Here is a 54,785-nt window from a genome sequence, read left to right as displayed (position 1 = left end):
AGAATTTCCTCCGGAGTGGGTCTGTCCGGCTGTCCCTGGTCGGTGTCCCTGGCGCCGGCAGTCTGTATTCCGAGTCCCGCTGTCGCAGCAGACGCCCCACCGTTGGAGGCCGAAGACTGCTCCTCGGCGTTCTGCAGGGCTTTCTTGGCGGCCTCTTCAATGTCCTGGGAAGTCCTCACCATCAGCGGACGTAGTCGTCCGTGCCACTCAGCCGTGAACTTCTTGGCGTCCTGGCCCTGCCAGTACTCGCTTTGGCCGATGAGCGAGTCCAGTTCCCGGGCCTTTCCAGACAGCAGCGCCGACCCCGAAGCCAAGAGCTTCGAGAGCTCCTTGAGTTGTTGGACGTCAGCCCCATACACAGCCATTCTTCCCCCTAGAGATGTTCCCGACCCATCGTGCTTTAGACCCGGGATCCGGTGCAATGGGGACAAGGCCCCATGGGTTCCAAACGCCTATCGACAACCCTGCCGTCCGGGCTTAACCTTTCCTCGCTGGAACCCGACAATGACGACGGAGAGGTCCCTCAAATGGGAGCACAGGAAGACGCCGCCGTGGTGCGGCGCGGCTATGAAGCATTTAGCGCAGGCGATATGGACACACTCCGAACACTCTTCACGGAGGATGCCGTCTGGCATGTCGGAGGCAGCGGCGGATTGTCCGGAGACAAGCACGGCCGGGACGCGATCCTGGCCTACTTCGGCGAACTGGCCTCGCGATCCAATGGGACGATCAAAGTGACCGTCGATGACGTCATTGGAGGGGATAACCATACGGTTGGAGTCCAAAGCAACCACGCTGAGCGCAACGGCACCCCCTTGGATCAAAGGGCTGCGCTGGTGTTCAAGCTTTCGGATGGGAAAGTCACGGAGGTGTACGAGTTCCTGGAGGATACTGCCACAGCGGCTGACTTCTGGTCATGAGCCCGGCCGGGGGCTGGTCACGCCGAGCGCAAGGGTGACGGGAGGTTCCCCTCTGACGCCGTGGAACTAGGATGGGCAAATGGGGGAAGACGGGGATTGGACCGGACCAGCGCCGCGTGACTCAGAGACACCTGGCTATACCCGCCCGCCGCTGCCCTCCACGACGTATTACTCCCCTGAGGGAGCAGCCATCCCGTACGGGCAGCGATGGGGCGAGGACGGACCCGCCCCCGATTCCTACAGCGTGATCAGCCATCCCGAACGCTTCGATGGCCTGCACATCGTCGCCCGCGCCCTCATCGACCATCTCACGGCAGCCTACAACGCAGATGCGGACGCCAGTCCCGCCACCGCCGCCGACCTGCTGAGGCAGCCCGACGGCGTCCTGCACTCCGTGCGCGTGACGCCTCGAAGGTCCGGCGCGGCACCCCTGACCTTCGTGTTGATTGATCATCCGGCCGTGATCGTCCACGCCGGAGCCCTGCACGATTTCGCATTTCCGGCGTGCAGCTGCGACGCATGCGACGAAACGGCCGAATCTGCAGCGGCCCGGCTAGAACTGCTGGTCCTCGGAGTTGCCGCCGGCGGATACAGCGAACGCTATCCGGTGGGATGGCGACGACGGTGGCTCGGTTACGCGCTGACGGCACCCGACGGTTCCGCATCTGAAAGCGGGGAGGGTGACCCCGGACCTGTCCCCGCCGGCCTGCTGCGCAGCGGAAGGGCCCGGCTCCGGGAGATTCCTGACGGCTGGGCACCCTGGCCCGCCAAGCGGCCTTAACCTCGGAGCCTTTCACAACTTACTGCTCGGTAAGGGTTATCTTCGCCGGCAGCAACAGTTAGTCTATCGAATGGCCGGGAACGCGACCCCCGCACCCGAGGCATTAAAAGGATCTTCAGCCCCATGGCAAACACAGTGACATTTTCGGTGACGACTATGCCCAGAAAGGGCGCGCAAGGCAACTTCCGCGACACAGTTCTGAACCTTCAGACGGATGCGCTTGAGGACTGCTTCCTGTCGGTGTTCCACATCGGCGACTCCTACGCCCTCCTCAACGGCGAAGCCCTCCCCGGCGCGCACACGGCCACCAACGCCCAACTCCGGGCGTACCTGATTCACCGGCTCGCAGCCCAGGACTCACTCCTGGAGTTCGATGTGAAGATCGACCGCGCCTCAGAGCCTGCCCGCTCCCGTTCCTGATCCGGAGCCACACACCACGACATCACGGATGGCCGCTTCGGCGTGTATCGGCGGGTTCGTCCGGCCCCGTGTTGGTCTTCCTGGTGATCAGCCAAGTAATGAACCACAGTACGACACCGATCGCCATCAGCAAGCCGGCCACCTGGTACTGGATCGTGTTCCGGCCCACCCATGGACCGGCGAGGAAGGCACACAGCAGGGCAGCCAAGAGTGGTAGCTGCCCGGGCGAGGTGAAGAACACCTTGCGGTCGGGGTCCCTCTTGCGGCGGAGCACCAGGCAGGCCACGTTGACCACGGTGAACACGCACAGCAGGAGGAACGCCGTCGTGCCCGAAAGGTTGGCGACAATATTGCTCCGGGGATCGCTGCTGACGTACCAGATCAGCCCCAAGGCGAGGACGGTGGAGAACAGGATGCCTGCCCACGGCGTCCGGCGGGTCGGCAGCACCTTTCCCAGGGGCCGCGGCAGGACGCGCGCCTTGGCCATGCCGTAGATCAGGCGGCTGGCCATAAGCATGTTGATCAACGCGGTATTGGCGACGGCGAACACCGCCAGGAACGGGAAGATCCGGTCGATCGGGAAGTCCGGGGAACCTTTGTGTACGACTTCGAGGAGCGCGGCGCCCTCGGCCTCGCGGATGTTCTCGAGCTCGGTGGGCGAGAGCACGCTTACTACGGAAACGGCCACCAGCATGTAGAGGAGCACCGCTATGCCGAGGCCGGTGAGCATGGTCCGCGGAAAGATCTTCTCGGGCTCCCTGGTCTCCTCGACCATGTTCACAGAGTCCTCGAAGCCCACCATGGCAAAGAACGCAATGGAGGTGGCCGCCGTGACGGCCAGGAACAGTCCCTTGTCCTGGTAATCGTTGAATACGAAGATTTCGCCTGCATTCCCTGTCCCCTGAGTCAGGACGAAGAAGCCGACGCCGATCACGATGCACAGGGCGATCATCTCCACGAGGGTAAGCACCACGTTGAACTTCACGCTCTCCCCCACACCGCGCAGGTTGATCGCCGCGAGCAGCAGCATGAAGCCCATGGCGACGGCGGTGATCACCTCCCGCCCGGGCACGTCCATCCAGCCGTTGATCTCCATGCCGCCGAAGAAGTTCTGGGCAAGGACGTTCGCGGAGGTCGAGGCGCTGGTGATACCCGAGCAGACGACGGCGAACGCGACGAGGAACGTAACGAAGTGGATCCCGAACGCCTTGTGCGTGTAGAGCGCCGCGCCTGCCGCCTGCGGGTACTGGGTGACCAGCTCAAGGTAAGAGAACGCGGTCAGTGTCGCGACGACGAATGCGAGCAGGAATGGCAGCCACACGATGCCGCCGACCTGGCCGGCCATCGTTCCGGTGACCGCATAGACGCCGGCACCGAGGATATCCCCGACAATGAACAGGAGCAGGAGCTTCGGTCCGAGGACCCGCTTGAGCGCAGGTTGGTCGCTCTCGGGAGCTACGTCGTACAGTTCGTCAGAAGTCGTGCTCATAATGACCTCCACAGCAGCTACAGCCCCTCGCGGAGCCCCGGCCAGCCTCCCGGCCTGAATGTGACGTAATTCACTGTGGACCTCCCGAGTCACTTTGGCAACAGCCGCCACCCAGACAGCCCGCGCATGTCCCATCTGGGCAACATGTCCCGGTAACACGTCCCGGCCTCCGTTCCTGAAGAGCCGTTCCCCGCATAGACTGCCGATGTAAGCGAAGCCGCTGCCAACGAAGGAGTGTCATGACCGTGATTGATCCGGAATCATTGACCTTTGAATACAGGCTCCGCTATCGCGGCTTTCCAGGCATGGAGCATGTTCCCCGGGATTATCCAATGCGCTGGGAAGTCACCGTCAGTGCTCCCGGCCCGCTCGCTGAACACGGTGAGGATGGGGAAGGACAGATCCAGGTGGGCGAGGCCGTCGTCCAGGTTGTCCCAAAGGCCGGCATGATCAATCTCTTCGTCACCACGGACGGCGCGGACCCGGACATGGCGCACATCGCTGAAATGCTGACAAAGGAGCGTCCAGACCTGGTCACTGAGTACTTGCAGGACGGCGGCGACCTGATGGTTGTCTCCACCCTCGAGATCCTCCCTGAGTACCGCGGTGACCGTATGGGCTACACCATCCTGCACGCCATCCTTGAAACAGTCGGCCGCTCCGTGGACCTGGTGGTAGCCCACGCCGTCCCGGCAAACAGCGGTGACTCCCCCGCCGAAGGCACACCGGACTACGAACAGGCCAAGTCCGCGCTGAAGGCGTATTGGCAGGATTTTGGATTCGATGAAGCAGCCGGGGAGTATCTGGCATTCGTCAACAAGAGAATTCTCGGATAGCCCGACGTCGAAAGGCCCCGCACGTGCGGGGCCTTTCGACGTCAGTGCCTAGACATTTTCGCCGATCCGGTCAGGCTGATCAGCGGCATTCTTCTCCAACTGGGCGAGGTAGGCCCACATCCTGGATTCCTCCGCCTGCACCTGGGGCTCCGGGGCCTCATCGGGCCTCGTCTCCGGGCGATCGTTGGATTCCCGGGCGCGATCTTTCCTGTAGTTCCACCCCTCGCGCGATGAATAGCACATCACCGACCTCCTTACTGTGGGTGTACTTAAATCCTCCTCCCATTCGACAGTCGCGTCGAGTCTCAGCACGGCCCGGCTTAGGCGAGGCGGGAACGAACGATCTCGCTGACCGCCTTACCGTCGAAACGCCCGGCGACCCTGGCCGTTACGGGCTTCATCACGGCGCCCATCTGCCTCATCGACAGCTCCGCGCCGCCGGCCTTGAGTGCCTGAATCTCTTCATCGACGATTGCTTCCACTTCTGCGGCGGTGAGTGGCCTGGGCAGGTAGGCCTCGATAACGTCCGCTTCGGCGATTTCCGCCGCGGCGCGGCTGTTCTCCCCGGCTTCCGTATAAATCCGGGCGGTCTCGTGGCGCTTTGCCGCCTCCTTCTGCAGCAGTGCTGTGATTTGGGCGTCATCCAGTTCCACCGGCGTCTTGCCGGACTTTTCACGGGTTTCAATCTCGCCCAGAACATTGCGCACCGTGGTGAGAGCCACCTTGTTGCCATCCTTCATGTGTGCGACCACATCTGCGTGCAGGCGTTCCTTCAACATGGTCTTGACTTCCTTATCCATCCGTTGCGGTTATCTGCGGGCCGTGTTGGTTCCATCGTGCACCCTAAAGGCTCCGGTGAACATTTACGCCAGGCTTCCGGCGGTAGCCTTGAATCCTATGGTTACTTTCGCCGCAACTGTTCCGACCCTGCCCGAACAATGGTGGGACCGTGTTGCCGCCGGCTTTTCACGGGCCGAGATTCCCGTGGTGACCGTTACTGAACTGCTCGCCGTGGTCCTGGCCGCCGTCGTCCTTTCCGTCCCTGCCGCCACCTGGCGGTACTTCGGCCTGTTCGCCACGGTAACGCATGAGCTGGGACATGCTTTCGCGGCACTGACCAGCGGTCAGCGGCTGGGCGGCATCAGGCTGAGGCTCAACCATTCCGGCACCACCACCTCCTATACGCGCGGGCGCCTGGCCGCAGTGTGGTCCGGATTCTGGGGGTATCCCGTCCCAGGCATGACGGGAGCCGGACTGGTGTGGGCCGGGTTCAATGGCTGGGGCCCCGCCGCCATGTCCGCCGGGCTCCTTGTTCTGCTGGCGTCGCTGATCTTCATCCGCAATGCGGCCGGGGTACTCATCCTGCTCGCGGCAGTTGCCGGCACGGGAGCACTCATCATCGGGGTACCCGCGGTCTTTACCGGGCATGTGGCCATCGTCCTGGGGCTGGCACTGCTCGTGGCCTCCGTCCGGGACCTGGCCAAGCTCACCAATGTGCACCTCCGCCGCCGGGATCAGTTGCGGACCTCGGACGCCTACATCCTGTACCGGGCCACGGCCGTTCCTTCAGCAGTCTGGATCGTCCTTTTCTCCCTGGCCGTGGCCGCATCCTGGCTCGTCGCCTGGCAACCCATGTCGCGCGTCTTTGCAGCGGGCACATAGTCTGGGTCCATGAACGCGAAGTCCACCACCGTCAACGAACACAGCACCAGGGGCGCCTACGTCACAGGCGGAGAGTTCAACCGGGACTCGACCTACATCGAGGACCGGATCACCCGAAACGGTGACAGGGGGCCCAACGGTGAGCCGGGCTGGCCGGTAGAACCGGGCCGCTACCGGCTGATTGCTGCCCGGGCATGCCCGTGGGCCAACCGGACGGTCATCGTCCGCCGCCTGCTCGGCCTGGAGGACGCCATCTCGCTGGGCCAGCCAGGACCCACCCACGATGCCCGGTCCTGGACCTTCGACCTTGACCCGGACGGGAAGGATCCGGTCCTCGGCATCGAACGCCTGCAGCAAGCGTACTTCCGGCGGTTCCCGGGCTACCCGCGCGGCATTACCGTCCCCGCCGTCGTCGATGTCGCCAGCGGCGCAGTGGTGACCAACAACTTCCCCCAGATAACCCTGGACTTCTCCACCGAGTGGACCGCATTCCACCGCGCTGGTGCCCCGCAGCTTTACCCGGAACACCTTCGCGAAGAAATCGACAGCGTGAACAAGCGCGTCTTCACCGAAGTCAACAACGGCGTCTACCGCTGCGGTTTCGCTGGCTCCCAGGAAGCCTACGATGCCGCCTACGCCCGCCTCTGGACGGCCCTTGACTGGCTGGAGGAACGGCTGGCGGACCGGCGGTATTTGGTGGGTGACGCTGTCACCGAGGCCGATGTCCGGCTCTTCACGACGCTCGTGAGGTTCGATGCGGTTTACCACGGGCATTTCAAGTGCAACCGGAACAAGCTCAGCGAGATGCCAAACTTGTGGGCGTATGCGCGGGACCTGTTCCAGACTTCCGGGTTCGGGGACACCATTGACTTCGTGCAGATCAAGCAGCACTACTACATTGTGCATGAGGACATCAATCCCACGGGCATCGTCCCCGCAGGGCCCGATCTCTCAGGCTGGCTCACCCCGCACGGCCGCGGAGCACTGGGCGGACGCCCTTTCGGTGAAGGGACTCCCCCGGGACCGGTCCGCGCAGGCGAAGAAGTGGCACCCGGGCACGGGGCAGGCTGATATCCATTTGTCAGTGCCCGCCCGCCATTCTAGTGTTGGCCCGGTGAGCACCCTGAAAAAGGAGACCTCAGCCAACGCGCATTGGACACGACGGATCGGGCGGGCAACCGTCGCGAACGCAAGGCGTGGCCTTGCGGCACCCCGGCTGCAGTTGGCGGCCAAAGCCGGCTTGGCTGCCGGCCTCGCCTTTCTCATCGCGCCCCACATGCCTGGAGCGGCGGCCCAGTACCCGTACTACGCCCCGCTGGGCGCCCTGGTGGCCATGTACGAAAATGTCGCCGGTTCGATGCGACAGGGAGTCCAGACACTGGTTGGCCTTGCCGCAGGAATCGGTCTGGCTTTCCTTCTCTTCAGTTTCGGTGCCACCCCGCTGTCAATTGGCATCGTCATGGCCCTTGGGGTGCTGCTGGCGGGCCTCCCCCGCCTGGGAGCCGGCCGGGACTGGATTCCCACGGCAGCGCTGCTGGTCCTGCTGGTGGGCGGAAACAATCCCGACGATTTCTCGTTCGGTTACCTGTTCCAGATGGGTGTCGGCGTTGCCGTCGGCGTCCTCGTGAACCTGCTCGTTTTCCCGCCGCTTCATTTCAACGCGGCAGCGCTCAGCCTCACCGAACTGCGGCTTGCCCTGGCCCGCCAGCTGGCAGACATGGGAGCGGCTGTCCACGAAAAGTGGCCGCCCGAGCATGAGGACTGGTCCATGCGGTCAGACGAGCTGGCACGGTCGGCCAGGTCCGTCCGCGACGCTGTCCAGAAGGCCGACGCCAGCAGGGAAGCCAACCCCCGCCGCCGCTTCCACCCCCGTGACATGGACCTGGACTACCGCAACCTCCGTGACCTGGAACGCGTCACGTTCTACATCCAGGACATCACCGAAGTGCTCGCGGCGGTCATCTGGAACAAGGACATGCCGTTCACCATCCCGCTTCCGTACAGTGAGCCGCTCGCCAAGGCGCTCGCCGCCGTCGGAGAAGTGCTCTCCGACGAGGCGGAGGACACTGACCGGCAGGCCGAGCTGAGAACGGCGGCACATGCTGCGGTTGACTCCCTGAGGGCCCGGATCGTCTCGGAGGACGCCGACGCCGATGCCCCCGGCGCCGCCGAATCCATTCTGTTGAGCCTGCACCGCATACTGCGTGCGCTTGAAGTGGAGGGCCGCTAGGCGGCCTGCCGTTGGCGGGCCCGCGGCCAGCCCTACAGCGAAGCCACCGAGCCGCTGAAGTGCTTTCGTCCGGAGCGCGCATTCCAGGCGACGTAGTCCGAGCGCACCCAGGCGGGTCCCTCCCCGTGAACCGTGGAAATGTCGAGGGCCACCCGCGCCGGGAGGAACACCGGCGCGTCAAAGGCAACGTCCCACCGGAAAGAATCGCCTTTGACCGCGCCGACATCCGCCAGTGCACGCGACGCCAGGTACATGCCGTGGGCAATGGACCGCCGCAGGCCCAGCGCCTTCGCGGACAGCACACTGAGGTGGATGGGATTGAAATCCCCCGACACCGCGGCATAGGCCCGCCCCGCATCGACCCCCAGCTGCCAAACAGCTGTGGGGTCCGGGGCCGTGAACTGCTCCGTCCGGGCATCGGCCGACGCTTTGTCGATTCCCGGAAGGTAGACGCCCTTGGCCAGGTACGTGGAAACGCCCCTCCACGAGGGGGTGTCGTCCCCGGAGGTGTGGATCTCGGCAACAACGTCCACTTGCGTTCCGGCGCGGTGCGCCCGAAGCGCTTCGGCCCGGGCGTGGACGTCCAGGACCTCAGTGAACCGGACCGGGCGGAACTGCTCAACGATATTGCGAAGGTGAATCATGCCCAGCAGCGGCAGGGGAAAGTCTTCCCGGTTCATGACGCTCAGGGCGACGGGGAACGCCATGGCGTGGAGGAACCCTGCGGGCAGCACGTCGCTCGCCGTTTCGCCAACGAGATGCTGAAAGGCAGTGAGGTTCCCGACGTCGACCCGCACGCCCCGCACTTCATGGCCCGCCGCGGGCAGGTCGGCACCCGAGTGGGAGCCCAGGAGCCGGCGCCGGGCAGCCCCTGCAGCCGCGTTCACATACAGCTTGGAGAGGGACGGCATCTCGCCCAGGATGACGGGCTGGCCGGGATTCATGCACCCACCAGTTGCTGTCCGCACACCCGCAGCACTTCACCGGAAATGCCTCCCGCAGCGTCGCTGGCGAGGAACGCAATCGCCTCGGCCACATCCTGCGGGCGTCCGCCCTGCTGCAGCGAATTGAGCCGCCGGGCGATCTCCCGCGTGGCAAAAGGCATGCGCGCGGTCATCTCGGTTTCGATGAACCCCGGAGCCACCGCGTTGATCGAGCCGCCGCAGCCTGCCAACAGAGGAGCCGTGGCGCGCACCATCCCGATCACGCCGCCTTTGGAGGCGGCGTAGTTCGTTTGACCCCGGTTGCCCGCTATTCCGGTGGTCGAGGCCACAGCGACGATCCGCGGAGCGGCACGGAAATGTTCTGATGCCAGCAGGGCTTCGTTGATCCGAAGCTGGGCGTTGATGTTCACCGCCAGCACCGAGCTCCAACGGCCTTGGTCCATGTTCACGAGCAGCTTGTCCCGTGTGATGCCGGCGTTGTGGACCACGATATCCAGCCGACCGTGTCGCCCGACGGCGTGGTCAATGATCCGTTGGCCCGCATCCTCCCGGCTGACGTCGAGCTGCAGCGCCGTACCCTTGATTTCGTTCGCAACGCCGGCGAGGTGGTCCCCCGCGGCCGGAATATCGACGGCCACCACGGTCGCGCCGTCCCTGTGCAGCGTCCGCGCAATCGCGGCTCCGATGCCGCGCGCGGCCCCCGTGACGACGGCGACCTTGCCGGCCAGCGGCCTGTCGACGTCGGCGGGGAGTACTCCCGACGTCGAACTGATGCGCACGAACTGGCCGTCCACATAGGCGGACCGGCCGGAGAGGAAGAAGCGGAGTGCCCCGAGTGCCGCGGGCGCCGTGGTGGTGACGCCGTCGGCCAGGAGGATGCCGTTGCCGGTGGCGCCGGCCCGCAGTTCCTTTGCCAGTGAGCGGAGCAGCCCGTCAACCCCCTGCCTGACAGCGGCAAGGGCCGGAGGGCCGCCGTCGGAAGTGCGAGAAACGGTGACCACGCGTCCATTCGGTGCCAGGTCACGCAAGGAAGATGCGGCCGTCAGGACCGGCTTTTCGAGATCATCCGGTGTGCCGACGTCATCCAGGACCAGCACGATCCCGCCGAGCCTTTCCCTGGGGACTGCGTGCCGGCGCACTTCCACGTCCCAGGTGAGAAGCTCGGCGGCGAGCTCTTCTGCCCCCGGGCTCGATCCCTCGATCAGGACCGGGCCGTCGATGAGGGGCTGGCCGGGTTCGTAGCGTCGGAGGACGGCAGGCTGCGGGAGACCGAGCTTTTTCGCGACGTCCCGGCCGACGCCCTTGCCGACCAGCCGCGTATAAGTGTCTGTCATGAGGACCCCCTACTGTGCTTCCAGGAGTGCCACGACGCCCTGGCCGCCGGCGGCGCAGACGGAGATGAGCCCGAGCGCGGGACGCCCATTAACGGTGCCCTTCTCGTGCAGCAACTTGGCGAGTGACGCAACGATTCGTCCGCCCGTAGCGGCGAACGGATGGCCTGCCGCAAGCGACGATCCGTGGACATTGAGCCTGGATCGGTCTACCTTGCCGAAGGCTCCATCCAGTCCGAGCCGGCTGCGTCCGAATTCCTCGTCCTCCCAGGCTGCCAGGGTGCTCAGGACGGTTCCGGCAAAGGCCTCGTGGATCTCGAAGTAGTCGATGTCGTCCAGGGTCAGGCCATGGCGCGCCAGCAGGCGGGGTACGGCGAAGGCAGGAGCCATGAGCAGGCCGTCCTTCCCGTGTACAAAGTCCACGGCGGCGGCTTCGCCGTCCAGGACGGTGGCAAGTCTGGGCAGATCGTGCTGGTCCGCCCACTCCTCGGAGGCAAGGAGGACCGTGGAGGCGCCGTCGGTCAGCGGCGTGGAGTTGCCCGCCGTCATGGTGGCCTCGGCTCCGAGATTCCGGCCGAAGACCGGCTTCAGGGAGCCAAGCTTCTCGAGCGTGGTGTCAGGCCGAAGATTCGAGTCCCGGCTCAGTCCCCGGTAGGGGGTGAGGAGGTCATCGAAGAATCCGGCGTCATAGGCGGCAGCAAGATTGCGGTGGCTGTTGTAGGCCAGTTCGTCCTGTGCCTCCCGGGAGATTTTCCACTGTGCCGTCGTCAGGGCCTGGTGCTCCCCCATGGACAGGCCGGTCCGGGGCTCGCCCGTGTTTGGAGCATCGGGGGCAAGGTCCTTGGGCCGCAGGCGGGCAAGGATCCGCAGGCGCTGCGGCAGGGTCTTCGCGCGGCTGAGATCCAGCAGCACTTCCCGGAGGCCCTCGCTCACGGCGATTGGGGCATCGGACGCTGAGTCGACGCCGCCGGCAATGGCCGACTCGATCTGCCCCAGCTTGATCTTGTTCGCCAGGCCCAACACTGTCTCGAGCCCGGTGGCACATGCCTGCTGCAGGTCATAGGCAGGCGTTTCTGCAGAGAGCGCGGAACCCAGGATGGTCTCGCGCGTCAGATTGAAGTCCCGCGAATGCTTGAGCACGGCTCCTGCGGCGACTTCGCCGATCCGCTCATCCTGCAGCCCGAAGCGCGCGATCAGTCCATCCAGGGCGGCCGTGAGCATGTCCTGGTTGGAGGACTTGGTGTAGGCACCTCCCGTGCGGGCAAAGGGAATCCGGTTGCCGCCGACCACCACGGCGCGGCGAGGCGTATGCGCCTTCCCGGATCCGGTCTGTGAAGACGCATGCTGTGGGCTGATGGCGCCTTCTGGTCCAGTTACTGACTGTCCATCGACGGACATGGGCTGTCTCCTTTGATCCGGGCTAGGTTATCGATACTTAGCGTACCTGATACGCTGAGTATCGTGAACATCGACCATCCGCTTGGAGATTCCGAGTCCGCGCCCGCCGCCGACGGCCGGGCCTCCCGCTGGCAGGCCCACCGGGAGGAGCGGCGGCGGGAGCTCATCAAGTCCGCCCGGCGCGCTGTCCACGCCCTCGGCAGCGATGCCTCGATGGAGGAGATCGCAGCCGCCGCCGGAACATCGAAGTCTGTTTTCTACCGGTACTTCGGAGACAAGGCAGGGCTTCAGCAGGCGGTGGGCGAAGTGGTGCTCAGCCAGATGCAGCGGCGCATGCAGGAAGCTGTACAGACGGCCCAGACTCCGCGCGAAGGCCTCTTCGCCATGGTGTCGGCGTACCTCCAAATGGCCGAAACAAGCCCGAACGTCTACACGTTCGTGACGCGGTACCCTGCTGCCGAGCAAGACGGTGGCCAGACCACCATCGCCACCGCAGGGGCGCTGGGCCATTTCTTCGACTCCATCGCGGACATGATCGCCCGTCCAATGCGCATCCATCTCGGCGCCGGCAAGGAGTCGGTCATCGGCTACTGGCCCACCGCCGCTATCGGGCTGGTCCGTAATGCCGGGGAACGCTGGCTGGGCAGCCCGGACTCCCCTGCAAAGCCTGACCACGAAGCCATGGCCCGCCAGATTACGGCGTGGCTGTGTGTTGGCATCGCCCCCGAACTCGGCGACGCCCAAGAATCCGTTCAGTAGACCCTCCAATTGTCCGAACCAACGAAGGAATCGACATGACTGAAGTAGCGGACCGCCGCAGCGGCGCATCCTTCCGCCCCGCACCGGCTGGCACTGCCACGAGCGCCAGTGCCGGCGGCAGGATCCCGACGTCACCGCCCGCCGTTGATGTGGCCGTACTGGGTGAACAACTGCTAGGCAAGTGGGCGGACGTCCGGCGCCAGGCCCGTGAACTGGCCGCCCGCCCTGAACTGCACAAGACCGAGGGCCTTACCCACACCGAACACCGGCAGCGCACGTTCGGCCAGCTCCGCTACCTGGTGGACCATGACGCCGTCCACCGCGCCTTCCCGGCCGCGCTCGGAGGGTCCGACGATCACGGCGCCAACATTGCAGGCTTCGAGGAGCTGGTTACGGCCGACCCGTCGCTGCAGATCAAGGCGGGCGTGCAGTGGGGCCTTTTCGGTTCCGCCGTGCTGCATCTGGGCACCGAAGAGCACCACCGCAAATGGCTGCCCGGAATCATGAACCTGGACATCCCCGGCTGCTTCGCCATGACAGAGACGGGGCACGGCTCGGATGTGGCAAGTATCGCCACCACCGCCACGTACGACGCCGGCACGCAGGAATTCGTGATCAACACGCCATTCCGGGCGGCCTGGAAGGACTACATCGGCAATGCCGCCATCGACGGGCTCGGGGCGGTCGTGTTCGCCCAGCTGGTCACCCGAGGCGTGAACCACGGGGTGCACGCCTTCTATATGGATCTCCGTAACCCCGCCACGAAGGAGTTCCTCCCGGGAATCGGCGGCGAGGACGACGGCATCAAAGGCGGCCTGAACGGCATCGATAACGGCCGCTTGCACTTCAGCAACGTCCGCATCCCGCGGACCAACCTCCTGAACCGCTACGGGGACGTGGACGCCGAGGGCCACTACAGTTCCCCCATTGCCAGCCCCGGCCGTCGTTTCTTCACCATGCTCGGCACCCTCGTCCAGGGCAGGGTCAGCCTCGACGGCGCAGCCGTGGCCGCCTCCAAGCTCGCCCTCAAGACTGCCATCACCTACGCCACCGAACGCCGCCAGTTCAATTCCTCTTCGCTCACCGACGAAGAGGTGCTCCTTGACTACCAGCGGCACCAGCGCCGGCTCTTCACACGCCTGGCCACCACCTACGCCGCGGCCTTCGCCCACGAGCAGCTGCTGCAGAAGTTCGATGATGTGTTCTCCGGCGCGCACGACACCGACGCGGACCGCCAGGACCTCGAGACCCTGGCGGCGGCCCTGAAGCCGCTCAGCACGTGGCACGCCCTGGACACGCTGCAGGAATGCCGCGAGGCATGCGGAGGCGCCGGGTTCCTGATCGAGAACCGCCTGGCCTCGCTCCGCGCCGACCTCGACGTCTACGTCACGTTCGAAGGGGACAACACCGTCCTGCTCCAGCTCGTGGCCAAGCGGCTGCTCGCCGACTACGCCAAGGAATTCCGCAACGTCAATTTCGGTGTTCTGGCCCGCTATGTGGTCAACCAGGCGGCCGGTACCGCTGTCCACCGCACCGGCCTGCGGGGAGTCGCGCAGTTCGTGGCGGATACGGGGCTGCCGCAGAAGGCCGCCATCGCGCTCCGGGACGAGGAAAGCCAGCGTGCCCTGCTCACCGACCGCGTCCAGAGCATGGTCGCAGAGGCGGGCACCGCCCTCAGGGGAGCCAGCAAGCTGCCCCAGAAGGAAGCCGCCGCAGTCTTCAACCGGCACCAGAACGAGCTGATCGACGCCGCACAGGCCCACGCCGAGCTCCTGCAGTGGGAGGCCTTCACCGACGCCCTCGCCCGTTGCACTGATCCGGGAACCAGGACCGTGCTCACGTGGCTCAGGGACCTGTTCGGTCTGTCCCTGATCGAGAAGAACCTGTCCTGGTACCTGATGAACGGCAGGCTGTCCATGCAGCGGGCACGGACGGTGGGCGGATACATCAATCGGTTGCTTGTGAAGCTCCGGCCGCACGCCCTCGACCTGGTTGACGCCTTCGGTTACGGCCAGGACCACCTGCGCGCGGCGATTGCCACCGGAGCCGAGAAGGTCCGGCAGGACGAGGCACGGGAGTTCTATCGTGCCCAGCGCGCCAGCGGCAGCGCGCCGGTCGACGAAAAGTCGGTGCTCGACCGGAAGGCCAGGGACGCCCCCCGGTCTTCCTGACGGGCGGTTAAAGCCCGACGGCGGCGTTCCCACCTGAAGGGAGCGCCGCCGTCGGGCTTTTTTACTGCTCTGGGACTACTTGAGGACGGAACGGTAGACGTCGAGGGTGGTCTCGGTGATGGACTCCCACGAGAAATGCTCCTCGGCCCGGCGCCTTCCGGCCTCACCCATGGCGCGGGCGCGTTCCGGATCAGAGACGACTTCGGTCAGGGCCGCGGCGAACTCGCTGACGAACTTCTCTGGATCCAGCGGAGTGCCCGTGCCGTCGGTGACCTGTTCGATGTCAACCAGCAGCCCGGTCTCGCCATGCTGCACGACTTCGGGGATTCCGCCGGTCGCGCTGGCCACGACGGCAGCGCCGCAGGCCATGGCTTCCAGGTTCACGATGCCGAGGGGCTCGTAAATGGACGGGCAGGCAAAAGCCGTGGCGTGGCTCAGGACCTGGATGAGTTCGTTGCGGGGCAGCATCCGCTCGATGAGCACCACACCGCTGCGCTGGCTTTGAAGTTCCTCGATCAGCCGCGCAGTTTCCGCAGCAAGTTCGGGGGTGTCCGCTGCACCCAGGCACAGCACGAGCTGCACGTCGGCGGGGAGCTTTGCCGCAGCGCGCAGGAGGTACGGAACACCCTTCTGCCTGGTGTTGCGGCCGACGAACACCACACTGGGCAGGTCCGGATCGATGCCGAGGGCACGGACGGCGTCGTGGTTCTCATCCCGGTTCCACAGGCTGACGTCGATGCCGTTGTGGACCACCTTGACCTTGGCGGGATCGACGTCGGGGTAGCTGCGCAGAATGTCCTGGCGCATGCCCTCGGAGACGGCAATGATGGCGGCCGCAGCCTCATAGGCGGTCTTTTCCACCCAGGAGGAGAGGGCGTAGCCGCCGCCGAGCTGTTCGGCCTTCCACGGGCGCAGCGGCTCCAGGCTGTGTGCACTCAGCACATGGGGGATGCCGTGCAGCAACGCTGCCAGGTGTCCGGCCATGTTGGCGTACCAGGTGTGCGAATGCACAAGATCGGCGCCCTGAATGTCCGGGACGATGCGCAGATCCACGCCAAGCGTCTGGACGGCGGCATTCGCGGAGCCGAGATCCTCGGGCACGGAGTAGGAGGTCACGTTCGCCCCGTGGTAGTCGGCGTCCCGGGGCGCGCCGAAGGCACGCACCTCCAGATCGACGTGCTGGGCCAGGACCCGGCTCAGTTCGGCTACATGGACGCCCGCGCCACCATAAATCTCCGGCGGGAATTCTTTAGTCACAATGTCTATTCGCACGGTACCCAAGGTAGTCGTTACGGTTGAACTGTTCTAGTGTGAAGGAGTCCGGGCGTGCCGGACTTTTGGGGAAGATACGAAGGCGTACAGGAGCGACCACATGCCGTTGAATAAGAAAGTCCTGGCTATTGTCCTCGCGGGCGGCGAGGGAAACCGTCTCATGCCATTGACGGCGGACAGGGCTAAACCCGGCGTGCCCTTCGCCGGAAGCTATCGGCTGATCGACTTCGCGTTGTCCAACCTGGTCAATTCCCGCTACCTGCAGATCGTGGTCCTGACGCAGTACAAGTCCCACAGCCTGGACCGCCACATCTCCGAAACCTGGCGGATGTCCACACAGCTCGGCAACTACGTCGCCTCCGTCCCGGCACAGCAGCGCGTGGGCAAGAGCTGGTTCCTGGGCAGCGCGAATGCCATCTATCAGTCGCTCAACCTGATCCACGACGCCAACCCGGACATCGTCGTCGTCGTTGGCGCGGACCACGTCTACCGCATGGACTTCGCCCAGATGGTGGAGCAGCACGTACTGAGCGGCTCGAAGGCAACGGTCGCCGCCGTCCGCCAGCCCCTGAACATGGCCAACCAGTTCGGCGTCATCGAGGTGGACCCCGAAGATCCGCAGAAGATCGCGGCGTTCGTTGAAAAGCCGGCCTCGACTCCCGGCCTGGCCGCCGACCCCACCCAGTTCCTGGCCTCCATGGGCAACTACGTTTTCGACGCCGACGCCCTTGTGGACGCCCTGCACGTTGACGCCGAGCGCCTCGACACGAAGCACGACATGGGCGGCGACATCATCCCCTACTTCGTCAACCAGGGTGAGGCCGGGGTCTACGACTTCACGCTCAACGACATCCCGGGATCCACAGAACGCGACCGCACCTACTGGCGCGACGTCGGCACGATCGACTCCTTCTACGACGCCCACATGGATCTGATCTCCCCACTCCCGGTGTTCAACCTGTACAACTCCGAATGGCCGATCTACACGCGCCAGAGCATCGCCCCGCCCGCCAAGTTCGTCCGCGGCGCCAACAACACTGTGGGAACAGCCCTCGACTCGATCGTCGCCGCCGGCGTGGTCATCTCGGGCGGCATCGTGGAAGGCTCGGTCCTGTCCAACGACGTCTACGTGAAAACGGCAAGCCGCGTGGTGGATTCTGTGCTGATGGACAAGGTCCAGATCGGCGAGGGCGCCGTGGTGCGCCGGGCCATTATCGACAAGAACGTCAAGGTTCCCGCCGGCGCCGCGATCGGTCTCGACCCGGAGCTGGACCTCGCCCGAGGCTTCAAGGTCACGGATTCCGGCATCACCGTGCTCTCCAAGGGCCAGGCTGTACCGGAGCCGGACGAGGCCGAGCGGAAGCTCTCGGCGGCCAACCTGCACCTGGTGCCCAACGCGGTGAAGGCCGCGACGGAAAACTACCCCGAGGTCCGCAACTCCGTGAACCACGCAGGTCAGGCCCAGGCCGCCGCCGTCACCTCTGACTCTTCCTCGAGGTAGCCGCCCGTCACCATCTTCGCCGGGCGGTTGTCCCGGTAACCTTGAGGCGGGCCCGAGCCTCAACAGGCTGTAAAATCAGACCAATGAGCTCCTCCGATCTGACGCCTGAAGAGATTCAGGCCTGCCTCAAGGTTTTGAACACCATCCACGTCTATGACGAGGAGCACCCTGACTACGTCTCGGTGCGCCGCGCCACCGGCAAGATGTTCAAGGCAGTCAAGCGGCACCGCCGGGTCACCAAGCGTGACCTCATCGCCGACGCTGACCGCGCCGTCATCGCCCAGACCGCCACGGCTGCGCCCGACCGGATCGACGACGAGACACGGGGCAACAAGCTGGCGCCGTCGGCCACCGGCAAAGTCGCCGGCCACCTGATCAGGTCCCGGCCCTGCTACATCTGCAAGCGGCACTACACGCAGGTGGACGCCTTCTACCACCAGCTCTGCCCTGAGTGTGCGGCCTTCAGCCACACCAAACGGGACGCCCGGACCGACCTCACCGGTCGGCGGGCCCTGCTTACCGGCGGCCGGGCCAAGATCGGCATGTACATCGCGCTCCGCCTGCTCCGCGACGGCGCCCACACCACCATCACCACGCGATTCCCGAAGGACGCCGCGCGCCGTTTCGCTGCCATGGAGGACAGTGCGGACTGGCTGCACCGGCTCAAGATCGTGGGCATCGACCTGCGTGACCCCTCCCAGGTCATGGCGCTCACGGATTCCCTGAACGCCGCCGGGCCTCTCGACATCATCATCAACAATGCGGCCCAGACCGTCCGCCGGTCCGGCAACGCGTACAAACCGCTGGTGGACGCCGAGGATGAGCCCCTGCCGGCCGCCTTGGAGGCGGCAAACGGCGGACCGGAGCTGGTCACCTTCGGCCATGCCCACGACAAGCACCCGCTCGCGATTGCCAGCAGCGTCACGGAGCACCCGGTCCTCGCCGGTGACGCCATCACGTCACTGGCTCTGTCCACCGGTTCCGCGTCGCTGGAACGCATAGCGTCCGGCACCGCCATCGACGCAGGGGGCCTCGTCCCGGACCTCGCCACGATCAACAGCTGGACGCAGGTGGTTGACGAGGTGGATCCCCTGGAGATGCTCGAGGTGCAGCTGTGCAACGTCACCGCCCCCTTCCTGCTCGTGAGCAGGCTGCGGGACGCGATGAAGCGCTCCACCGCACGCCGGAAGTACATCGTCAATGTCTCCGCCATGGAGGGACAGTTCTCCCGCGCGTACAAGGGTCCCGGCCATCCGCACACCAACATGGCCAAGGCCGCCCTGAACATGATGACGCGCACCAGTGCCCAGGAGATGCTGGACACCGACGGCATCCTCATGACGGCCGTGGACACCGGCTGGATCACGGACGAACGGCCGCACTACACCAAAGTCCGGCTCATGGAGGAAGGCTTCCACGCCCCGCTCGACCTCGTGGACGGCGCGGCCAGGGTCTATGACCCCATCGTCATGGGCGAGAACGGCGAGGACCAGTACGGCGTCTTCCTCAAGGACTACAAGCCCAGCCCCTGGTAGCCGAAGTTCCCGTCGGGTACTTTGCCGGGACCTGGTGGCAGGCATGCCCGGGCGGGCGTAGGCTCTGCTCCATGACAAATATGCAGCCCGCGGCAGCTTCCCACGAGTCCGTGGAACACCTGAACTCCGGCCAGTGCTGGGACCTCCTCCGTCAGGTTTCGGTGGGCCGGCTGGCTGTCTGGCTGGACGACCATCCGGACATATTCCCGCTCAACTACGCAGTGGACCACGGCACGCTCGTGTTTCGCACGGGCGAGGGCACGAAACTTGGCGGTGCCCTCGGGGAATCCCCCGTGGCGCTGGAGGCAGACGGTGTGGACGCAGCATCCGGAATGGCGTGGAGCGTGGTGGTCAAGGGAAGAGCGGCGGCGCTGAAGGGTACGGAGGAAATCCTGGATTCCGCGTCCCTCTTCCTTTTCCCCTGGCAGGCGGGACAGAAGGACCACTTCGTCAGAATCACACCCGACTCCGTAACAGGCCGGCGGTTTAAGGTCACTCCGCCTCTGACGTGGTGGACACAACTCAGCGGGGCCGTGAAGTCCGCCCCCGAATAAAGTGGCCAGGCGAGGCGCAGACTGCCCCGCCGGCTACGCGAGCCGCGTGATTTCCACGCTTACGCTGAGCGCGGAGCCGCCCCCGCCGGACAGGATTCCCTTGAGCGGAGGGACATCCCGGTAGTCGCGGCCGCGGGCCACGGTCACGTGGAAGTCCCCGGCCGGTTTGTGGTTCGTGGGGTCCCAGCTGCGCCATGCGCCGTCCCACCATTCCAGCCACGCGTGGGACTGGCCCGCAACGGATTCGCCGATGTCCGCCGTCGACCGCGGGTGAAGGTACCCCGACACGTACCTGGCGGGGATCCCGCAGCTGCGCAGCGCGCCGATGGCCAGGTGGGCAAGGTCCTGGCAGACGCCCTGCTTCTGGCTCCAGGCCTGCTCGGCGTTGGTGGTGACGCCCGTGGTGCCCTTCATGTAGGTCATCTCGCCGCGCATCCACTCAAAGATTGCCATGGCGGCCTCGTGCGGGTTCTTTCCCGCAACGACGCCGGGAATGATGTCCAGGACGTCCTCGCCCGGGCCGGTGAGCTGGGACTGCGGAACCCAGTCGCTGAACTGGTTGAGGCGCTCCGGTGAGGCCAGGACGTCCCAGCCGACGATGTCCGTTTCCGACGGCACGCGGTCCAGCCGGTGCACCTCGACGGTGGTGGTGGACAGCACCTCGAGGTGTTCATGAGGCATCTGCATGTCGAACGCGGTAACCCGGGTGCCCCAGTAGTCGCGGTAGCTGCTCACGGCCGCCTGCGACGGTGAAACCTTCATCGAGGACTCCAGCACCACCTGCTGCGGGTCCGTCAGCGGCGTCATGCGGGCCTCGTTGTAGGACAGGGTGACGCGCTTGTTGTACTTATAGCCGGTCTTGTGGATGATGCTTAGCCGGGTCATGAAACTTCTCCCACCCAGGCCAGTTCATCCGCCTGATTGAAGTACTTACGGGAAATGGCGTCCGAGGCCTGCGAGACGGCCTTCTGCACGCGCTCCATGTGCTCCGGGAGCTCCGACATGAGGTCGTCGGTGCGGTGGAACTCGAGGAAGGTGCGGGCCTGGCCCACGATCCGGCGGGCATCGTTAATGAAGCCGACGCGCTGGGCCGAGGGGTCCAGCTTTGCCAGGCAGTCGTCGGCGTCCCGCAGGGCATAGACGATGGAGCGCGGAAAGAGCCGGTCCAGCAGCAGGAACTCGGCAGCGTGCCGGTCCCCGAATGCGGCGCGGCGTGTGCGCAGGAAGGACTCGTAGGCGCCGGCGCAGCGCAGCATGTTCACCCAGGACATGCCTGCGGAGAGGACGTCGCGGGTGGACAGCATGCGGGCCGTCATGTCGGCCCGCTCCAGGGAACGGCCGAGGGCAAGGAACAGCCAGCTGTCGTCGTGGCTGACGGTCGTGTCCGCCAGGCCGCTGACCATCGCGGTGCGTTCCAGCACCCAGTGGCAGAACCGGTAGGTGCCCACGACGTCCTTGCGGTGCTGGTTCAGGCCGTAGTACGTCGTGTTCAGGCTTTCCCACAGGCCGGACGACACGGTCTCACGGGCGCGGCGGGCGTTCTCACGGGCGGCCCCGAGCGAGCCGGCGATCGACGTGGCGCTGTGCTTGTCGTACGCGAGGGCGTGCAGGAGCTCCTCAAGGCCGAAGTCCTCGCTCTGCGGGCGCGCGCCCATGACGGCGAGCAGTTCGCGAGCGACGCTGCGCCGCTCCTCCGTGGGCAGGTGGTTCAGGCGCTCGAGGTGGACGTCCAGGATGCGGGCTGTTCCGTCGGCCCGTTCAACGTAGCGGCCGATCCAAAAAAGGGACTCGGCGATTCGGCTAAGCATGTGCGGTGACCTCCTGCGCGAGCGTGGTGAAGAAAAGAGACGTGATAACAAAAGTGCAGCGGGCGTGCGTCACTGCTGCTGCTCCGACTGGCGGTCCCGCCAGTTGCTCTCCACCGGCCAGACGGACACGCGTTCGCGGACCGTGACCGTCTGCCGCGGCACCTGTTCCACCGGGACCTGCGGGGAATCCGCCAGCACCCAGGTGTCCTTGGAGCCGCCGCCCTGGCTGGAGTTCACGATCAGTGAACCTTCCTTCAGTGCAACGCGGGTGAGGCCGCCTGGAAGAACCCAGACGTCGTCGCCGTCGTTGACGGCGAACGGGCGGAGGTCCACGTGGCGCGGACCGAACTTGTCCCCGCTGAGCGTGGGCACCGTGGACAGCTGCAGGACAGGCTGGGCGATCCAGCCGCGGGGATCCGCGATGACTCGCTTGCGGAGAGCCTCCAGTTCCTCCTTGGAGGCGTCCGGACCGATCACCAGGCCCTTGCCGCCGGAGCCGTCCACCGGTTTCACCACGAGTTCGTCGAGGCGGTCCAGGACGTGCTCGCGCGCTTCCTGCTCCTCCAGGCGGAAGGTGTCCACGTTGGCGATCACGGGCTCTTCGCCGAGGTAGTAGCGGATGAGGTCGGGAACGTAGCTGTAGACCAGCTTGTCGTCGGCCACGCCGTTGCCCACGGCATTGGCGATGGTCACGCCGCCTGCCCTGGCGGCGTTGACTAGGCCCGGGCAGCCGAGCATGGAGTCGGAGCGGAACTGCAACGGGTCCAGGAACTCATCGTCAATCCGCTTGTAGATGACATCCACACGCTGTTCGCCTGCGGTGGTCCGCATGTAGACACGGTTGCCGCGGCAGATCAGGTCGCGGCCTTCCACCAGCTCGACGCCCATCAGGCCGGCGAGGAGCGTGTGTTCGAAGTATGCACTGTTGAAGACGCCCGGTGTCAGGACAACCACGGTGGGGTCGTCCACGCCGGACGGCGCCGTCTTGCGCAGGGCGGAAAGCAGCCGGCGCGGGTATTCCTCCACGGGCCGGATGAGCTGGGAGCCGAACGCTTCGGGAAGGCCCTTGGCCATGGCGCGCCGGTTCTCCAGCACGTAGCTGACGCCGGATGGAACACGCACGTTGTCCTCGAGAACCCGGAATGTTCCGGCGGCGTCGCGGACGACGTCGATGCCCGAGATGTGCACGCGGACGCCGCCGGCAGGTTCGAAGCCGTGCACGGCCCGGTGGAAGTGGGCACTGGTGGTGACGAGCTGGCGCGGGATCACGCCGTCTGACACGACCGTCATTTTGTCGTAGACGTCGCTGAGGAACGCCTCCAGTGCCCGGACGCGCTGGGCCACGCCGCGTTCGAGTACGTCCCACTCCTGGGCAGGGATCACCCGGGGGACGATGTCCAGCGGAAAGGGGCGCTCCTCCCCCGCAAAGTCAAAGGTCACGCCGCGGTCCAGGAAGGTCCGCGCCATGGAGTCCGCACGGGCACTGACGTCAGCCAGGGACAGCTCACGGAGGGCACCGGCGACCTGCCCGTAGGACTTACGGGTGGTCTGCCCCGGGGCAAACATCTCGTCATAGGCGCCGGTGCGGCCGGCAGCCTCGGAGTAATCCTGGAATAGGTCAGACGACATGGTCCTAAGCCAACCACCTTTTTGTTGCAAATTCACTTTCCGTACCGAGTGTGGCGTGTTGACAGGTACGTCCGGTTGGTCTTTTGCCTCCGCCGTCCGGCATGGTTAGGACGTGCCAGACTTCCCATTCCCGACGCCGAGGCTGCTGCGGTTTCGCAGGGAGGCGCACCAGCACTTTACCCGGAATCTTCCCGGCCTGCTGACGGCAGTCGTTGCACTGGCCCTCGCCTTCACCGTCCACGCTGCCGTTCCGGCCCTTCCTGCCATGACGCTGGCTGTGGTCCTCGGCCTGCTGACCGCCAACCTTCCGTTTACGGCGGCGTGGTCTGCAGGCCGTGCCAGGCCCGGCCTCGACTTCGCCGGGAAGCACCTGATGCGCGGCGGCATCGTGCTCCTCGGGCTGAAGGTCGGCATCGCGGACGTACTCGGCCTGGGCTGGACGTCCCTGCTGCTGATTGCGGCCGTCGTTCTGGCAAGCTTTGTGGGCACCTACGGCATATCGCGGCTCTTCCGGCTGCCACGGGAAGCCTCGCTGCTGATCGCCACCGGCTTTTCCATCTGCGGCGCCTCCGCCATCGGCGCGATGGCCGCCGTGAAGCGGATCCGGCACCCGGATACTGTTCTCCCGGTGGCCCTCGTGACCCTCTGCGGCACGCTGGCCATCGGTGTCATGCCGCTCCTGGTCCATCCGCTCAGTCTCAGCCCTGAAGTCTTCGGCGCCTGGACCGGCGCCTCGGTCCACGACGTCGGCCAGGTGGTGGCCACAGCGCAGACCGCGGGGACGGCGGCGCTGGGAATCGCCGTCGTGGTCAAGCTGACGCGGGTCATTCTGCTCGCCCCGATGGTGGCCGCAGCGGGGGTACAGCAGCGCATCGCGTCGCTGCGCCGCGCCCGCCGTGAAGGGAATGCCGGGGACGGCGCCCTCCAGGAGACAGCACTCCCGGCACCTGAGGCGCTGCCGCCCGTGGTGCCGCTGTTCGTCGTCGGGTTTGTGGCGATGGTGGCGCTTCGCTCCACAGGGTGGCTTGCCGAAGGCTGGCTGGAGGCCGCCGCCGGGCTGCAGGACATCCTGCTGGGGGCCGCCCTGTTCGGGCTGGGGTCTGCGGTGCGCATTCACACCCTCCTGCGTACCGGGTTACGCGCCGTGACGGCCGCGCTGGCGGCCTGGCTGCTGATCGGCGTCCTCGGGTTGGCCGCCGCCCTCCTCATGGTTCAATAGCGGAGTGTCGAATGAGAACCTCCAACGCACCGAGGCGGCAGCGCGGTCAGCCCTGATCACGACGCGTGCATACGACGTCCTGCTGGACGTGCGCGGTGCGCAGGGTCAGGAAGTCAGCGGCTACACCAGCCGGAGCACCATCACGTTCTCCGCCGGCACACCCGGTTACTCGACCTTCCTGGACTTCATAGGACACGTGGAGAGCGTGATCCTCAACGGCACACCGCTGCCGGTGGCAGAGATCGTGGACGGCGCCCGGATCCGGCTCGACAACCTGCAGGCTGAAAACACCGTGACCGTCACAGGCACCGCACTTTACAGCCGCTCCGGCGAGGGCATGCACCGGTTCGTCGATCCGGCGGACGAGCAGTGCTACCTCTACACGCAGTACGAGCCCGCCGACGCGCGCCGCGTGTTCGCCAATTTCGAACAGCCGGACCTCAAGGCCTCCTTCACCTTCCACGTCATCGCACCGGCCGGCTGGGAAGTCGCCTCCAATGGAGCCGAGGCCGCGTGCACGCCCGTGGACGGGGATTCGGACGCGAGCCAGTGGGACTTCGTTCCCACGCTGCCGATGTCCACGTACATCACCACTGTCCTCGCGGGCCCCTACTTCAGGGCGCAGGATCTGTGGGAGGGGATGCTCGACGACGGCACCCGGCTTGAGGTGCCGCTGGCGCTTTACTGCCGGGCGTCCATGGCGGAATCCTTCGACACCCCCGAGCTTTTCAAGCTCACCAAACAGGGGCTGGAGTTCTTCAACGGGCTCTTTGACTACCCGTACCCGTGGGGAAAATACGATCAGGCCTTCGTCCCGGAATACAACCTGGGCGCCATGGAGAACCCCGGGCTGGTCACCTTCACGGAGAACTACGTCTTCACCTCCCGGGCCACGGACTCCCAGTACCAGGGCCGCGCGAACACGCTGATGCACGAGATGGCCCACATGTGGTTCGGCGACCTGGTGACTATGCAGTGGTGGAATGATCTGTGGCTCAAGGAGTCCTTCGCCGACTATATGGGCACCCTCGCTGTGGACCGGGCCACGGGCTGGGACACGGCATGGACCAACTTCGCCAACAACAGGAAGGCCTGGGCCTACGTCCAGGACCAGTTGCCCACCACCCATCCGATCGTGGCGGACATCCCGGATCTTGAGGCGGCCAAGCAGAACTTCGACGGCATCACCTACGCCAAGGGCGCCTCGGTCCTGAAGCAGCTTGTGGCATACGTCGGCTTTGATGCCTTCATCGCGGGGTCGCGGCAGTATTTCCGGAGGCACGAATACGGCAACACCACGCTGGCCGACCTTCTCGCAGCACTCAGCCGGGCGTCCGGCCGGGATCTGACCGTGTGGGCCCGGCAGTGGCTGCAGACGTCCGGTATCTCCACGCTCAGCGCCGAGCTGGAGACCGCCGAAGAAACAGCCGGCCACCCCGTGCTGGCCCGCGTCAAACTGCTGCAGGACGCCCCGGACCCCGCGACCGGCAGCGTGGAGCTGCGGCCGCACCGCCTGCGGATCGGCCTGTACAACTTCGATTCCGCCGGGATGCTGGTCCGGACCGATGCCGTGGAGACGGACCTGTCCGGAGCCGAGGAGGCGGTCCCGGAGCTGGCGGGCAAGGCCCGGCCGGCGCTGCTGCTGGTCAATGATGAAGACCTGAGCTACGCCAAGGTCCGCCTCGATCCCGCCTCCGAGGCGACGGTGCGCGCCTCGCTGGACCGGATCGTGGACCCCATGGCCCGGGCGTTGTGTTGGAGCGCGCTGTGGAATTCTGCCCGGGACGCAGTCACTCCCGCATCCCGCTACGTGGACGCCGTGCAGCGGTTCGCCCCTGGCGAGACCGGCATTGGTGTGCTGCTGAATGTTCTGGGGAACGCCTCGACAGCGCTGGAACATTACGTCCCCGCAGGCGGCCGCGATGCCCTTCGGCAAGCGTTCGCCGCCGCCGCGGCCCGTGAACTGCAGGGCGCCGGGCCCGGCTCGGACCAGCAGCTTGCATGGGCCCGGACGCTGGCAACACTCAGCCGCACTGACGGCAGCCAGGTGCCCCTGGTCCGCGGCTTGCTGGATGGCACCGCTGTGGTCCCCGGGCTGGCGGTAGACGCCGAGCTGCGGTGGAGCCTCTGGCACGCCCTCGCCGCCCACGGCCTGGCCAGTGCAGCCGAGCTGGACGCAGAGGTCGCCAGGGACAACACGGCATCCGGACGTGCCGGGCACGCCACCGCGCTCGCGGCCCGGCCCTCGGCTGCCGTCAAGGCGGCTGCCTGGGATGCCGCAGTGCACGGCTCAGAGCTGTCCAACCAGTTGCTCAGTGCCACCATTGCGGGCTTCAACACTGCCTCCGCCGAATTGCTGGACCCTTTTGTGGAACCATACTTCGAGTGCCTGGAGACGGTCTGGGCCGAGCGGAGCATCGAGATCGCGGGCCGGATTGTGCGCGGCCTCTATCCGGGCAGCCAGGATCTGCTCCCGGGTGCCGGTACCCCTGATGACCATCCGGTCATCGTGCGCAGTGACGCATGGCTGAGCGCCCGTCAGGACGCGCCGCGGGCACTGCGCCGGATTGTCATCGAGCAGCGGAGCCACCTGCACCGGGCGCTCACGGCTCAGTCCGTGTCACTAAGAACACCATCGACTGCTCCGTAACTGCCGTTATGACCTGTCAAAACGGCAGTTGGGCCCACGCCGGCAGGGTTCCCTGGCCGAACTTGTGAGGCGAGGGGGCCGGTGGGGAGCAATCGATGAGTTTTAAGGCACCCGGTGCAGCCACTCCTCCGTGCCGAACTTGGCGACCACCCGCTCACGGGCCGTCTCCAATTCCGCCGGGCTGATCTCCGACGGCGTGGCGCCGTAGCGCCCGGAGAAGACGTCCATCATGGCGGCGACGATGTCGGTGCGGGCCAGCCCGGTCTGGCGCCGCAGCGGATCCACCCGTTTCTTGGCACTGGTGGTTCCCTTGTCCGACAGTTTCTCCTTGCCGATGCGGAGCACGTCCACCATTTTGTCCGCGTCGATGTCGTAGCTCATGGTGACGTGGTGCAGCATCCCGCCGTTGGCGAGCCGCTTCTGGGCGGCCCCGCCGATTTTGCCCTGCTCCGTGGCGATGTCGTTGAGGGGTACGTAGAACGCATTGATGCCGAGCTGTTTCAGGGCCGCCATCGCCCACGAGTCCAGGAAGGCGTATGAGTCGGCGAAGCTGACGCCGTCCACCAGGGTCTGGGGCAGGTACAGCGAGTAGGTGATGCAGTTGCCCGCTTCCATGAACATCGCTCCCCCGCCGCTGATCCGGCGGACCACGGTGATTCCGTGCTTGGCCACACCGGCGGGATCCACCTCGTTGCGGTAGGACTGGAAGCTGCCGATGATCGCCGAGGGCTCCTCCCAGTCCCAGAAGCGTATGGTCGGATTGCGGCGGGCGGCGCCGACTTCCTCCGTCAGGACCTCGTCCAGGGCCACGTTCAGATGGGTGGGCAGCACCGACGGCGCAATGATGTTCCAGTGGTGGTCGGACCAGGCCGTTGCCTTGGACAGCGCCCTGCGCGTCGCGACCGCGACAGCATCCGCAGAGAATCCGAACATCACCGCATGCGGCGGCAGGGACGCCCCCACGGCTGCGGCGATCTCTTCGGCCGTTGAGCTTTCCGGGAGGCCTTCCAGCGCCGCGTTGATGTCCAGCAGTGCCTCATCGGGTTCGAGGAAGAAGTCGCCGCTGACAGAGACACCGGTGAAGGCGCCGGCGGCGATGTCCAGGTCCACGACCACGAGCTTGCCGCCCGGCACCTTGTACTCCCCGTGAAGGCGCGGGGCGCCGCCGTCGTCTGCTGAAAACTGCCTGGCCGTCATGGCTTCCATCCTGCCCCAGAATCGCAAAAGCCCGCACCGTTGCCGGTGCGGGCTTTCCGTAGAACCTTGGGGAGAAGTGGATTACTTCTTGCCGCCGAAGCCCTTGAAGCGAGCGTTGAAGCGCTCGACGCGGCCTGCAGAGTCCATGATGCGCTGCTTGCCCGTGTAGAACGGGTGGGACTCGGAGGAGATTTCGACGTCGATGACCGGGTAGGTGTTGCCGTCTTCCCACTCGATAGTCTTCTTGGAGGACACGGTGGACTTGGTCAGGAACTTGACGCCGGAAGCCAGGTCGTTGAATACAACAGCTTCGTACTTCGGATGGATATCAGACTTCATAATGGGACCTTTGTTCGCAGCGCTGGATTTTGCCAGCTGCCAGGTATGAATGGGATGGCCGCTGTCTGCATAACAAGCTAGTTGAAAACGCAGGGCAGCCAGCTATCAATCATAGTGCATGAGCCGCGGCCTGACGAACCCGGAAGCCGACTGCGGTGACGGTTGTCCGGCCGGTCCCTGCCCCGCGGCGGTCTAGGGATTCCGGAAGAATGCTTCATCCAGTCCATCGTTGTCCTGCGCCGTGTCCCTCAGGTACCGGTCCAGGATGCCAGTCCGGGCCTCCAGGGCCAGCGGCTGTTCGTTCGGCCGCCCCAAAAGATACCCCTGCCCTGCCACGACGGGCCGTGGCAGGGCGGCGGAAAAGCGCGGCTGCAGGAGTGCGCTCAGCATGCCGGGTGTTTCGATGCCCTCTGCGACGATCCACCCTCCGGCTTCCTGAATGAAGGTGATGGCGGCGGACACAGTGGCCATCGACGACGGATCAACTCCCAGGCGGGCCACGACCTCCCCGTCAATTTTTATGATGTCGAACCTCACCAGCCTGAGCGCGTGCAGGCCCGCGTTGCTTCGCCCCATGTCATCCAGGGCAAGACGGAAGCCCAGGTTCTGGGCCTGCCTGAGCGTGCGGATCGGTTCGGCGTGGTGCAGGGCAGCTTGCTCCGTCACCTCAAGGACGACGTCCCCGGGTTCCAAGCCTGCCACGGCGAGATCTGAAACGAGGCCGCCGAGGTCGAAGCTGTGGAGTGCATCCGGGTGCACATTGAGGAACAGCAACCCCTCCCAATGGCGGCTGCCCACCGACGCGAGCACGGCCGCCCGGGCGCGGGCGTCCAGCGCGGCAGCGATGCCGAGCCGTTCAGCAAGCTCGAAAGCCTCCTGCGGTCCATGAATCCGGGAGCCCTCCGGAAGTCGCATCAGGGCTTCATGGGCGAGCACCACGCCCCGGTGGAGGTCCCAGATCGGCTGAAATGCGACCGTGAGCGGCATACCGTCACCCGACATAAGCGTAGTCAGCTCGTCAATTTTCTCCGCACTGACGGTGTGGCCCTCCGCCATGGACCCGAAGGTGACTGTCCGGCGGCGCCCAAGGCGCTTTGCTTCGTAGAGGGCAGCATCGCTGCGCTCCCAGAGCTCCTGCAGGCTGACCGGTTCCGCGGCCTCGCTGGCGGCGATCCCGGCACTGAACGTCGCCCCCGGGAAACGGCGGGCCAGCGCGGCGCCGACCCGTTCGAGCGCCGCGGTTGCCTGATCTTCGTCGCTCCCGGGCAGTATGACCGCGAACTCGTCCCCGCCGAGCCGGAACGGCACGTCATGGTCAGCGAGCTCGATGAAGGCGGATGCAAGGCCCATCAGGATACGGTCCCCGTGGCTGTGCCCGAGCCGGTCGTTCTGCTGCTTGAATCCGTCCAGGTCCAGCAGGGCGAGTGTCACCACCTGGTACTTTCCGTCCGCCAGCCGGGCCTCCAATGATGGCTGGAACGGCCGCCGTCCCGAGAGCCCGGTCAGCGGGTCCGCGTCCGCCTGCTGTTGGACCCTCAGGTGGCGGCGCTGCAGGGACCGTCCGCCGAGCACGTAGGACAACGGGGTGGCGACCAGAATCGCGATCAGCAGCCCGAGGAGCTTGTTCGGGCCAATGTCCCGCAGGAGCCTGGAGATGACCTCTGCCTCCTGATCGACTACCAGGACCAGGAGTCCGTCCGCGGTGGATACGGGGACTAGGAATTCGTACCTGGTCACACCCGTTCCGCCTCGATCGGTCCCGGTTTTGACGGTGGTCATGCCGGTGGAGAGCACCTCGCTCAGGTGTTCTGCACCGGCCTCCTCCAAGGCGCCGCGGTCGGCCTTGCTGTCGCTGCTGGCCAGCAGCCTGCCGTCGGCGTTGAACAACCCAGCGTAGACGGTGCCGTTGTGGCGCTGCACATGGGAGAGCTGGTGGGCAATCGCTTCCGAACGTTCTGCGGGTCCGGTCGTATCCGCGAGGACGTCCTCGAGACCTGCAGCAAGCAGCTCGTAGTCCTGCCGGGATTCCTCCAGCGCCCGGTCAATGACCTGCTGCCGGGCGAGCGCGAACTCCATCACGCCGCCGATGAGCATGGCGGCGGATACCGCGAAAGTCCAGCGGGCCACGAAGGACAGCCCCGTCCATCGGGAACCCCCCTGCTTGCCGCGGCGTGGCCGGCCCGAACGCCGGAGGCCGCGGTCAGCGCCCGTCCGCCAGTGGTGATGGTGATGTTCCACAACGCCCCCCGCCGCAAGGAATACGGACACCCTACCCGCGAAACGGAGAACCGGCTAGGAGCCTGTCGACCGCCGCCGTTGGGCCAAGCCCACGACGACTCCCGCCACACGTGGCGGCAGGCCTTCGGGCCTTCACCCCCGGGGCCGAAGCTCCCAGAAGGCGACGGCGGAGGCGGCCGCGACGTTCAGGGAATCCACTCCGGTGCGCATGGGAATCTTCACGGCGAGGTCGACGGCGGCGAGGGTCCCTGCGCTCATGCCTGCGCCTTCGGTCCCCAGTACCAGCGCCAGCCGATCCAAGTTCCGGGCGGCAAGGACATCGAGGTCCACGGCGTCCGCGGTCAGCTCCATGGCCGCCACAGTGAAGCCCTCATCCTTGAGTGATTCAAGGTCCTGGGGCCAGCTCTGCAGCCGTGCCCACGGCACCTGGAACACCGTGCCCATGCTCACGCGGACACTGCGCCGATACAGCGGGTCCCCGCAGCGTGGCGACACCAGGACGGCGTCCACGTCCAGTGCCGCCGCGGACCGGAAGATCGCCCCGACGTTCGTGTGGTCCACGATGTCTTCCAGCACGGCTACCCGCCGCGCACCGGCCAGCAGCTCGTGCAGCGGCACGGGAGCCGGGCGGTGCATGGCGGCCATGGCACCGCGGTGCAGGTGGAAGCCGGTGATTTCCTCGAGCAGCGCGGAACTGCCGACATATGCGGGAACGTCCGGGTACTGCTCGAAGATGTCGGCGAGGTCCGCGAGCCATTTCTCCGCCAGGAAAAACGAGCGGGGCAGGTGGCCCGCGGCGAGTGCCCGCCGGAGCACACGGGAGGATTCTGCAATGTACATACCCTCGGCCGGCTCCCGGACTTTGCGCAGGTGGACATCCGTCAGCTGCGTGTAGTCCGAGACGCGCGGATCGTGGGCGGATTCGAGATAGTGGAAAGTCACCGGCCGATTATTTCAGCAGATTCGCGATCAAGAAGCCCAGCGCCATGAGGCCGAGGGCGAAGATGACGCCCCGCAGGACCGGAGGCGGGAGCCTGCGGCCCACCTTGGATCCGATGACTCCGCCGATGAGCGAGCTGACGGCGATGATGGCCACCACGACCCAGTCGATCCGGTCGACGGCGAAAAGCACGTAGGACGTCGCCGCGATCAGGTTGACCCCGAGCACCAGAATGTTCTTCATCGCGTTGGCGTTCTGGATGGTGCCGGTCATGAAAACGCCAAGGATGCCGACCAGCAGAATCCCCTGGGCGGCGACAAAATAACCGCCATAGACGCCCGCCAGGTATACAAGCACCAGGAGGACGACGCCGTGGTGCTTGTCCCGCAGGGCATGTTCGGGATTCTCTTCCCTGCGGCGCACCCAGGCCTGCAGGCGGGGCTGGAAGACCACCATCAGCAGCGCCAGCACGATCAGGGCCGGAGCCGCATAGTGGAAGACCTCTTCAGGCAGGTGCAGCAGCAGCCACGCGCCGGAAATCCCTCCCAGAAGCGAGGCCGGAAGCAGCCTCAGCACCTGGCGTCCCCGGCCGGCGAGTTCGCGGCGGTAGCCCCAGGCCCCGGCTGCGCCGCCTGCCACGAGGCCCATGGCATTGCTCATGGATGCAGTCACCGGCGCCAGGCCCAGGGCTATCAGCACCGGGAAGGTGACCAGGGTGCCCGAGCCGACAACGCTGTTGATGGTGCCGGCCCAGAGCCCGGCAAAAAACACCAGGATGCCGCTAAGAAACTCCACGTGCGCTGGCCGCCCCGCTAGCGGCGGGCAGTAGCGGTGTAGCGTCCGGCGTTGACGGTAACATCCAGCGGCAGTCCGAAGGTCTCGCTCAGGTTGTCCGACGTGAGGACCTCGTCGACAGGTCCGGCAGCCACGACGCCGCCGTCACGCATGAGCATGGCGTGGGTGAAGCCGGGGGGAACTTCCTCAAGGTGGTGCGTGACGAGCACGATGGCAGGGGCGGCCTCGTCGCGGGCCAGTTCGCTGAGGCGGTGCACCAGATCCTCGCGTCCGCCCAGGTCCAGGCCTGCGGCGGGCTCATCCAGCAACAACAGTTCAGGGTCCGTCATGAGTGCGCGGGCGATCTGGACGCGCTTGCGCTCTCCTTCGGACAATGAGGCGAAGGACCGGTTCAGCAGGGGGCCCATTCCCCAGTCGTTCAAGAGGGAGAACGCGCGGCGTTCGTCGTCCTTCTCGTAGCCTTCGCGCCAGCGGCCGGTGACTCCGTAGGCTGCAGTGACGACAACATTGAGCACTTTCTCGTGCTCGGGGATCTGGGTGGCCAGGGCCGCGGAAGACAGGCCGATCCGGGGACGCAGTTCAAAGACATCCACGGTGCCAAGGATCTCCTCCAGGATGCCGGCCATGCCGCTCGTGGGGTGGAGCCTGGCGGCCGCGATCTGGAGCAGAGTGGTCTTACCCGCGCCGTTGGGTCCGAGGATCACCCAGCGCTCGCCTTCGCTGACCTGCCAGTCGACCTTGCTCAGGAGCGTTTTGGCTCCGCGGACAACGCTGACGGCTGCCATTTCAAGAACATCACTCATAGGAGTAGACACTAGGACAAAACGGGGTGCGACTGATAACTGAAACGGCGTCCCCGGCTCTGTAAGGCCGGTCCGCGAAATGAACCTGTGCGACCGTGCCGCGACATGAATTCGGGCGCCACTCCGGCGCTGGCTAAGATTGCAGCCATGACTTCGAACGTGACTGCGGTCAGCTACGGCGTGAAATTGTCCCACTCGGAAGCGGAAAACCTCCGCTCCCTTCTGGTCGGTTCCGGGACGACTTTCGAAGCGGAGTCCCGCAGCGGCAACGACCGCTACGACGTCTGCACGGTTGCCTTCGCGGTGCCGTCAGGTTCGGGCGCGGACATCGCCGCTTTACGGCACCGCATCGCCGCCGCGAAAGAGAGCCCGGAACGCGGCGGCGTCGATACGGCCATCGTGCCCGAGGAACTGCGCAAGGCTGACCGCAAGCTCCTCATCATGGACGTCGATTCGACGCTCATCCAGCAGGAAGTCATCGAACTCCTCGCCGCGTATGCCGGCAAACGCGACGAAGTCACCGCCGTGACCGAGGCCGCCATGCGCGGAGAAGTGGACTTCGCCCAGAGCCTCCATGCCCGGGTGGCGGTCCTCGCGGGGCTGCCGGCCGCCGTCGTCGATTCCGTCCGGGCTGAAGTGAAGCTCAGCGAGGGCGCAGCGGAACTTGTGGCGGCATTCAAGGCCGCAGGCCATGTGGTGGCAGTGATATCCGGTGGCTTCAACCAGATCCTCGGCCCCATCGCCGAGGAACTGGGCATGGACTACTGGATCGCGAATGAACTGGAAATCGTGGACGGCACCCTTACTGGCAAAGTGGTCGGCGACGTGATCGACCGCGCAGCCAAGGAGAAGTACCTGCGCGAATGGTCAGCCGCCGAAGGCATTGCGATGGAGCACACCATTGCCGTGGGCGACGGCGCCAACGACCTGGACATGCTCGGCGCGGCAGGAATCGGTGTGGCATTCAATGCCAAGCCCGCCGTGCGCGCTGTGGCGGATGCGGCGATCAACATGCCGCACCTGGACGCTGTACGGCACATCGCCGGGGTCTGAGCGTTCCTCTAGCCGGATCGATTCAGCCGGACGGCGGCGTGTACTGGCTTGCGGTGAACACCGCGCCTCCGGGGTCCCGGATCAGGACCGTGCGCGTCCACTCGGTGTCATCCTGCCCCAGGATATGGGCGCCGAGGCGTTCTGCATCCATGGCCGCCTGGTCCCGGTCTGCGACGGTGAACGTGACGTGCCACCGCGGTTTCTCCCCGGCCTCCGCGTGCGCAAGCCACGCCACGGCGTCCTCGAATCCGCGGGGAACGGCGTCACCGGACTGGCGGATCCTGATGTTGGGGTCGACGGTGGCCTCCAGATGGTCGCCGTAACCGGGACAGCGGATCATGGTGCCGAAACCAAGGTCATCGAACTGCCAATGGAACGCCTTTGCGTAGAACGCGGCCGCTGCCTCCACGTCGGTTGTGTGGAGGTCGCTGAAGTTCCACCCGCCGGGCAGGTTGACCGCCTGGGCCCCCGGCCGTTCGCCTGCCTGCCAGATGCGGAATTCGGCGCCCTGAGGGTCCGCCAGCACCGCCTGCACGCCTCCTGAGCCCGCATCGGCGGGAGCGGATTTCAGCGTGGCGCCGATCGACAGCAGGTGCCGCGCGGCAGCGTCCGCATCGTCGACGGCAACGTACGTGTGCCATGCCGGGACGCCGGTTCCCGGACCGGCGATTGCGCCGGCCTCCTGGCCGTCGAGTTTCGCTATGACGTACCTGCCGGTGGCGCCGGGCGGGGAAGCGTCCTCGAACTCCCATCCGAGAAGCCCGCCGTAGAATGCCATGGCGGCCTCCACGTCGGGCTGCTGGGTGTCGACCCAGCAGGGTACGCCTGCAGGATAGCTCCGTCGGATCACCTGTCGCTGCTGTTCCATGCCTTCGACGTTAAGCGGCCCGGAGCTGTTGGGCAACGCCTTGGAGGCAGCCCCTTCCGGGGCGCCAGGTCTCCGGGCAGCGTACCGCCCGGAGACCTGTAAATTGTCAGCCCGCGTAATTTACCCGGCGTTATTGCCGAAGTAGTCGGCGCCGCCTGCGTATTCCGTGTGGCCGGATTCGACGTCCGCAGTGGCCATTCCCGCGACCACTTCAGCGAATTCCTCGACCGAGTACAGCTTGCCGGCCTCCGCGCGGCGGGCTTCGATGGCGCCCGGGTTGGAACGGTCCAGAAGCGTTGCCGTCACGGTGCCTTCGATCATGTCCCCGGACACGACGACCAGCGAGATGCCCTTTTCCGTCAGGTTCGGCAGCAGTTCACGCAGCGCGTCCTCGCCGGCGCGCTTGCTGCGGGCCACCGGCTCGTACTCCGGCATGGTGGGAACGGTGTTGATGAAGTGTGCCTGATGGCTGGTCACGAAAACCACTCGCGAACCCTCCTTCATGAGGGGCACAGCAGCGTTGAGCATGTTGATCTGCGCGTCGCGGTTGAGCTTCAGGGCGTAGCCCTCCTCCATGCCCGACTCCATGCCGCCCGAGGCGTTGAGCACCAGGACGTCAAGCGAGCCGAAGTTCTCCATGGCCGCACTTGCCAGCGCGTGAACGCCCTCGTTGGTGGTGAGGTCGGCGCCGACGGCGACGGCGCGGCCGCCCGCGGCCTCAATGCCGGCCACCACTTTGTTGGCGCGCGGCGCCTTCTGGCGGTAGTTGACGACGACGGCGGCACCCTCGCCGGCGAGGATCTTTGCCACTTCGGCGCCGATTCCCCGCGAGGATCCGGTCACGATGGCAGTCTTGTTGTCCAGCAGTCCCATACGAGCTCCCTTTTGTTCGAAACGTCTAAATCGCTGTAGGTCTGCAGTCCATCATGCCAGCGTGCGCTGCCGATCCGCTTGTGCGACCCCCACAAAGAAGCCCCGGTCGGATAGTTCCGGAGGTGTGCGGGGCCGCCCTTGTATGTGGCCGGCTGCTAGTGGCCCATTCCCAGGCCGCCGTCGACAGGGATAACGGCACCGGAGATGTAGGAGGCCTCGTCGCTGGAGACCCAGCGGACAACGTTGGCCACCTCGGAGGCGTCGGCAAACCGTCCGGCGGGCACCTTGGAGAGGTAGTCCTTCTGGGTTGCTTCGGACAGTTCGGCAGTCATGTCGGTGTTGATAAACCCAGGGGCCACGACGTTCGCGGTTATGCCGCGGGACCCGAGTTCCCGGGTGAGGGACCGGGCGATGCCGACCAGGCCGGCCTTGGAGGCGGAGTAGTTGATCTGGCCCGGCGCCCCATAGAGGCCGGAGACAGAGGAGATGAGCACAACCCTGCCCTTGCGCAGCCGGATCATGCCCTTGGAAGCGCGCTTGATCACACGGAACGCACCGGTGAGGTTTGTGTCGATCACGGAGGTGAAGTCGTCCTCGCTCATGCGCAGCAGAAGCATGTCCTTGGTGATACCGGCGTTGGCCACCAGCACCTCAACGGGACCGTGGGCGGCTTCGACTTCGGCGAAGGCGGCGTCCACCGACGCTTCGTCCGTCACATCCGCCTTGACCCCGAGGATGCCGTCAGGCAGCTTGGACTCGCTCCGGAACGTCACAGCCACTTTGTCCCCGTTGGCCAGAAAGGCCTCGGCGATGGCGAGGCCGATGCCGCGGTTTCCGCCGGTAATGAGGACGCTGCGGGCCTGGGTGGCTGCTTCAGACATAAGTGCTCCGGATTCTGCGGAGCATGGCTCCGCTATGGTGGCAGGGATTTTTGACTGCCTCCGATCTTAGCGCCCGTTTGGGCCGCTCCCCCGGATGGTGAGAGAATTTAGGTAAGCCATTGGAGCGTGATTAGACAGCAGTGACACCTCACCAGCCCGGACAGCCGATGCCCGAGACGCCTGGCACCGCATCCGGTCATCCGGAGGTGCACAGCATCACGGACGCAGCTGCAGCGCATTCCGAGGACATGCGGGAGCGCATGATCAAGTACGCGCTGGCTATGGGGATCCGCATGGTCTGCCTGATCCTGATCTTCGTGGTGGATGGCTGGTTCAAGCTCATTGCTGTTGCAGGGGCAGTCTTCCTGCCGTGGATTGCCGTGGTGATCGCCAACGGTTCGGACAAGGCGGAAGTCCACAGCGAGTCGCTGCTGGACTACGCCCCGTATGCCGAACTGGAGGCATCCGAGGAATTGCAGTCCGCTGATCCCGTAGACGATGTGCCGACGGTGCTGCAAGGCGAGCTGATCAGCGATGAAGACGACGAGGGCCGGGAACAGAAAGCTTCATGAACATTTTCAACCTGGGCGGCGGTGAGGGCGGCGCGACCGGCCCGGACTCCGCGGCCATGTGCTCACGTAAGGCCTGCCGGGCTGACGCTGCCTGGCAGCTGCTGTGGAACAATCCGAAGATCCACACTCCGGACCGCCGGAAGGTGTGGCTGGCGTGCGGCGAGCACCGGGAGTGGCTGGAAGACTACCTGCAGACGCGCGGGCTCTGGAAGGAAACCGTCCCGCTCGATGCCGCGCCGACTCCGGGCGGGAACAGCTGAATGTACCGTTTCCTGTTCTCCAGCAAATGGCTGGGATATCTTCTGCTGGCTGCGGTCTTCGCCACCGGATGCGTCTTCCTGGGCCGCTGGCAGATGGACCGCCGGGCAGAAGCGCTGGCGGAGATCCACCGTGTCACATCGAACTATTCGGCCACTCCGATCAGTTTCCCGGAAGCGAAGGACCAGTTCCGCCAGCTGGACCCGGCCCGGGAATGGACGCAGGTGGAGCTGCGCGGCAGCTATGACGCAGCCGGGCAGCGGATCGTCCGCAACCGTCCCCTTAACGGCCAGCCCGGATACGAGGTGGTGGTTCCCTTCCGGCTTGTCTCCGGCGAAACCGTCGTGATTGACCGCGGCTGGCTCCCCATCGGCAACAACAATCCCGGCCGCCCGGATACCATTCCGGCCCCGCCGTCCGGCCAGGTCACCGCCGTGGTGCGGCTCAAGCACGGCGAGCCGTCCCTCCAGCGCGGGGCTCCCGAGGGCCAGCTCGCGTCCATTGACCTGCCGGCCTATTCGGCTCAATTGGGCTATCCGCTGCTGACCGGTGCGTACGGGCAGCTAGCCTCAGAAACGCCGCCCGCCGCCGAAATGCCGCAGCCGTTCCCGATGCCGTCCCTGGAAGAGGGCACCCACCTCTCCTACTCGCTCCAGTGGTTTGCCTTTGGCATTCTGATGTTTGTGGGCTTTGGCTATGCGGCCCGCCAGCAGGCCAAGAACGCCGCGATCGACGCCGAAGACGCCGAGGCAGGCGCCGCCGGTGACCACGGGGACGCCGCCGCGGCAGCCCGCCGTCGTCCTTCTGCAGCGCGCAAGCGCAAGCGGGCCACGTCAGAAGAAGAGGAAGACGCGATCCTGGATGCCCAAGGATACTGAGCACGGGGTGCCGGACCCGCTTCCCGATCCGGTGGCCAATGTGCGGCGGGCCCTCACCGCCGCGAGTGTCGCGGACACCGTCAGGGTCTTTCCAGGGAAAGTGCCGACGGCGGCCGCGGCGGCCGCCGCCCTCGGCTGCGACGTAGCGGCGATCACCAACAGCCTGGTGTTCGAATTCGACGGCGCTCCCCTGCTCATTTTGGCAAGCGGCGCCGCGAGGGTGGATACCGCCTACGTCTCCGCGCAGCTGGGCACCGGACGCATCCGCCGCGCCAGCCCGGACTTCGTTGTGGAACACACCGGGCAGGAAGTTGGCGGTGTGGCCCCCGTGGGCCATCCCGAAAAGATTCACACGCTTTTGGATGCCTCCCTGGAAGAGCACGGGACGCTGTGGGCCGGAGCGGGCGACCACCACTCGATGTTCGCAATCAGCTACGAAGAGCTGCGGAGAATCACCGGCGCCCACACCTTACGGGTCCGTTAGTCTGCAGGCGGTGCAATAGCCGGCGCCGAAGCCTATGACAACGGGCTCCTAACCTCTATTCTCTTGCCATGAGCGTTCGGGTCACGTTCTGGCGGCGCCGCCAGCGAGTGACACATGAATACTAAGTACGGTCCGCCGCACGACAGCTACGCCGCGTTCCTCGCCAGGCTGGACGCCGCGACCTCCAGCCTGAGCACGCGGGCGGCGTCGCTGGACAAGGCACTGAAGGCTGTCTCCTTGCTCTTGGAGCCCTATCAATCGGCCGTGCGGAAATGGGAACGCCGCCGCATCCACGTGGCCGGGCAGCTGGCCCGGCACACCGGGACGGCACAGACGTACACCGCGCTGGGCGAACTCCACGACATGGCAGTCAAGATGGAATCGATGCTCCGTCTCCGCACCCTGCGTGTCGCGGACAAGTTAGCGGTCATGCAGGGACGCCGCGAGGCAATCGACAAATCGCTGCTGGCGCTTGAGGTATGCAGGGTCAAATTGAATTCGTCCCGGATGCTGTCACAGGACCGCGACAACCTCAGCAGGGCCTTTTCTGAACTTGCCGGCTCAACCGGTGCCGCCGCAACCATTCCCGATCTGGGGCTGCGTCGCGATCTCAAGGAAGCACGCGAGGCAGTCATCCTGGCTGAAGCGCTCATGGAAGTGAAGGGGCACTGAACATGGAGAATACGCAGCACGATCAGCTGGGCAGGAACACAGTCACACTCGTCCGGTGGTCCAAGAGACCTGGTGAGGATCCGCTGATCAGGTTCGTCATGCTGAGTGTCCTTGGTTTGGTCCTCTGCCTGATCTCGATGGTCTTCCTGCCCATCCTCCGAAATTTCGGTGCGATCGCATTGTTCATGGTCATCTTCCCGGCAATACTCACCGTCCCCACGGTCTCGAGCCGGAAGAGCTTCATGCGGGACCTGACCAAGACGGTGAATGACACCATCAGCGAAGTGACAGGCGCCCGCAGCGACCGTGTCTCCGTCAGGCAATTTCAGCAGTTGGTCAAGAGCGGCGAGCAGCTTCCGCTCCTCGTCAACGGCGTGCCCGGCTTGAACCTGCGTGTGGAACGTAGCTCAGGGCTGGAGAAGAATGCACCCGAGAAATGGCTTGTGGTCTTTACCGTGATCCCGCCGGACAACGGAACAGCCAGCTTTGATCGGCTGCTTGCCGCGGCAATTGATGCCGGCCCCGAGGCGCCCATCGCCAGCTAGCCGCAGCTTCTGCCAGTCTGGGCCGGGACGCGCCTATCGTAGAGCTGATGAATGATGAAAACGCAGCGGCAAGCGGCGGCTGGGGAGACGTTGCCCTTCGTTGACTAGGAAAGGAGCGCCGGCCATGAGTCACGATCATGACTCAATCCGCCGTCGAGGCTGGCCCGGAGTTCTCCTCTGGTCGATCCTGGTCCTCTCGTCCATCGTCCTGATGGTCATCGGCCTGCTGAGGTCCACGTTCTTCGGATATACGGCGATACCGGAATTTGTAGAGGACGCACGAGTCGGCAGCCTCTACCTACTGGCCGGCTCCGCGGCCTCGCTGGCAGCTGCACTGTGGTCGTTCCTGCGGGGTCACCCGAACTGGGTAACGGCCTGTGTGGCGGCGCCCGCCGTCCTGATCGGCGGGGTCGCCCTCGTAGGGCCTTACAGCTTGCTGCGGCACATCGTTGCCCTTGTGGCCCTGCCGGGAGCGATCGCGGGAATCATCGGCGGAATGGTGGAGCGCGGCTACCGCCGGGTCTGAAAGGGAACCTCACCTGTCAGGCGTTGGGGCCCTCTGATGAAAAGAGGCCGATGGTGAGGTACGCGAAGATGACCATGTAGGCGCAGCCTATGACAAGAGCGGCGATGGCCAACCCGCGGCCGCGTTCGCCTTTGTTCTTGATCTGGTTCAGGGCGATCAGCCCAAGAATGATGCCGGTCATCCCAATAAGGAATGATGAGACAAACGCGGCGATGGAAAGGGCGTTGATCCTGTCAGACGCATGCCCTTCGACCCGATGCTGCGGTCGCCGCGCCTTGTACTGAGGAGTGCTCATCACTGATCCCCTGCCGGTCATGTCGCTGGCGGATACTGAGCCGCAATCAAAAACTACCAAGTCTGCCGGGCGCCTGAACACCAACTCGTCAATGTTCGCCCCCGACAAGCTTGGTAAATCTACCGATTATCGATATAATTTCATTGTTACTCGATGGAGAAGGAGTTCTGGTGGGAAAGCTGACCATCCTCGCATTGCGCATTGTGCTCACGATGGTGCTTGCGGGCTCGCTGTTCGTGCAGGTGTGGATGGTGCCGCTGCTTTCCAACGACCTTGAGGAGGCCGGCGCTCCCACCGGCCCGCGCATCGCGCTCCTCACGATTGTCGTCCTGGGCATCATGACCGTTCAGGTGACCCTGCTGTGCGTATGGCGCCTGCTGACCATGGTGCGACGAGGAACGGTGTTTTCCCACGCTGCGTTTCGGTACGTGGATGTCATCTTCGGCGCCGTGGCGGCCGCGTCGTTGCTCATGTTCGGGATTGCGGTCATCCTCGCTCCGGGCGGAACAGCCCCCGGCATCGTCCTCCTGATCTGCGGGGCGTCCCTGATGATCGCCGGGGCAGCACTGATCGTCCTGGTGCTTCGGATACTGCTGGCACGGGCTGTAGCGCGCGATGCTGAAGCGAAACACCTCAGGAGTGAACTGGACGAGGTGATTTGATGCCGATCGTCGTCGACATCGATGTGATGCTGGCCAAGCGCAAGATGCCCGTGGGCGTACTCGCCGACCGCGTCGGGATCACGCCCGCCAACCTGGCCGTACTCAAGAACGGCCGGGCCAAGGCGGTTCGATTCACCACGCTCGAAGCACTCTGCGAAGTACTGGACTGCCAGCCCGGTGACCTGCTGCGCTGGGAGCCCGGGGACGTGGCGGACCTGCCTTAGGCCAGCGTGATCAGGTCCAGGTAATCCTCATTCCAGTGATCCTCGACGCCGTCGGGCAGCAGTACCACCCGCTCGGGGTTCAGCGCCTCCACCGCGCCTTCGTCGTGGCTGACGAGGACGACGGCGCCACTGTAGTTGCGCAGCGCGCCCAGGATTTCGGCACGGCTGGCAGGGTCCAGGTTGTTGGTGGGCTCATCGAGCAGGAGCACATTGGCGCTGGATGCCACGATGGTGGCCAGCGCGAGCCTCGTCTTCTCACCGCCGGAGAGAACACCGGCCGGCTTGTCGACGTCGTCCCCTGAGAACAGGAAGGAACCAAGGATCCCGCGGACCTCGGCGTCCTTCATGTCCGGCGCGGACGAGCGCATGTTCTCCAAGACCGTCCGCTCAACGTCAAGCGTCTCGTGTTCCTGGGCGTAGTACCCGACCTTGAGCCCATGACCGGCGATGACATCACCGGTATCGGGCCGGTCGACGCCCGCCAGCATCCGTAGGAGCGTCGTCTTGCCGGCACCGTTGAGGCCCAGGATGACCACCTTGGAGCCGCGATCGATGGCCAGATCCACATCCGTGAAGATCTCGAGCGAACCGTACGACTTGCTGAGCCCCTCGGCGGTGAGCGGAGTCTTGCCGCACGGCGACGGATCCGGAAAGCGCAGCGCGGCAACCCGGTCGTTCTCACGCACGGCCTCGAGTCCGCTCAGCAGACGCTCGGCGCGCTTGGCCATGTTCTGCGCGGCCACTGCCTTGGTTGCCTTGGCACGCATCTTGTTGGCCTGGTCGAACAGGACCTGCGCCTTCTTCTCGGCATTGGCACGCTCGCGCTTGCGGGCACGTTCGTCCGTTTCCCGCTGCGTCAGGTAGCGCTTCCAGTCCATGTTGTAGAAATCGATCTGGGCCCGGTTGGCGTCGAGCAGGAACACCTTGTTGACAGTGGCTTCGAGCAGTTCGGTGTCGTGGCTGATCACGATCAGGCCGCCCTGGTGGTTCTTGAGGAAGTCACGCAGCCAGGCGATCGAGTCGGCATCGAGGTGGTTGGTGGGCTCATCCAGCAGCATGGTCTCCGCACCGGAGTACAGGATGCGGGCCAGCTCCACGCGGCGGCGCTGGCCACCGGAGAGCGTCTTAAGCGGCTGATTCAGAATGCGGTCCGGCAAGGCAAGATTGGAGGAAATCGCCGCCGCTTCCGCCTCCGCTGCATAGCCGCCTCCGGCCAGGAACTCTGATTCAAGGCGGTCATAGCGGTTCATGGCCTTGCGCTGGACGGCGGCGTCCTCACTGGCCATCTCCTCGTGGGCTACGCGCAGTTTGCCTACCACTATGTCCAGGCCCCGCGCGGAAAGGATCCGATCCCGCGCCAGCTGCTCCATGTCCGGCGTGCGCGGATCCTGCGGCAGGTACCCGATTTCGCCGCTCCGGGTCACCTTGCCGGCAGCCGGGAGGCCCTCCCCTGCCAGCACGCGCGTCAGGGTGGTCTTTCCTGCACCGTTGCGGCCCACAAGGCCGATCTTGTCCCCCTTGTCGATCCGGAAGCTCACCTGATCCATGAGCAGCCGGGCGCCGGCGCGCAGTTCAAGATCCTGGACGGTAATCAAAGCAGGTAAGGCCTTTCACAACAGGTAACGCAGCGGCGCAGCGGACATCAAGCGGTGGAGGCTCGTGGGTGCCGGGGCGGTGCGGCCGAGAGAACGGCCCCTACAAGTCTACCGGCCAGAGCCCGGCCCGCTAACCGGAGGCCCTTCGCGCCGTTACGACGCAGACGCGACATGTTTGTTCCCCGCAGTTAGTCCCACTGCCTCCACCTTGTGGAACAGCTACAAAATTCATTTATTCCCGAGCAAGTAACGTCAACACCAGCTGATAATTGTTTGTACCTCTCCGACAGGACCTCCCATGCCCCAGACCCATCCCGTGTCCACGCACCGACGCCCGCGCTGGAACGCCACCGACCTCGGCCTCATCGCCGTCTTCGCCGCGCTCGTGGCCGGATCCGCCCTCGTCGCCGCCATTCCCGTCGGCGGATTGGGTGTCCCCATCACGCTGCAGACCCTTGCCGTGATGCTGACCGGACTGGCCCTCGGCCCCGGCCGCGCCTTCGCCGCCGTGGGACTGTACACGCTCCTTGGGCTCGCGGGGCTCCCCATCTTCAGCGGCGGACGCAGCGGGCTGGGCATCCTGGCGGGCCCGTCGGCCGGCTACATCATCGCGTTCCCTCTCGCCGCCGCAGCGGTCGGCTGGCTTGCAAGCATCGTGATCCGTCGCACCCTGAAGTACCGCGGCCTCTTCCTCTTCCTGGCCGCCATGGCCACCAGCATCGTCATCATCCACGCTCTCGGCGTGCTCGGCATGGTGGTCAATGCCAAGCTCGACCTGTCCAAGGCCTTCCTCGCCGACCTCGCGTACTACCCGGGAGACATCGTCAAGAACGTCCTGGCAGTCACTGTGGCCCTTGCCCTGCACAAGGCCTTCCCTGACCTGCTTGTCCGCCGCGTGCGCCCGCTCGCTCCGCCGGCAGCAGTTTCACCGGCCGCGGCCTCGCCGGATGCAGCCTCCCCGACTGCTTCTGCCTCCGGCACGGCTTCCTCCGGACAGCAGTCAACCACGCAACCGTGAGCATTTCCCTCAGCAGCGTCGGAGTCCGGGTCGCCGTCGATGGCCACCCGGAGCCCAAGGTGCTCCTCCAGGACGTCACGCTCAGCCTGACCGAACGGCGCATCGGTGTGATCGGCGCCAACGGCTCCGGCAAGTCCACGCTGCTGCGGCTGCTGAACGGCCTTGTCGCGCCCAGCGAGGGATCCGTCACCGTCAACGGTTCGGACACTGTCCGGCACGTGCGGGCGGTCCGGCAGCAGGTGGGCTTCGTCTTCACCGACCCACTGTCCCAGCTGGTGATGCCGACGGGCCGCGAGGACGTTGAACTGTCGCTCCGGCGTTCGGTCCGGAACGGGGCGGAACGCAGGGAAAGGGCCGACGCCGCACTGGCCCGCTTCGGCCTGCTGCCCCTGGGTAACCAGAGCATCTACGAGCTCTCCGGCGGCGAACGGCAGCTCCTGGCACTTGCCGCTGTGCTGGCGGTGGAACCCGAGGTGCTGGTCCTGGACGAGCCGTCCACCCTCCTGGATCTCCGCAACCGCGAACTGCTGCGCGGCACCATCGCCGGGCTGCGCCAGCAGATCATTATGTCCACCCACGACCTTGAGCTCGCGCTGGACATGGACCGCGTGCTGGTGGTCGAGGCCGGCAGGATCGCGTTCGACGGCGGTGCTGCCGCCGCCGTCGCGTACTACCGCTCGCTCTGTGCGGCCGGCCTTGAGGTCCCCGACCGTGCCGGCGCGGACCGCGGTGACGCGCAGTGAGGGGCCACGGCTTCCTGCTCGCCAGCTACGTTCCGGGGACCTCCCTTATCCACCGCACGCCCCTGTGGCTCAAATTCGCGGTGGTGGTGGGGTGCGGCATGGCGTCCTTCCTGATCGTCGACTGGCGGCTGGCGGCGGGGGCCCTCGCCCTGATGTGCACGCTGTTCCTGCTCAGCGGGGCGGGACCCGCCCGCCTCCTGCGCGCCGTCCGCCCGCTGCTCCCCGTGCTTCTGGCCATCGGCCTGTTCCAGTGGTGGCAGCTCGGGGCGCCCGTAGCCGCCCGCATTGTCCTGAACATCCTGCTCTGCGTTGTGGCGGCTTCGCTGCTGACGGCCACCACGCCGCTGCAACGGCTGCTCGACGGCGTGGTGTCCCTGGCCCGGCCGTTCACCCGGTTCGGGGCGGACCCCGAACGGTTCGCCCTCACCATCGCCATCATGCTGCGCAGCATCCCCTTCATAGCCGGGGCCTACGCGGACGTCCGGGACTCGGCAAGGGCCCGCGGCCTGGAACGCAACCCGCGTGCCCTGGTCCTGCCGGTTTTTATCACCACCGTTGCCTACGCCCGCCACACCGGGGATGCGCTTGCGGCCCGCGGCCTCGGCGAACCCGACGACGGCGGGCCCCCGCACACAAACCACACGCCGGTTCCTGGAGCCGGTTCCTAGAGCCGGGCGTACCTGAACAGGGCAGCCGTGCCCATTCCGCCGGCGATGCTGATCATCGCCAGGGCGAGCTTCTCCTCGTCCGGGGTCCGGCGTGCCTGCGCCAGCAGCCTCGTCACCAGGACGGCGCCGGACGCTCCGAACGCGTGCCCGAGGGCAAGCGCCCCGCCGTCGGCGTTGGCACGGAGCGGATCGATTCCCAGCTGATCCAGGCACGCGAGCGTCTGGGAGGCGAACGCCTCATTGAACTCCACCAGGTCCACGTCGGCGGCGGTCCCGCCCCGCGACGCCAGCAGCCGCCCCGCGGCGGAGGCCGCCCCGATGCCGAGGAGCCGGGGCTCCACGCCGGCCGTCTCTGTGCCCAGAACCGCCAGCGCGTCTGTCGCACCCAGTTCCCGGGCGCGGGCGAGTGACGTGATGACGACGGCGGCAGCGCCGTCCGCGTCGAAGCAGGAGTTCCCGGCGGTGACGGTCCCGGATCCGACAAACGCAGCGGGGAACCTTGCCATGAGGGCTTCACTGAGCCGGGGCCGGGGGCCGTCGTCAGCTGTCACCGGGCCCGCCGGCCCTTCCAGGGGAACGATCTCCCGGTCGAAAGCGCCAGAACCGGCAGCCGCAACAGCCCTGCGGTGGCTCCGGAGCGCGAATTCATCCTGACGGTCCCGGCTGATGCGGAACTCAGACGCCACATTCTCGGCGGCAACACCCATGTCCGGATCGCCCACGATCTCCGGCGCAAACCGGGCGCGGCTGAAGAACGCGGGGTCGCCGTCGTCGTTCCGGTGTGCCCGCAAAGGTGCGGTGCTGATACTTTCCACTCCGCCGGCCAGATACACCCCGCCGCCTGACGCCACGAGCCGGGACGCCAGGACGATGGCGTCCAGCCCGGAGCCGCACTGCCGGTCGACGGTGAGGCCGGGGACGGTCACGGGCAAACCCGCCTCCAGGGCGGCGAGCCGAGCAACGTTCCCCCCGCCACCCACCGCATTGCCAATGACCACGTCGGCCAGCTCAGAACCGACGACGCCGGTTTCGGCCAACAGGGCCCTGAAGACCGGTACGAGGAGTTCGTGGGCAGGGAGGTGCTTTAGCGCTCCGTGGGCCCGGCAGATGGGCGTCCGCCGGGCGGCGATGATGACCGGCTGCCGCTCCTCAGGCAGCGCCTTCTCAGCCAGCGCCTTCTCAGACAAGGCGGCGGACCCGGGAATCGCGGGCGGTGATCCAGTCAAGCATGAGGCCGCGGCTGACCTTGCCCCGGTCCGTCACCGGCAGCTCGGCGAGGGCGAAATACTGGAGCGGCCGCTTATCCCGGGGCAGGATTTCCTCGAGGCCGGTCTTGAGCTGGGTAGCCGTGAGGCCGCCGTGGGACGGGACAATCCCCGCGACCACGCGTTGACCCCGGACGTCGTCGGCCATTCCGGCCGCGACGGCCGAAGCGACGCCGGGAACGGAGGCGAGGGCGAGTTCCACCTCATGGGGGTAGACATTCTTGCCGGCCGTGATGATCATGTCGGAGCGCCGGCCCAGGATGTGGAGTTCCCCGTCCTGCAGGTGCCCCTGGTCCCCCACCGTGAACCAGCCGTCGAAGCACCGCAATGCCTGCCCGTCGTCGCCCCACAGATACCCGTTGCTGACCATGCCGCTGCGGACGCAGATGTTTCCCGCAGCCCCCTCCGGGAGGACGCGGCCTTCGTCATCAAGAATCCTTACTTCGACGCCGGGGAATGGCCTGCCGATGCCCGTGCCGCCGGCGTCGAGGGGCACGCCGGCGGGCAGGCCGGTTCCGGAGACGAAACTCAGCTCGGAGGCGCCGTAGTACTCGAAGATGGTGGCGTTCGGCGCCCACCGCCGGGCCGCTTCCAGCGTCCGGGCATCGAGCTTGGAACCTGCGCAGATTATGGTTTTCACGCCGGAGGCGTCAACGCAGCCGGTCAGCCCGCGCTCACTGAGCAGGCGCAGCATGGTGGGGACCAGGACCAGGCGGGTGATGCCGTCGTGGCTGATGGCAGTGTGGACGTCGCCGACGTCGAAGGACTCCAGCGAATGGAACTCGGTGCCTGCGTAGAGGCATTCGGCGAGGGCGTAGAGGTTCAGGCTCGCCGCGAGCGGGCCGGGAGCAAGGGTCTTGTCGTCCTGGCTGAGGCCAAAAAACTCTATGGAGGCCTCAAAGGACTCCTGCCAGGAGCGGCGGGAGCGAGTGAACGCCTTGGGCACGGACGTGGTTCCGGAGGTCAGCCCGATCAGGAAGGACGATGCCGGATCCCCGTCGGCCAGCGGGTCCTCACCAACGGAGTTCCGGGCGGCTGCCGGGGCCGGTTCGGCAGCCGGGCCGAGCAGCTGGACAATCTCCGCCAGCATCGGTTCCGGCCACGTCGGATCCAGGACGGCGCATTGCCGATGGCCCGCCACGGCGGCGGCGAAGGCGACTGCGAAGTGTGTGGAGTTCCGTTCGGTGAGCACGGTAATTTCAGCGGAGGTGCCCGCGGCGAGGGCCTCCGCCTCGTCGCGGAGCGCGCCCCAACTGAGCCGCTCGCCGGCCACGACGACGGCGGTGTCGTCGTGGCGTTCAGCTGCCCAGCGCTGGAGTCTGTTGAGGAAAGGCATCGGATCAACTTTACCGGCGGAACCTGCCCGGCTCTGCCCGGGAAGACTATTGTGACAGCATGAGCTTCAATGACGGAGTCGAACTCGACCCATCCCAGGTGGAAGACCGTCGCGGCGGCGGGATGGGCCGCGGCACGAAGATCGGCGGCGGTATCGGCGGCGGCGTCGTCCTGCTCCTTGCCGCCCTGTTCGGCATCAATCCGCAATTGCTTGAGGGGCTCATCGGCACGGGGCAGGAACAGCCGGGCGTGAGCCAGGGAACTGCCCCTGCCGAGTGCAAACTTGGCTCCGACGCCGACCAGCGGCTCGACTGCCGGATCACCGGCACGGTGAACAGCCTCAATGCCTTCTGGCCCGCGTATCTGGCCGAGTACAACGTCGAGTATCCGCGTCCGAAGACAGTTCTCTTCGAGGTCGGCACAAATACCGGCTGCGGGGCCGCCACGTCTGAGGTGGGACCCTTCTACTGTCCTGCCGACACCACTGCCTACTTCGATCCCGGCTTCTTCCAGGACCTCGTGGACCGCTTTGGCTCCTCCGGCGGTCCGCTGGCCCAGGAGTACGTGGTGGCGCACGAGTTCGGTCACCACGTCCAAAACGTGCTCGGGAACCTGGACAGGGCGCAGCGGGATCCGCGCGGGCCAGAGTCCGGCGCCGTTCGCGTGGAACTGCAGGCCGACTGCTACGCCGGTCTCTGGACCCGTTACGCCACCACGCAGCCGGATCCAAAGACGGGCCAGCCGTTCCTCGAGCCGCTGACCCAGAAGGACCTGAACGACGCGCTCTCGGCCGCGGCCGCCGTCGGCGATGACCGCATCCAGAAGGCCGCCACCGGCCGTGTCACGCCGGAGGCCTGGACGCACGGCTCGAGTGCGCAGCGGCAGAACTGGTTCTACCGGGGCTACCAGACGGGCGACATTGCCCAGTGCGACACCTTCAGGGCCCCCACCCTGTAACAGCCCGGCGGGAGTACGCCGACGGCGGGCCCACCTTCGCTGGAAGGTGGGCCCGCCGTCGGCGTATTCCTTAGTGAGGCGGTGGGGATTTTAGATGTTGAACCCGAGGGCGCGCATCTGGTCCTTGCCGTCGTCGGTGATCCGCTCCGGACCCCATGGCGGCATCCACACCCAGTTCAGGCGCCACTCGTCCACAACGCCGTCAAGCGCCTTGCCGACCTGCTCTTCAAGCACATCGGTGAGCGGGCATGCAGCGGTGGTGAGGGTCATGTCGATCAGCAGGGCGCCGTCATCCTCGGAGTACTTCAGGCCGTACAGCAGCCCGAGGTCCACGATGTTGACCCCGAGTTCGGGGTCGATGACGTCCTTGAGTGCCTCTTCGACTTCGTCCAGCCCGGTGCGGGCTGCCTCGATTTCAGTCATGGCGTGTCCTTATCAGACCTGGGCTGCGGCGGCAGGGATCGAGGCTGATCCGGCGCCCTTGGCGTAGCGGTCGTAGCCTTCTTCTTCAAGGCGGTCGGCAAGCTCCGGGCCGCCTTCTTCAACAACCTGGCCGTCAACGAAGACGTGGACGAACTCAGGCTTGATGTAGCGCAGGATGCGGGTGTAGTGCGTGATGAGCAGCGTGCCCATGTTGCCTGCGGCGTGGGCGCGGTTGACGCCCTCGGAGACGACCTTGAGCGCGTCGACGTCCAGACCGGAGTCAGTCTCGTCCAGCACGGCGAACTTGGGCTTGAAGAGCTCGAGCTGGAGGATCTCCACGCGCTTCTTCTCGCCGCCGGAGAAGCCTTCGTTGACGTTGCGCTGGGCGAAGTCGGCGTCGATGCGCAGCTGCTGCATGGCGGACTTGACGTCCTTGGTCCAGGTGCGCAGCGCCGGGGCTTCGCCGTCGATGGCCGTCTTGGCCGTGCGCAGGAAGTTGGTCATGGTCACGCCGGGGACCTCCACCGGGTACTGCATGGCCAGGAACAGGCCCGCGCGGGCGCGCTCGTCAACACTCATGGCGAGGACGTCTTCGCCGTCCAGGGTGATGGAACCGCCCGTGACGTTGTAGCGGGGGTGGCCCGCGATGGTGGACGCCAGGGTGGACTTGCCCGAGCCGTTGGGGCCCATGATGGCGTGGGTTTCACCCGTGCGGATGGTCAGGCTGACGCCCTTCAGGATCTCTTTGGTGCCCTGCTCGGTGTCGATGCTGACGTGCAGGTCCTTGATCTCAAGAGTAGACATGTGTCGTGTTCTCCTCTGCACCTGCCGTTGCGGCGGAGGTGCGGTCTTTTGGTCTGGAAGTTAGGTGGTTTTAGTACAGGACGGACTAGCTGAAGTTGGGAGCCTCGGCGCCGTTCAGGACGTTGGTGAAGTCGACGTAGACCTCGTCTCCGACGATCTCCACTGCGAACACGGGCACGGGATCGTAGGCCGGCAGCTGGAGCGGTTCGCCGGTGCGCAGGTCAAACTGCGAACCGTGGCCCCAGCACTCGATGGCGCAGCCTTCGACCTCACCCTCGGAGAGGGAGATGTCCGCGTGCGAGCAGGTGTCCCCAATGGCGTGGATCTCTCCCATGGAGTCCTTGACGATCGCGACGGGGTAGTCATCGATCAGGATCCGCAGGGCCTGCTTGGGCTGGATCTCGTTGACGTTGCAGACGAGCTCGCCATTTGGCTGTTCAGTCATCCGTAATCCTGTACTTTCCGGGCTGCTTAGGAATTCGTTGCGGCGAGTTCGCGCTCAACAGCTTCGGTCAGGCGCTCTTCGAGTGCCGGAACCTTGATCTGCTGGATGATCTCGTTGAGGAAGCCGCGCACGACGAGCCGCCGTGCCACCTCTTCCGGAATGCCGCGTGCCATGAGGTAGAACAGGTGTTCGTCGTCAAAGCGGCCGGTGGAGCTCGCGTGTCCGGCACCTTCGATAAGACCGGTTTCGATCTCGAGGTTCGGAACCGAGTCCGCCCGGCAGCCGTCCGTCAGCACCAGGTTCTGGTTCTTCTCGTAGGAGTCAGTGCCAAGGGCCTGCTTCTGGATCAGGACGTCGCCCACCCAGACGGTGTGCGCGTTCTTGCCCTGCAGGGCGCCCTTGTACAGCACGTTGGACTTGCAGTTCGGCTCGTTGTGGTCAACGAAGGACCGGTGCTCCAGGTGCTGGCCGGCGTCGGCGTAGTAGAGGCCCAGCAGTTCGGCCTCGGCGCCTTCGCCCGCGAAGCGGACGTTGGAGTTTAGCCGGACGATGGACCCGCCCAGGGACACGGCGATGTGCTTGTACACAGCGTCCTTGCCCACCTGGGCGTCATGCTGGCCCAGGTGCTTGGCGTCATCTTCCCAGAGCTGTACGGAGATCACGGTGAGCTTTGCGCCCTCGCCGACGATGACTTCCAGGTTGCCGTTGTGGTCGGCCGCGCCGGTGTGCTCCACGATCACGACGCTGCGCGAGTTTGCACCCGCCTCAAGCACGAAGTGGGCGTTGGAGCGGCGTCCGGCGCCGGCACCGTGGACCAGGATCCGCAGCGGCTCAGCGGGCTCGGCTTCCGCCGGGATGACCAGGTGCAGGGCTTCGTCCGCGTTGGCGGAGGCGACGACGGCGGCACGGTCGGCCGGGGTCAGGACAGTTCCGCGCGGTGCGGCACCGGGAGCCAGTGGCGCGCGGAGGTAGCCTTCCGGCGCGTCCACAGTGAAAGCGGCAGCCGGCTCCGGATCAACATCGGTCGCGGTGTCCGAGAGGAGGTTGGCCAGCCCGCGGACCGGGCTGAAGCGCCATTCCTCCTCGCGGCCGGTGGGCAGTGCGAAGTCGGCGACGTCGAAGCTCGTGAGCCGTTCGGCGCGCGAGGACATGACGGTGACGCCGTGGTTGTGGCTGTGGTCAACCTTGGCGGAGACCAGGCCCTCGCCTTCCTCGGTGAACCCTGCGATGGAAGGGGCGCCGATGCGGGCCTTCTCAGTAGTAATTTCGGCAGTCATTAACCGACGGATCCTTCCATCTGGAGTTCAATGAGGCGGTTCAGCTCGAGGGCGTATTCCATGGGCAGCTCACGGGCGATCGGCTCGATGAAGCCGCGCACGATCATGGCCATGGCTTCGTCTTCACGCATGCCGCGGGACATGAGGTAGAAAAGCTGCTCTTCGGAAACGCGCGAGACAGTTGCCTCGTGACCCAGCTGGACGTCATCCTCGCGGATGTCGATGTACGGGTAGGTGTCCGAACGGCTGATGGTGTCCACGAGCAGGGCGTCACAGCGCACGGTGTTGGCCGAGTGCTTGGCACCTTCGCGGATCTGGACCAGGCCGCGGTAGGCTGCGCGTCCGCCGCCGCGGGCCACGGACTTGGAGATGATGGAGCTCTTGGTGTTCGGCGCGATGTGGACCATCTTTGAACCGGTGTCCTGGTGCTGGCCCTCGCCGGCGAACGCGATGGACAGTGTCTCGCCCTTGGCGTGCTCGCCCGTCAGGTAGACGGCAGGGTACTTCATGGTGACCTTGGAGCCGATGTTGCCATCGATCCACTCCATGGTGGCGCCCTCTTCGCAGATGGCGCGCTTGGTCACCAGGTTGTACACGTTGTTGGACCAGTTCTGGATGGTGGTGTACCGGACGCGGGCGCCCTTCTTGACCACGATTTCCACGACGGCGGAGTGCAGCGAGTCCGAGGTGTAGATCGGAGCCGTGCAGCCTTCGATGTAGTGGACGTAGGAGTCCTCGTCCGCGATGATCAGGGTGCGCTCGAACTGGCCCATGTTTTCCGTGTTGATGCGGAAGTAGGCCTGCAGCGGAATGTCCACGTGGACGCCCTTGGGAACGTACACGAACGAACCGCCGGACCAGACGGCCGTGTTCAGCGAGGCAAACTTGTTGTCGCCCACCGGAATGATGGTGCCGAAGTACTCCTGGAAGATCTCCGGGTGCTCGCGCAGGGCGGTGTCCGTGTCCAGGAAGATGACGCCCTGGGCTTCGAGGTCCTCGCGGATCTGGTGGTAGACCACCTCGGACTCGTACTGCGCTGCCACACCGGAGACCAGGCGGCTGCGCTCGGCTTCCGGGATGCCGAGCTTCTCATACGTGTTGCGGATGTCCTCGGGCAGGTCTTCCCATGTGGCGGCCTGCTTCTCCGTGGAGCGCACGAAGTACTTGATGTTGTCGAAGTCGATACCGGACAGGTCCGCGCCCCAGGTGGGCATGGGCTTGCGGTCGAAGTACTTCAGGCCCTTGAGACGCAGGTCCAGCATCCATTCCGGCTCGCTCTTCTTGGCCGAAATGTCGCGGACCACGTCCTCGTTAAGACCGCGCCGGGCATTTGCGCCCACGTCGTTCTTGTCGGCCCAGCCGTACTCGTAGGTGCCGATGCCGTGCAGCTCGGGGTTCTTTTCCAGAATCTCCGAAATGACAGCAGTCTCAGCAACCGTTTTCTCTGATAGTTGGTCCGTCATAGCGGCCTTTCTTGCAGATGGTTGGATACTTCGTGCAGGGTGTCCTGCCGGGTTCCGGGGGTTTCGGCCCCGGTGGCGGCCGGACGGCCTGTTGGTATGTGGGTGGTGCAGACGTGGCCGCCGCGTGCGAGCGTGGACAGCCTGCGGACATCGACGCCTACGAGGCGCGAAAACATCTCAGTTTCCGCGTCACAGAACACCGGGAACTGGGTGGCCAGCTGCTGGATGGGACAGTGGCCCTGGCACAGCTGCACGCTGGAAAGAGCCGCCGGCAGCGGCGCCTTGGCCTCGATGGAAGCTGTGGAGGACACGAAGCCGTCGCGGGACAGGGCGGCTGAGAGTGCCTGCGCGCGGGCCGTGATGTCCGTCCCGGCCTGCTCCACTTCGGGGGCGTAGCGGCGTTCCATCTCGGCGAAGCGCTCGACGGCGAACGTGCGGACCGCATCTGCGCCGGCGATTTCCTTGAGCTGTTTGAGCGCCAGGCTGGCGATGTTCAGGTAGTCATCGCCCAGCGTGGACTGGCCCTGCGAACTGAGCACATAGCGGCGCGCGGGACGGCCGGCGCCGCTGCCTGCCCGTG

Annotated in this window: 58 protein-coding genes (2 of these 58 running past the window's edge); 28 read left to right on the top strand and 30 right to left on the bottom strand. The window is 65.8% G+C overall.

The window, feature by feature from the left end; genetic code table 11:
- Positions 1-365 carry the beginning of a DUF6973 domain-containing protein gene (locus AC6CH3_RS10655; RefSeq protein WP_498132407.1) on the bottom strand. The gene continues 586 nt to the left of window position 1, outside the view, so only the first 365 of its 951 coding nucleotides appear in the window; its start codon is at positions 363-365; its stop codon lies off the left edge, out of view.
- A gap of 162 nt (positions 366-527) precedes the next feature.
- On the opposite strand from AC6CH3_RS10655, the gene AC6CH3_RS10650 reads away from it, so the two are divergent.
- The 3 genes from AC6CH3_RS10650 to AC6CH3_RS10640 all read left to right on the top strand — a co-directional run bounded on the left by AC6CH3_RS10650 (position 528) and on the right by AC6CH3_RS10640 (position 2,121).
- Complete coding sequence (locus AC6CH3_RS10650) at positions 528-920, top strand: nuclear transport factor 2 family protein (protein ID WP_498132406.1); 393 nt, start codon at positions 528-530, stop codon at positions 918-920.
- Positions 921-999: 79 nt separating this feature from the next.
- Positions 1,000-1,701, top strand: a complete 702-nt coding sequence (locus AC6CH3_RS10645; protein ID WP_498132405.1) for a DUF6226 family protein — start codon at positions 1,000-1,002, stop codon at positions 1,699-1,701.
- A 123-nt stretch (positions 1,702-1,824) separates the two neighbouring features.
- The gene (locus tag AC6CH3_RS10640) at positions 1,825-2,121 is read left to right on the top strand and encodes a hypothetical protein (protein ID WP_498132404.1); all 297 of its coding nucleotides are present in this window, start codon (positions 1,825-1,827) and stop codon (positions 2,119-2,121) included.
- Between the two features lie 22 nt (positions 2,122-2,143).
- On the opposite strand, the gene AC6CH3_RS10635 is transcribed toward AC6CH3_RS10640, so the two are convergent.
- Positions 2,144-3,610: an APC family permease gene (locus tag AC6CH3_RS10635; RefSeq protein ID WP_498132403.1), complete on the bottom strand. Its 1,467-nt coding sequence runs from the start codon at positions 3,608-3,610 to the stop codon at positions 2,144-2,146.
- 239 nt (positions 3,611-3,849) lie between these two features.
- Here AC6CH3_RS10635 and AC6CH3_RS10630 point away from each other — a divergent pair, with 239 nt between their 5' ends.
- A complete protein-coding gene (locus AC6CH3_RS10630; RefSeq protein ID WP_498132402.1) occupies positions 3,850-4,446 on the top strand; it encodes an immunoglobulin domain-containing protein in 597 nt (198 codons plus the stop codon).
- Between the two features lie 48 nt (positions 4,447-4,494).
- Here the strand turns inward: AC6CH3_RS10630 and AC6CH3_RS10625 are convergent, their stop codons facing one another.
- Positions 4,495-4,689 carry a hypothetical protein gene (locus tag AC6CH3_RS10625; RefSeq protein ID WP_498132401.1) on the bottom strand — a complete coding sequence of 65 codons (195 nt, stop codon included), beginning with the start codon at positions 4,687-4,689 and terminating at the stop codon, positions 4,495-4,497.
- 77 nt (positions 4,690-4,766) lie between these two features.
- Positions 4,767-5,225: a GatB/YqeY domain-containing protein gene (locus tag AC6CH3_RS10620; protein WP_498132400.1), complete on the bottom strand. Its 459-nt coding sequence runs from the start codon at positions 5,223-5,225 to the stop codon at positions 4,767-4,769.
- A gap of 118 nt (positions 5,226-5,343) precedes the next feature.
- On the opposite strand from AC6CH3_RS10620, the gene AC6CH3_RS10615 reads away from it, so the two are divergent.
- The 3 genes from AC6CH3_RS10615 (at position 5,344) to AC6CH3_RS10605 (ending at position 8,338) form a co-directional block, all read left to right on the top strand.
- On the top strand, positions 5,344-6,108 hold the full coding sequence (locus AC6CH3_RS10615; protein WP_498132399.1) for a M50 family metallopeptidase: 765 nt from the start codon (positions 5,344-5,346) through the stop codon (positions 6,106-6,108).
- A 9-nt stretch (positions 6,109-6,117) separates the two neighbouring features.
- Positions 6,118-7,179, top strand: coding sequence for a glutathione S-transferase family protein (locus AC6CH3_RS10610; protein ID WP_498132398.1), 1,062 nt, complete (start codon positions 6,118-6,120; stop codon positions 7,177-7,179).
- 94 nt (positions 7,180-7,273) lie between these two features.
- The gene (locus tag AC6CH3_RS10605) at positions 7,274-8,338 is read left to right on the top strand and encodes an FUSC family protein (RefSeq protein ID WP_498132422.1); all 1,065 of its coding nucleotides are present in this window, start codon (positions 7,274-7,276) and stop codon (positions 8,336-8,338) included.
- A gap of 32 nt (positions 8,339-8,370) precedes the next feature.
- Here AC6CH3_RS10605 and AC6CH3_RS10600 read toward each other — a convergent pair whose 3' ends face one another.
- The 3 genes from AC6CH3_RS10600 to AC6CH3_RS10590 are packed head-to-tail and all read right to left on the bottom strand — an operon-like array spanning position 8,371 to position 12,011.
- Complete coding sequence (locus AC6CH3_RS10600; RefSeq protein ID WP_498132397.1) at positions 8,371-9,282, bottom strand: MaoC family dehydratase; 912 nt, start codon at positions 9,280-9,282, stop codon at positions 8,371-8,373.
- Positions 9,279-10,616 (bottom strand): 3-oxoacyl-ACP reductase, encoded by a 1,338-nt coding sequence (locus AC6CH3_RS10595; protein ID WP_498132396.1) that lies wholly within the window; start codon positions 10,614-10,616, stop codon positions 9,279-9,281. The genes AC6CH3_RS10600 and AC6CH3_RS10595 overlap by 4 nt, the downstream gene beginning before the upstream one ends.
- A gap of 9 nt (positions 10,617-10,625) precedes the next feature.
- Positions 10,626-12,011, bottom strand: coding sequence for an acetyl-CoA C-acetyltransferase (locus AC6CH3_RS10590; protein ID WP_498132395.1), 1,386 nt, complete (start codon positions 12,009-12,011; stop codon positions 10,626-10,628).
- A gap of 63 nt (positions 12,012-12,074) precedes the next feature.
- On the opposite strand from AC6CH3_RS10590, the gene AC6CH3_RS10585 reads away from it, so the two are divergent.
- Both AC6CH3_RS10585 and AC6CH3_RS10580 read left to right on the top strand, forming a co-directional pair.
- On the top strand, positions 12,075-12,770 hold the full coding sequence (locus AC6CH3_RS10585; protein WP_498132394.1) for a TetR family transcriptional regulator: 696 nt from the start codon (positions 12,075-12,077) through the stop codon (positions 12,768-12,770).
- Positions 12,771-12,805: 35 nt separating this feature from the next.
- A complete protein-coding gene (locus AC6CH3_RS10580; RefSeq protein WP_498132393.1) occupies positions 12,806-14,941 on the top strand; it encodes an acyl-CoA dehydrogenase family protein in 2,136 nt (711 codons plus the stop codon).
- 75 nt (positions 14,942-15,016) lie between these two features.
- Here AC6CH3_RS10580 and glgA read toward each other — a convergent pair whose 3' ends face one another.
- Complete coding sequence (gene glgA, locus AC6CH3_RS10575) at positions 15,017-16,213, bottom strand: glycogen synthase (RefSeq protein ID WP_498132392.1); 1,197 nt, start codon at positions 16,211-16,213, stop codon at positions 15,017-15,019.
- Positions 16,214-16,313: 100 nt separating this feature from the next.
- Here glgA and glgC point away from each other — a divergent pair, with 100 nt between their 5' ends.
- The 3 genes from glgC (at position 16,314) to AC6CH3_RS10560 (ending at position 19,803) form a co-directional block, all read left to right on the top strand.
- Positions 16,314-17,714 (top strand): glucose-1-phosphate adenylyltransferase, encoded by a 1,401-nt coding sequence (glgC, locus tag AC6CH3_RS10570; RefSeq protein WP_498132391.1) that lies wholly within the window; start codon positions 16,314-16,316, stop codon positions 17,712-17,714.
- A gap of 83 nt (positions 17,715-17,797) precedes the next feature.
- Positions 17,798-19,249 (top strand): SDR family NAD(P)-dependent oxidoreductase, encoded by a 1,452-nt coding sequence (locus tag AC6CH3_RS10565; protein WP_498132390.1) that lies wholly within the window; start codon positions 17,798-17,800, stop codon positions 19,247-19,249.
- A 71-nt stretch (positions 19,250-19,320) separates the two neighbouring features.
- The gene (locus tag AC6CH3_RS10560; RefSeq protein WP_498132389.1) at positions 19,321-19,803 is read left to right on the top strand and encodes a pyridoxamine 5'-phosphate oxidase family protein; all 483 of its coding nucleotides are present in this window, start codon (positions 19,321-19,323) and stop codon (positions 19,801-19,803) included.
- A 33-nt stretch (positions 19,804-19,836) separates the two neighbouring features.
- Here the strand turns inward: AC6CH3_RS10560 and AC6CH3_RS10555 are convergent, their stop codons facing one another.
- The 3 genes from AC6CH3_RS10555 to AC6CH3_RS10545 all read right to left on the bottom strand — a co-directional run bounded on the left by AC6CH3_RS10555 (position 19,837) and on the right by AC6CH3_RS10545 (position 23,240).
- Positions 19,837-20,688, bottom strand: a complete 852-nt coding sequence (locus AC6CH3_RS10555; protein ID WP_498132388.1) for a transglutaminase family protein — start codon at positions 20,686-20,688, stop codon at positions 19,837-19,839.
- Positions 20,685-21,611, bottom strand: coding sequence for an alpha-E domain-containing protein (locus AC6CH3_RS10550; protein WP_400576406.1), 927 nt, complete (start codon positions 21,609-21,611; stop codon positions 20,685-20,687). The genes AC6CH3_RS10555 and AC6CH3_RS10550 overlap by 4 nt, the downstream gene beginning before the upstream one ends.
- Positions 21,612-21,680: 69 nt before the next feature.
- The gene (locus AC6CH3_RS10545; protein WP_498132387.1) at positions 21,681-23,240 is read right to left on the bottom strand and encodes a circularly permuted type 2 ATP-grasp protein; all 1,560 of its coding nucleotides are present in this window, start codon (positions 23,238-23,240) and stop codon (positions 21,681-21,683) included.
- A gap of 145 nt (positions 23,241-23,385) precedes the next feature.
- Between AC6CH3_RS10545 and AC6CH3_RS10540 the strand changes: the two genes are divergently transcribed.
- Both AC6CH3_RS10540 and pepN read left to right on the top strand, forming a co-directional pair.
- Positions 23,386-24,459: a YeiH family protein gene (locus tag AC6CH3_RS10540; protein WP_498132421.1), complete on the top strand. Its 1,074-nt coding sequence runs from the start codon at positions 23,386-23,388 to the stop codon at positions 24,457-24,459.
- A gap of 4 nt (positions 24,460-24,463) precedes the next feature.
- Positions 24,464-27,109 carry an aminopeptidase N gene (pepN, locus tag AC6CH3_RS10535; RefSeq protein WP_498132386.1) on the top strand — a complete coding sequence of 882 codons (2,646 nt, stop codon included), beginning with the start codon at positions 24,464-24,466 and terminating at the stop codon, positions 27,107-27,109.
- A 102-nt stretch (positions 27,110-27,211) separates the two neighbouring features.
- Here the strand turns inward: pepN and lplAB are convergent, their stop codons facing one another.
- The 6 genes from lplAB to AC6CH3_RS10505 form a co-directional block, all read right to left on the bottom strand.
- Positions 27,212-28,306, bottom strand: coding sequence for a lipoate-protein ligase LplAB (lplAB, locus tag AC6CH3_RS10530; protein WP_498132385.1), 1,095 nt, complete (start codon positions 28,304-28,306; stop codon positions 27,212-27,214).
- An 81-nt stretch (positions 28,307-28,387) separates the two neighbouring features.
- Entirely contained in the window at positions 28,388-28,645 is a 258-nt protein-coding gene (locus AC6CH3_RS10525) for a type B 50S ribosomal protein L31 (protein WP_028267311.1), read from the bottom strand.
- 192 nt (positions 28,646-28,837) lie between these two features.
- Complete coding sequence (locus tag AC6CH3_RS10520; RefSeq protein ID WP_498132384.1) at positions 28,838-30,772, bottom strand: EAL domain-containing protein; 1,935 nt, start codon at positions 30,770-30,772, stop codon at positions 28,838-28,840.
- A 243-nt stretch (positions 30,773-31,015) separates the two neighbouring features.
- Positions 31,016-31,825, bottom strand: a complete 810-nt coding sequence (locus AC6CH3_RS10515) for a TrmH family RNA methyltransferase (protein ID WP_498132383.1) — start codon at positions 31,823-31,825, stop codon at positions 31,016-31,018.
- Positions 31,826-31,832: 7 nt separating this feature from the next.
- Positions 31,833-32,618, bottom strand: coding sequence for a sulfite exporter TauE/SafE family protein (locus AC6CH3_RS10510; RefSeq protein WP_498132382.1), 786 nt, complete (start codon positions 32,616-32,618; stop codon positions 31,833-31,835).
- Positions 32,619-32,635: 17 nt separating this feature from the next.
- Complete coding sequence (locus AC6CH3_RS10505; RefSeq protein WP_498132381.1) at positions 32,636-33,421, bottom strand: ABC transporter ATP-binding protein; 786 nt, start codon at positions 33,419-33,421, stop codon at positions 32,636-32,638.
- 147 nt (positions 33,422-33,568) lie between these two features.
- On the opposite strand from AC6CH3_RS10505, the gene serB reads away from it, so the two are divergent.
- Positions 33,569-34,474: a phosphoserine phosphatase SerB gene (gene serB / locus AC6CH3_RS10500; RefSeq protein ID WP_498132380.1), complete on the top strand. Its 906-nt coding sequence runs from the start codon at positions 33,569-33,571 to the stop codon at positions 34,472-34,474.
- Positions 34,475-34,496: 22 nt separating this feature from the next.
- On the opposite strand, the gene AC6CH3_RS10495 is transcribed toward serB, so the two are convergent.
- The 3 genes from AC6CH3_RS10495 to fabG form a co-directional block, all read right to left on the bottom strand.
- Entirely contained in the window at positions 34,497-35,342 is an 846-nt protein-coding gene (locus tag AC6CH3_RS10495) for a VOC family protein (RefSeq protein WP_498132379.1), read from the bottom strand.
- A 120-nt stretch (positions 35,343-35,462) separates the two neighbouring features.
- Positions 35,463-36,215, bottom strand: coding sequence for an SDR family oxidoreductase (locus tag AC6CH3_RS10490; protein ID WP_498132378.1), 753 nt, complete (start codon positions 36,213-36,215; stop codon positions 35,463-35,465).
- 155 nt (positions 36,216-36,370) lie between these two features.
- A complete protein-coding gene (gene fabG / locus AC6CH3_RS10485; protein WP_498132377.1) occupies positions 36,371-37,096 on the bottom strand; it encodes a 3-oxoacyl-ACP reductase FabG in 726 nt (241 codons plus the stop codon).
- A gap of 167 nt (positions 37,097-37,263) precedes the next feature.
- Between fabG and AC6CH3_RS10480 the strand changes: the two genes are divergently transcribed.
- The 7 genes from AC6CH3_RS10480 to AC6CH3_RS10450 all read left to right on the top strand — a co-directional run bounded on the left by AC6CH3_RS10480 (position 37,264) and on the right by AC6CH3_RS10450 (position 41,031).
- Positions 37,264-37,668, top strand: coding sequence for a DUF3099 domain-containing protein (locus AC6CH3_RS10480; protein WP_498132420.1), 405 nt, complete (start codon positions 37,264-37,266; stop codon positions 37,666-37,668).
- Positions 37,665-37,928: a hypothetical protein gene (locus tag AC6CH3_RS10475; RefSeq protein WP_498132376.1), complete on the top strand. Its 264-nt coding sequence runs from the start codon at positions 37,665-37,667 to the stop codon at positions 37,926-37,928. Before AC6CH3_RS10480 ends, AC6CH3_RS10475 begins: the two co-directional genes overlap by 4 nt.
- A complete protein-coding gene (locus AC6CH3_RS10470) occupies positions 37,929-38,804 on the top strand; it encodes an SURF1 family cytochrome oxidase biogenesis protein (RefSeq protein WP_498132375.1) in 876 nt (291 codons plus the stop codon).
- Positions 38,788-39,288 (top strand): YbaK/EbsC family protein, encoded by a 501-nt coding sequence (locus AC6CH3_RS10465; protein WP_498132374.1) that lies wholly within the window; start codon positions 38,788-38,790, stop codon positions 39,286-39,288. Before AC6CH3_RS10470 ends, AC6CH3_RS10465 begins: the two co-directional genes overlap by 17 nt.
- A gap of 114 nt (positions 39,289-39,402) precedes the next feature.
- Positions 39,403-39,960 carry a hypothetical protein gene (locus AC6CH3_RS10460; protein ID WP_498132373.1) on the top strand — a complete coding sequence of 186 codons (558 nt, stop codon included), beginning with the start codon at positions 39,403-39,405 and terminating at the stop codon, positions 39,958-39,960.
- Between the two features lie 2 nt (positions 39,961-39,962).
- On the top strand, positions 39,963-40,505 hold the full coding sequence (locus tag AC6CH3_RS10455; RefSeq protein WP_498132372.1) for a hypothetical protein: 543 nt from the start codon (positions 39,963-39,965) through the stop codon (positions 40,503-40,505).
- 124 nt (positions 40,506-40,629) lie between these two features.
- On the top strand, positions 40,630-41,031 hold the full coding sequence (locus tag AC6CH3_RS10450) for a hypothetical protein (RefSeq protein WP_498132371.1): 402 nt from the start codon (positions 40,630-40,632) through the stop codon (positions 41,029-41,031).
- A gap of 16 nt (positions 41,032-41,047) precedes the next feature.
- On the opposite strand, the gene AC6CH3_RS10445 is transcribed toward AC6CH3_RS10450, so the two are convergent.
- Complete coding sequence (locus AC6CH3_RS10445; RefSeq protein WP_498132370.1) at positions 41,048-41,326, bottom strand: DUF4190 domain-containing protein; 279 nt, start codon at positions 41,324-41,326, stop codon at positions 41,048-41,050.
- Positions 41,327-41,496: 170 nt separating this feature from the next.
- Here AC6CH3_RS10445 and AC6CH3_RS10440 point away from each other — a divergent pair, with 170 nt between their 5' ends.
- Complete coding sequence (locus AC6CH3_RS10440) at positions 41,497-41,988, top strand: DUF2975 domain-containing protein (RefSeq protein ID WP_498132369.1); 492 nt, start codon at positions 41,497-41,499, stop codon at positions 41,986-41,988.
- Positions 41,988-42,212 carry a helix-turn-helix domain-containing protein gene (locus tag AC6CH3_RS10435; RefSeq protein WP_498132368.1) on the top strand — a complete coding sequence of 75 codons (225 nt, stop codon included), beginning with the start codon at positions 41,988-41,990 and terminating at the stop codon, positions 42,210-42,212. Before AC6CH3_RS10440 ends, AC6CH3_RS10435 begins: the two co-directional genes overlap by 1 nt.
- Here the strand turns inward: AC6CH3_RS10435 and AC6CH3_RS10430 are convergent.
- On the bottom strand, positions 42,209-43,807 hold the full coding sequence (locus AC6CH3_RS10430; RefSeq protein WP_498132367.1) for an ABC-F family ATP-binding cassette domain-containing protein: 1,599 nt from the start codon (positions 43,805-43,807) through the stop codon (positions 42,209-42,211). The two genes, AC6CH3_RS10435 and AC6CH3_RS10430, sit on opposite strands and share 4 nt — an antisense overlap.
- 298 nt (positions 43,808-44,105) lie before the next feature.
- Between AC6CH3_RS10430 and AC6CH3_RS10425 the strand changes: the two genes are divergently transcribed.
- The 3 genes from AC6CH3_RS10425 to AC6CH3_RS10415 are packed head-to-tail and all read left to right on the top strand — an operon-like array spanning position 44,106 to position 46,236.
- Positions 44,106-44,825, top strand: coding sequence for a biotin transporter BioY (locus AC6CH3_RS10425; protein WP_498132366.1), 720 nt, complete (start codon positions 44,106-44,108; stop codon positions 44,823-44,825).
- Entirely contained in the window at positions 44,822-45,568 is a 747-nt protein-coding gene (locus AC6CH3_RS10420) for an energy-coupling factor ABC transporter ATP-binding protein (protein ID WP_498132365.1), read from the top strand. The genes AC6CH3_RS10425 and AC6CH3_RS10420 overlap by 4 nt, the downstream gene beginning before the upstream one ends.
- A complete protein-coding gene (locus AC6CH3_RS10415; RefSeq protein ID WP_498132364.1) occupies positions 45,565-46,236 on the top strand; it encodes an energy-coupling factor transporter transmembrane component T family protein in 672 nt (223 codons plus the stop codon). Before AC6CH3_RS10420 ends, AC6CH3_RS10415 begins: the two co-directional genes overlap by 4 nt.
- On the opposite strand, the gene AC6CH3_RS10410 is transcribed toward AC6CH3_RS10415, so the two are convergent.
- Together AC6CH3_RS10410 and AC6CH3_RS10405 are read right to left on the bottom strand one after the other, a co-directional pair.
- Positions 46,233-47,423 carry a thiolase family protein gene (locus AC6CH3_RS10410; RefSeq protein ID WP_498132363.1) on the bottom strand — a complete coding sequence of 397 codons (1,191 nt, stop codon included), beginning with the start codon at positions 47,421-47,423 and terminating at the stop codon, positions 46,233-46,235. The two genes, AC6CH3_RS10415 and AC6CH3_RS10410, sit on opposite strands and share 4 nt — an antisense overlap.
- On the bottom strand, positions 47,416-48,837 hold the full coding sequence (locus AC6CH3_RS10405) for a class I adenylate-forming enzyme family protein (protein WP_498132362.1): 1,422 nt from the start codon (positions 48,835-48,837) through the stop codon (positions 47,416-47,418). Before AC6CH3_RS10405 ends, AC6CH3_RS10410 begins: the two co-directional genes overlap by 8 nt.
- A 59-nt stretch (positions 48,838-48,896) precedes the next feature.
- Between AC6CH3_RS10405 and ypfJ the strand changes: the two genes are divergently transcribed.
- Positions 48,897-49,793 (top strand): KPN_02809 family neutral zinc metallopeptidase, encoded by an 897-nt coding sequence (gene ypfJ, locus AC6CH3_RS10400; protein WP_498132361.1) that lies wholly within the window; start codon positions 48,897-48,899, stop codon positions 49,791-49,793.
- A gap of 90 nt (positions 49,794-49,883) precedes the next feature.
- Here the strand turns inward: ypfJ and AC6CH3_RS10395 are convergent, their stop codons facing one another.
- From AC6CH3_RS10395 to AC6CH3_RS10370, 6 genes are all read right to left on the bottom strand, one after another.
- Positions 49,884-50,216: a metal-sulfur cluster assembly factor gene (locus AC6CH3_RS10395; RefSeq protein WP_400576474.1), complete on the bottom strand. Its 333-nt coding sequence runs from the start codon at positions 50,214-50,216 to the stop codon at positions 49,884-49,886.
- A gap of 12 nt (positions 50,217-50,228) precedes the next feature.
- Entirely contained in the window at positions 50,229-51,020 is a 792-nt protein-coding gene (gene sufC, locus AC6CH3_RS10390; RefSeq protein ID WP_400576476.1) for a Fe-S cluster assembly ATPase SufC, read from the bottom strand.
- Between the two features lie 85 nt (positions 51,021-51,105).
- Positions 51,106-51,465: a non-heme iron oxygenase ferredoxin subunit gene (locus AC6CH3_RS10385; protein ID WP_400576479.1), complete on the bottom strand. Its 360-nt coding sequence runs from the start codon at positions 51,463-51,465 to the stop codon at positions 51,106-51,108.
- A gap of 26 nt (positions 51,466-51,491) precedes the next feature.
- Positions 51,492-52,742, bottom strand: coding sequence for a Fe-S cluster assembly protein SufD (gene sufD, locus AC6CH3_RS10380; RefSeq protein WP_498132360.1), 1,251 nt, complete (start codon positions 52,740-52,742; stop codon positions 51,492-51,494).
- Positions 52,742-54,205 carry a Fe-S cluster assembly protein SufB gene (gene sufB, locus AC6CH3_RS10375; protein WP_306923537.1) on the bottom strand — a complete coding sequence of 488 codons (1,464 nt, stop codon included), beginning with the start codon at positions 54,203-54,205 and terminating at the stop codon, positions 52,742-52,744. Before sufB ends, sufD begins: the two co-directional genes overlap by 1 nt.
- Positions 54,202-54,785, bottom strand: partial view of a helix-turn-helix transcriptional regulator gene (locus AC6CH3_RS10370; RefSeq protein WP_498132359.1) — the 3' portion only. The gene runs 274 nt beyond the window's last position; the window shows 584 of its 858 coding nt (coding positions 275-858); its start codon lies beyond the right edge, outside the window; it ends in the stop codon at positions 54,202-54,204. Before AC6CH3_RS10370 ends, sufB begins: the two co-directional genes overlap by 4 nt.

Source organism: Arthrobacter sp. GQ119 (genome assembly GCF_059759125.1).
This window is presented reverse-complemented; position numbering and strand designations above follow the sequence as displayed.

Bases quoted from the DNA above. Each gene is read 5' to 3' on its own strand.
- AC6CH3_RS10475 (WP_498132376.1), top strand. From the start codon at position 37,665: ATGAACATTTTCAACCTGGGCGGCGGTGAGGGCGGCGCGACCGGCCCG.
- AC6CH3_RS10580 (WP_498132393.1), top strand. From the start codon at position 12,806: ATGACTGAAGTAGCGGACCGCCGCAGCGGCGCATCCTTCCGCCCCGCA.
- AC6CH3_RS10590 (WP_498132395.1), bottom strand. From the start codon at position 12,011: ATGTCCGTCGATGGACAGTCAGTAACTGGACCAGAAGGCGCCATCAGC.
- AC6CH3_RS10595 (WP_498132396.1), bottom strand. From the start codon at position 10,616: ATGACAGACACTTATACGCGGCTGGTCGGCAAGGGCGTCGGCCGGGAC.
- lplAB (WP_498132385.1), bottom strand. From the start codon at position 28,306: ATGACGGCCAGGCAGTTTTCAGCAGACGACGGCGGCGCCCCGCGCCTT.
- AC6CH3_RS10425 (WP_498132366.1), top strand. From the start codon at position 44,106: ATGCCCCAGACCCATCCCGTGTCCACGCACCGACGCCCGCGCTGGAAC.
- AC6CH3_RS10565 (WP_498132390.1), top strand. From the start codon at position 17,798: ATGAGCTCCTCCGATCTGACGCCTGAAGAGATTCAGGCCTGCCTCAAG.
- AC6CH3_RS10465 (WP_498132374.1), top strand. From the start codon at position 38,788: ATGCCCAAGGATACTGAGCACGGGGTGCCGGACCCGCTTCCCGATCCG.
- AC6CH3_RS10630 (WP_498132402.1), top strand. From the start codon at position 3,850: ATGACCGTGATTGATCCGGAATCATTGACCTTTGAATACAGGCTCCGC.
- sufC (WP_400576476.1), bottom strand. From the start codon at position 51,020: ATGTCTACTCTTGAGATCAAGGACCTGCACGTCAGCATCGACACCGAG.
- AC6CH3_RS10550 (WP_400576406.1), bottom strand. From the start codon at position 21,611: ATGCTTAGCCGAATCGCCGAGTCCCTTTTTTGGATCGGCCGCTACGTT.
- AC6CH3_RS10395 (WP_400576474.1), bottom strand. From the start codon at position 50,216: ATGACTGAAATCGAGGCAGCCCGCACCGGGCTGGACGAAGTCGAAGAG.
- serB (WP_498132380.1), top strand. From the start codon at position 33,569: ATGACTTCGAACGTGACTGCGGTCAGCTACGGCGTGAAATTGTCCCAC.
- AC6CH3_RS10600 (WP_498132397.1), bottom strand. From the start codon at position 9,282: ATGAATCCCGGCCAGCCCGTCATCCTGGGCGAGATGCCGTCCCTCTCC.
- AC6CH3_RS10640 (WP_498132404.1), top strand. From the start codon at position 1,825: ATGGCAAACACAGTGACATTTTCGGTGACGACTATGCCCAGAAAGGGC.
- AC6CH3_RS10480 (WP_498132420.1), top strand. From the start codon at position 37,264: ATGCCCGAGACGCCTGGCACCGCATCCGGTCATCCGGAGGTGCACAGC.
- AC6CH3_RS10445 (WP_498132370.1), bottom strand. From the start codon at position 41,326: ATGAGCACTCCTCAGTACAAGGCGCGGCGACCGCAGCATCGGGTCGAA.
- AC6CH3_RS10495 (WP_498132379.1), bottom strand. From the start codon at position 35,342: ATGGAACAGCAGCGACAGGTGATCCGACGGAGCTATCCTGCAGGCGTA.
- glgC (WP_498132391.1), top strand. From the start codon at position 16,314: ATGCCGTTGAATAAGAAAGTCCTGGCTATTGTCCTCGCGGGCGGCGAG.
- AC6CH3_RS10435 (WP_498132368.1), top strand. From the start codon at position 41,988: ATGCCGATCGTCGTCGACATCGATGTGATGCTGGCCAAGCGCAAGATG.
- AC6CH3_RS10490 (WP_498132378.1), bottom strand. From the start codon at position 36,215: ATGGGACTGCTGGACAACAAGACTGCCATCGTGACCGGATCCTCGCGG.
- AC6CH3_RS10615 (WP_498132399.1), top strand. From the start codon at position 5,344: ATGGTTACTTTCGCCGCAACTGTTCCGACCCTGCCCGAACAATGGTGG.
- ypfJ (WP_498132361.1), top strand. From the start codon at position 48,897: ATGAGCTTCAATGACGGAGTCGAACTCGACCCATCCCAGGTGGAAGAC.
- AC6CH3_RS10620 (WP_498132400.1), bottom strand. From the start codon at position 5,225: ATGTTGAAGGAACGCCTGCACGCAGATGTGGTCGCACACATGAAGGAT.
- AC6CH3_RS10505 (WP_498132381.1), bottom strand. From the start codon at position 33,421: ATGAGTGATGTTCTTGAAATGGCAGCCGTCAGCGTTGTCCGCGGAGCC.
- AC6CH3_RS10460 (WP_498132373.1), top strand. From the start codon at position 39,403: ATGAATACTAAGTACGGTCCGCCGCACGACAGCTACGCCGCGTTCCTC.
- AC6CH3_RS10545 (WP_498132387.1), bottom strand. From the start codon at position 23,240: ATGTCGTCTGACCTATTCCAGGATTACTCCGAGGCTGCCGGCCGCACC.
- AC6CH3_RS10525 (WP_028267311.1), bottom strand. From the start codon at position 28,645: ATGAAGTCTGATATCCATCCGAAGTACGAAGCTGTTGTATTCAACGAC.
- AC6CH3_RS10650 (WP_498132406.1), top strand. From the start codon at position 528: ATGGGAGCACAGGAAGACGCCGCCGTGGTGCGGCGCGGCTATGAAGCA.
- AC6CH3_RS10560 (WP_498132389.1), top strand. From the start codon at position 19,321: ATGACAAATATGCAGCCCGCGGCAGCTTCCCACGAGTCCGTGGAACAC.
- AC6CH3_RS10470 (WP_498132375.1), top strand. From the start codon at position 37,929: ATGTACCGTTTCCTGTTCTCCAGCAAATGGCTGGGATATCTTCTGCTG.
- sufB (WP_306923537.1), bottom strand. From the start codon at position 54,205: ATGACGGACCAACTATCAGAGAAAACGGTTGCTGAGACTGCTGTCATT.
- AC6CH3_RS10635 (WP_498132403.1), bottom strand. From the start codon at position 3,610: ATGAGCACGACTTCTGACGAACTGTACGACGTAGCTCCCGAGAGCGAC.
- AC6CH3_RS10610 (WP_498132398.1), top strand. From the start codon at position 6,118: ATGAACGCGAAGTCCACCACCGTCAACGAACACAGCACCAGGGGCGCC.
- AC6CH3_RS10405 (WP_498132362.1), bottom strand. From the start codon at position 48,837: ATGCCTTTCCTCAACAGACTCCAGCGCTGGGCAGCTGAACGCCACGAC.
- AC6CH3_RS10625 (WP_498132401.1), bottom strand. From the start codon at position 4,689: ATGTGCTATTCATCGCGCGAGGGGTGGAACTACAGGAAAGATCGCGCC.
- AC6CH3_RS10555 (WP_498132388.1), bottom strand. From the start codon at position 20,688: ATGACCCGGCTAAGCATCATCCACAAGACCGGCTATAAGTACAACAAG.
- AC6CH3_RS10450 (WP_498132371.1), top strand. From the start codon at position 40,630: ATGAGTCACGATCATGACTCAATCCGCCGTCGAGGCTGGCCCGGAGTT.
- fabG (WP_498132377.1), bottom strand. From the start codon at position 37,096: ATGTCTGAAGCAGCCACCCAGGCCCGCAGCGTCCTCATTACCGGCGGA.
- AC6CH3_RS10385 (WP_400576479.1), bottom strand. From the start codon at position 51,465: ATGACTGAACAGCCAAATGGCGAGCTCGTCTGCAACGTCAACGAGATC.
- AC6CH3_RS10645 (WP_498132405.1), top strand. From the start codon at position 1,000: ATGGGGGAAGACGGGGATTGGACCGGACCAGCGCCGCGTGACTCAGAG.
- sufD (WP_498132360.1), bottom strand. From the start codon at position 52,742: ATGACTGCCGAAATTACTACTGAGAAGGCCCGCATCGGCGCCCCTTCC.
- AC6CH3_RS10455 (WP_498132372.1), top strand. From the start codon at position 39,963: ATGGAGAATACGCAGCACGATCAGCTGGGCAGGAACACAGTCACACTC.